This window comes from Variovorax sp. AC103 (assembly GCF_979254005.1).
In genome coordinates, this window is record NZ_CEEDFC010000003.1 from 336,128 (window position 1) to 393,798 (window position 57,671).

General features: G+C 68.3%; 45 protein-coding genes and 1 riboswitch (2 of these 46 running past the window's edge). Of the genes, 6 read left to right on the top strand and 39 right to left on the bottom strand.

The window, feature by feature from the left end; genetic code table 11:
• The 6 genes from AC0IYU_RS06280 to tssJ form a co-directional block, all read right to left on the bottom strand.
• Nucleotides 1-1,175 carry the 5' portion of a serine/threonine-protein kinase gene (locus tag AC0IYU_RS06280; RefSeq protein ID WP_472114199.1) on the bottom strand. 841 nt of this gene lie to the left of the window's left edge, so the window shows 1,175 of its 2,016 coding nt (coding positions 1-1,175); the start codon lies at nt 1,173-1,175; the stop codon falls past the left edge of the window.
• A 49-nt stretch (nt 1,176-1,224) separates the two neighbouring features.
• The gene (tagF, locus tag AC0IYU_RS06285; protein WP_435488176.1) at nt 1,225-1,938 is read right to left on the bottom strand and encodes a type VI secretion system-associated protein TagF; all 714 of its coding nucleotides are present in this window, start codon (nt 1,936-1,938) and stop codon (nt 1,225-1,227) included.
• 2 nt (nt 1,939-1,940) lie between these two features.
• Complete coding sequence (tssM, locus tag AC0IYU_RS06290) at nt 1,941-5,597, bottom strand: type VI secretion system membrane subunit TssM (protein WP_472114202.1); 3,657 nt, start codon at nt 5,595-5,597, stop codon at nt 1,941-1,943.
• Entirely contained in the window at nt 5,597-6,997 is a 1,401-nt protein-coding gene (locus tag AC0IYU_RS06295; protein ID WP_472114205.1) for a DotU family type VI secretion system protein, read from the bottom strand. The genes tssM and AC0IYU_RS06295 overlap by 1 nt, the downstream gene beginning before the upstream one ends.
• A gap of 8 nt (nt 6,998-7,005) precedes the next feature.
• The gene (gene tssK, locus AC0IYU_RS06300; RefSeq protein WP_472114208.1) at nt 7,006-8,385 is read right to left on the bottom strand and encodes a type VI secretion system baseplate subunit TssK; all 1,380 of its coding nucleotides are present in this window, start codon (nt 8,383-8,385) and stop codon (nt 7,006-7,008) included.
• Between the two features lie 174 nt (nt 8,386-8,559).
• Complete coding sequence (gene tssJ / locus AC0IYU_RS06305; protein ID WP_472114211.1) at nt 8,560-9,078, bottom strand: type VI secretion system lipoprotein TssJ; 519 nt, start codon at nt 9,076-9,078, stop codon at nt 8,560-8,562.
• A 130-nt stretch (nt 9,079-9,208) separates the two neighbouring features.
• Between tssJ and AC0IYU_RS06310 the strand changes: the two genes are divergently transcribed.
• From AC0IYU_RS06310 to AC0IYU_RS06320, 3 genes are all read left to right on the top strand, one after another.
• Nucleotides 9,209-9,619 carry a TssQ family T6SS-associated lipoprotein gene (locus AC0IYU_RS06310; RefSeq protein ID WP_472114214.1) on the top strand — a complete coding sequence of 137 codons (411 nt, stop codon included), beginning with the start codon at nt 9,209-9,211 and terminating at the stop codon, nt 9,617-9,619.
• 64 nt (nt 9,620-9,683) lie between these two features.
• Nucleotides 9,684-11,687, top strand: coding sequence for a type VI secretion system-associated FHA domain protein TagH (gene tagH, locus AC0IYU_RS06315; protein ID WP_472114217.1), 2,004 nt, complete (start codon nt 9,684-9,686; stop codon nt 11,685-11,687).
• 4 nt (nt 11,688-11,691) lie between these two features.
• Nucleotides 11,692-12,495: a PP2C family protein-serine/threonine phosphatase gene (locus AC0IYU_RS06320; RefSeq protein WP_472114220.1), complete on the top strand. Its 804-nt coding sequence runs from the start codon at nt 11,692-11,694 to the stop codon at nt 12,493-12,495.
• Nucleotides 12,496-12,507: 12 nt separating this feature from the next.
• On the opposite strand, the gene AC0IYU_RS06325 is transcribed toward AC0IYU_RS06320, so the two are convergent.
• The 28 genes from AC0IYU_RS06325 to AC0IYU_RS06460 all read right to left on the bottom strand — a co-directional run bounded on the left by AC0IYU_RS06325 (nt 12,508) and on the right by AC0IYU_RS06460 (nt 47,819).
• On the bottom strand, nt 12,508-12,888 hold the full coding sequence (locus tag AC0IYU_RS06325; protein WP_435496911.1) for a DUF4150 domain-containing protein: 381 nt from the start codon (nt 12,886-12,888) through the stop codon (nt 12,508-12,510).
• A 15-nt stretch (nt 12,889-12,903) separates the two neighbouring features.
• Entirely contained in the window at nt 12,904-13,548 is a 645-nt protein-coding gene (locus tag AC0IYU_RS06330) for a DUF3540 domain-containing protein (protein WP_472114223.1), read from the bottom strand.
• Between the two features lie 52 nt (nt 13,549-13,600).
• Nucleotides 13,601-14,650 (bottom strand): pentapeptide repeat-containing protein, encoded by a 1,050-nt coding sequence (locus AC0IYU_RS06335; RefSeq protein WP_472114226.1) that lies wholly within the window; start codon nt 14,648-14,650, stop codon nt 13,601-13,603.
• Complete coding sequence (locus AC0IYU_RS06340) at nt 14,647-17,358, bottom strand: DUF2169 family type VI secretion system accessory protein (protein ID WP_472114229.1); 2,712 nt, start codon at nt 17,356-17,358, stop codon at nt 14,647-14,649. Before AC0IYU_RS06340 ends, AC0IYU_RS06335 begins: the two co-directional genes overlap by 4 nt.
• Before the next feature lie 19 nt (nt 17,359-17,377).
• Nucleotides 17,378-17,791, bottom strand: coding sequence for a hypothetical protein (locus tag AC0IYU_RS06345; protein WP_472114231.1), 414 nt, complete (start codon nt 17,789-17,791; stop codon nt 17,378-17,380).
• Between the two features lie 29 nt (nt 17,792-17,820).
• Nucleotides 17,821-20,190, bottom strand: coding sequence for a type VI secretion system Vgr family protein (locus AC0IYU_RS06350; RefSeq protein WP_472114234.1), 2,370 nt, complete (start codon nt 20,188-20,190; stop codon nt 17,821-17,823).
• Between the two features lie 20 nt (nt 20,191-20,210).
• Nucleotides 20,211-22,937 carry a type VI secretion system ATPase TssH gene (gene tssH / locus AC0IYU_RS06355; RefSeq protein WP_472114237.1) on the bottom strand — a complete coding sequence of 909 codons (2,727 nt, stop codon included), beginning with the start codon at nt 22,935-22,937 and terminating at the stop codon, nt 20,211-20,213.
• The gene (tssG, locus tag AC0IYU_RS06360; RefSeq protein ID WP_472114345.1) at nt 22,934-23,986 is read right to left on the bottom strand and encodes a type VI secretion system baseplate subunit TssG; all 1,053 of its coding nucleotides are present in this window, start codon (nt 23,984-23,986) and stop codon (nt 22,934-22,936) included. Before tssG ends, tssH begins: the two co-directional genes overlap by 4 nt.
• Before the next feature lie 152 nt (nt 23,987-24,138).
• Nucleotides 24,139-26,019, bottom strand: a complete 1,881-nt coding sequence (gene tssF, locus AC0IYU_RS06365; RefSeq protein WP_472114240.1) for a type VI secretion system baseplate subunit TssF — start codon at nt 26,017-26,019, stop codon at nt 24,139-24,141.
• On the bottom strand, nt 26,020-26,559 hold the full coding sequence (gene tssE / locus AC0IYU_RS06370; RefSeq protein WP_435441484.1) for a type VI secretion system baseplate subunit TssE: 540 nt from the start codon (nt 26,557-26,559) through the stop codon (nt 26,020-26,022).
• The gene (locus AC0IYU_RS06375; protein ID WP_472114243.1) at nt 26,556-27,419 is read right to left on the bottom strand and encodes a type VI secretion system accessory protein TagJ; all 864 of its coding nucleotides are present in this window, start codon (nt 27,417-27,419) and stop codon (nt 26,556-26,558) included. Before AC0IYU_RS06375 ends, tssE begins: the two co-directional genes overlap by 4 nt.
• A gap of 147 nt (nt 27,420-27,566) precedes the next feature.
• Complete coding sequence (locus tag AC0IYU_RS06380) at nt 27,567-28,049, bottom strand: Hcp family type VI secretion system effector (protein ID WP_435441482.1); 483 nt, start codon at nt 28,047-28,049, stop codon at nt 27,567-27,569.
• Nucleotides 28,050-28,096: 47 nt separating this feature from the next.
• On the bottom strand, nt 28,097-29,605 hold the full coding sequence (tssC, locus tag AC0IYU_RS06385) for a type VI secretion system contractile sheath large subunit (protein WP_472114246.1): 1,509 nt from the start codon (nt 29,603-29,605) through the stop codon (nt 28,097-28,099).
• Nucleotides 29,606-29,629: 24 nt separating this feature from the next.
• A complete protein-coding gene (gene tssB / locus AC0IYU_RS06390) occupies nt 29,630-30,208 on the bottom strand; it encodes a type VI secretion system contractile sheath small subunit (RefSeq protein WP_435488136.1) in 579 nt (192 codons plus the stop codon).
• A gap of 87 nt (nt 30,209-30,295) precedes the next feature.
• Nucleotides 30,296-31,393 (bottom strand): type VI secretion system protein TssA, encoded by a 1,098-nt coding sequence (gene tssA, locus AC0IYU_RS06395; RefSeq protein ID WP_472114249.1) that lies wholly within the window; start codon nt 31,391-31,393, stop codon nt 30,296-30,298.
• A 150-nt stretch (nt 31,394-31,543) separates the two neighbouring features.
• Entirely contained in the window at nt 31,544-32,725 is a 1,182-nt protein-coding gene (locus tag AC0IYU_RS06400) for a fumarylacetoacetate hydrolase family protein (RefSeq protein WP_472114252.1), read from the bottom strand.
• A gap of 99 nt (nt 32,726-32,824) precedes the next feature.
• Nucleotides 32,825-36,661: a molybdopterin cofactor-binding domain-containing protein gene (locus AC0IYU_RS06405; RefSeq protein ID WP_472114255.1), complete on the bottom strand. Its 3,837-nt coding sequence runs from the start codon at nt 36,659-36,661 to the stop codon at nt 32,825-32,827.
• Complete coding sequence (locus AC0IYU_RS06410) at nt 36,658-37,239, bottom strand: (2Fe-2S)-binding protein (RefSeq protein ID WP_472114258.1); 582 nt, start codon at nt 37,237-37,239, stop codon at nt 36,658-36,660. The genes AC0IYU_RS06405 and AC0IYU_RS06410 overlap by 4 nt, the downstream gene beginning before the upstream one ends.
• A complete protein-coding gene (locus AC0IYU_RS06415; RefSeq protein WP_472114261.1) occupies nt 37,217-38,377 on the bottom strand; it encodes an ABC transporter substrate-binding protein in 1,161 nt (386 codons plus the stop codon). Before AC0IYU_RS06415 ends, AC0IYU_RS06410 begins: the two co-directional genes overlap by 23 nt.
• 56 nt (nt 38,378-38,433) lie before the next feature.
• The gene (pncA, locus tag AC0IYU_RS06420; protein WP_472114263.1) at nt 38,434-39,159 is read right to left on the bottom strand and encodes a bifunctional nicotinamidase/pyrazinamidase; all 726 of its coding nucleotides are present in this window, start codon (nt 39,157-39,159) and stop codon (nt 38,434-38,436) included.
• 27 nt (nt 39,160-39,186) lie between these two features.
• Nucleotides 39,187-39,921, bottom strand: a complete 735-nt coding sequence (locus AC0IYU_RS06425) for an ABC transporter ATP-binding protein (RefSeq protein WP_472114265.1) — start codon at nt 39,919-39,921, stop codon at nt 39,187-39,189.
• The gene (locus AC0IYU_RS06430) at nt 39,918-40,757 is read right to left on the bottom strand and encodes an ABC transporter ATP-binding protein (protein ID WP_472114268.1); all 840 of its coding nucleotides are present in this window, start codon (nt 40,755-40,757) and stop codon (nt 39,918-39,920) included. The genes AC0IYU_RS06425 and AC0IYU_RS06430 overlap by 4 nt, the downstream gene beginning before the upstream one ends.
• Nucleotides 40,754-42,685: an ABC transporter permease gene (locus AC0IYU_RS06435; RefSeq protein ID WP_435488128.1), complete on the bottom strand. Its 1,932-nt coding sequence runs from the start codon at nt 42,683-42,685 to the stop codon at nt 40,754-40,756. Before AC0IYU_RS06435 ends, AC0IYU_RS06430 begins: the two co-directional genes overlap by 4 nt.
• 24 nt (nt 42,686-42,709) lie before the next feature.
• The gene (locus AC0IYU_RS06440) at nt 42,710-43,915 is read right to left on the bottom strand and encodes an ABC transporter substrate-binding protein (protein WP_472114272.1); all 1,206 of its coding nucleotides are present in this window, start codon (nt 43,913-43,915) and stop codon (nt 42,710-42,712) included.
• Between the two features lie 79 nt (nt 43,916-43,994).
• On the bottom strand, nt 43,995-44,579 hold the full coding sequence (locus AC0IYU_RS06445) for an amino acid synthesis family protein (protein WP_472114276.1): 585 nt from the start codon (nt 44,577-44,579) through the stop codon (nt 43,995-43,997).
• Nucleotides 44,580-44,613: 34 nt separating this feature from the next.
• Nucleotides 44,614-45,255 (bottom strand): amino acid synthesis family protein, encoded by a 642-nt coding sequence (locus tag AC0IYU_RS06450; protein WP_472114278.1) that lies wholly within the window; start codon nt 45,253-45,255, stop codon nt 44,614-44,616.
• A gap of 21 nt (nt 45,256-45,276) precedes the next feature.
• Nucleotides 45,277-46,194 (bottom strand): UPF0280 family protein, encoded by a 918-nt coding sequence (locus AC0IYU_RS06455; RefSeq protein ID WP_472114280.1) that lies wholly within the window; start codon nt 46,192-46,194, stop codon nt 45,277-45,279.
• 2 nt (nt 46,195-46,196) lie between these two features.
• A complete protein-coding gene (locus AC0IYU_RS06460; RefSeq protein WP_472114283.1) occupies nt 46,197-47,819 on the bottom strand; it encodes a 6-hydroxynicotinate reductase in 1,623 nt (540 codons plus the stop codon).
• Nucleotides 47,820-48,144: 325 nt separating this feature from the next.
• On the opposite strand from AC0IYU_RS06460, the gene AC0IYU_RS06465 reads away from it, so the two are divergent.
• Genes AC0IYU_RS06465 through AC0IYU_RS06475 form a run of 3 tightly spaced genes read left to right on the top strand, consistent with a single transcriptional unit; the run spans nt 48,145 to nt 50,868 of the window.
• Entirely contained in the window at nt 48,145-48,918 is a 774-nt protein-coding gene (locus tag AC0IYU_RS06465; protein WP_435488123.1) for a ferredoxin--NADP reductase, read from the top strand.
• Nucleotides 48,919-48,937: 19 nt separating this feature from the next.
• Nucleotides 48,938-49,723: a TetR/AcrR family transcriptional regulator gene (locus AC0IYU_RS06470; protein ID WP_472114287.1), complete on the top strand. Its 786-nt coding sequence runs from the start codon at nt 48,938-48,940 to the stop codon at nt 49,721-49,723.
• The gene (locus tag AC0IYU_RS06475; protein ID WP_472114290.1) at nt 49,669-50,868 is read left to right on the top strand and encodes an amidohydrolase family protein; all 1,200 of its coding nucleotides are present in this window, start codon (nt 49,669-49,671) and stop codon (nt 50,866-50,868) included. The genes AC0IYU_RS06470 and AC0IYU_RS06475 overlap by 55 nt, the downstream gene beginning before the upstream one ends.
• 30 nt (nt 50,869-50,898) lie before the next feature.
• Here the strand turns inward: AC0IYU_RS06475 and AC0IYU_RS06480 are convergent, their stop codons facing one another.
• The 5 genes from AC0IYU_RS06480 to AC0IYU_RS06500 all read right to left on the bottom strand — a co-directional run.
• Nucleotides 50,899-51,303 carry a GtrA family protein gene (locus AC0IYU_RS06480; protein WP_472114293.1) on the bottom strand — a complete coding sequence of 135 codons (405 nt, stop codon included), beginning with the start codon at nt 51,301-51,303 and terminating at the stop codon, nt 50,899-50,901.
• A complete protein-coding gene (locus AC0IYU_RS06485) occupies nt 51,300-52,286 on the bottom strand; it encodes a glycosyltransferase (protein ID WP_472114295.1) in 987 nt (328 codons plus the stop codon). The genes AC0IYU_RS06480 and AC0IYU_RS06485 overlap by 4 nt, the downstream gene beginning before the upstream one ends.
• On the bottom strand, nt 52,283-54,133 hold the full coding sequence (locus tag AC0IYU_RS06490; protein ID WP_472114297.1) for an ArnT family glycosyltransferase: 1,851 nt from the start codon (nt 54,131-54,133) through the stop codon (nt 52,283-52,285). Before AC0IYU_RS06490 ends, AC0IYU_RS06485 begins: the two co-directional genes overlap by 4 nt.
• A gap of 63 nt (nt 54,134-54,196) precedes the next feature.
• On the bottom strand, nt 54,197-56,911 hold the full coding sequence (metH, locus tag AC0IYU_RS06495; RefSeq protein ID WP_472114300.1) for a methionine synthase: 2,715 nt from the start codon (nt 56,909-56,911) through the stop codon (nt 54,197-54,199).
• 79 nt (nt 56,912-56,990) lie between these two features.
• A riboswitch (S-adenosyl-L-homocysteine riboswitch) is annotated at nt 56,991-57,066 on the bottom strand.
• 169 nt (nt 57,067-57,235) lie between these two features.
• A protein-coding gene (locus tag AC0IYU_RS06500; RefSeq protein WP_435441457.1) for a PACE efflux transporter crosses the window boundary here: on the bottom strand, nt 57,236-57,671 show its 3' portion. It continues 2 nt past the right edge of the window; the window shows 436 of its 438 coding nt (coding positions 3-438); only part of the start codon is in view: it crosses the right edge, with 1 base visible at nt 57,671; it ends in the stop codon at nt 57,236-57,238.

Sequence of the window (57,671 nt, forward strand, 5' to 3'; positions counted from 1 at the left end):
GGTCGCGAAGCGGCTGCTGCAGCCTTCACGGGCTTCGCGGCCTTGACCATCACGGGCTCGGCCGTCGCGACCGGCGGCGTCGCGAAGCTGGGCGCGCCGGTCGGCTCCAGCGGCACCGGCGCCGACGCGGGCGCGAACTGGTGCGGCGCCAGCTCCGGCGGCGGCGGCGCGGCCGGCACGGGTGCGGCGGCAATGATCACCGTCGGCGCGGCCATGCCGTTCACATAAATGTCGCCGAGCTTCAGCAGCCCCAGCTCCGCGGCGAACGCCGCCACGGTCTGCGTGCGGTCCTTGCTGTGCACGGCCAGCGTGTGGTCGACCGCGGCGCAGAAGGCCGGGCTCAGGTCGGCGCGGCCCAACGACGACAGCGGCACGTAGGCGTCCTGCACGCTGCGCACCACGGCCGAAGGCGGCGGGTTGCCGGTGACCGCGCGGTACAGCACGGCACCCAGCGCATACAGGTCGGTCCACGGGCCCTGCAGCAGCGTGTTGTCGTCGGCGTACTGCTCGATGGGCGAGTAGCCCGACTTCACCATCACGGCCACCTCGTCGACCAGGTCGGCAATCGACTTGCGCGCGGCGCCGAAGTCGAGCAGCACCGGCAGGTCGTCGTGCTGGATGAAGATGTTGTCGGGCGCGATGTCGCGGTGGAAGCACTGGCTGCGGTGCAGCGTCTCGAGCGCGCCCAGCAGCGGCCCGAGCATGCCCAGCAGCCAGGTCTCGGTGACCTTGCCCGGCTCTTCCTCGGCCAGGCGGCGCAGCGTGCGGCCCTTGTAGAGCTGGATCGCCATGTAGGCGGTGGAGTTCGACTCCCAGAAGCGATGCACGCGCACCAGCGCCGGGTGGCTGAACTGCGCGAGCGTGCGCGCCTCGTTGATGAAGCTGCGCAGGCCGGCCTCGAAGGTGGCGGTGAGCCGCTCGGAACGCACGTGCACGCTGTTGTCGCCCACGCGGCGCGCGAGCATCGAGGGCATGTATTCCTTGATGGCCACCTCGCGCAGCAGCGAGTGGTCGTAGGCCCGGTAGACGATGCCGAAGCCGCCTTCGCCGATCACCTCGAGCAGTTCGAACTCGTCGAGCCGATGGCCCACGCCCAGCGGGTGCGGGCGTTCCTGCGGGTCGGCCGGCGGACTGCCCAGGCCTGTGCCTGCGCCTGTACCGTTCGTGGTCGTCATGCGTTTCCTCCTCCTGCGGGGCCGTGGCTCTTGTGGCTCGTTCGACGCGTCATGCCCATGGCACATGCCCCTGCGAAAACAATTTCGAGAACAGCGGTGTGTTGAGTCCCCCGCCATGGGCGGCGGTGCGCAACGGCGACCCGTCGGCCTGGTTGGTCCACCAGTAGCTGGTGCTGCCGAAGGGGTCGAAACACAGTGGAAGCTCGGGCCAGCCCAGGCGCTGCTGGGCACTCTCGCCACCGGCTGTAGGCCCGAGGATCGACAGGATGTCGTCCGAGCCGCCGCTGGCGGTGTGAAAGCCCGCGCGGCCCGCGGCGAGCACCTGCGCGTCGAACTGGTCGGGTGCCACGCCGTGGCGAATGGCCTGCAGCAGCGCGGTGCCGCACTGCCAGTACCAGGCGGCCGAGCCCTCGAGCACGGACGGCCGGTAGTTGTGCGCGGCCACCTGCAGCGTGACGCACACGGGGTAGTAGCGGCCCACCCGGTCGCAGCTGGGGGCGAGGCAGCCGAACTGCACGGCGTCCACCCCTTGCGTGGCGGGGATCGCGAAGTTCCACACGGGTGCCACGGCGTAGTGGCGCGTCATGGCGTCGGGCCAGCGCTTGAAGCTGCCCAGGCCGTTCTGCATCCAGCGGTCCCACCACGCCTGCAACTCGCGCGGCATGCGGCGGTAGAGAAAGTCACCGGCGCCCGGGAGCTTGCCGTACCAGCCGATCTGCTCGTCGACGGGGACCCAGGCCTGCGGGGGCATGGCGCTGTTCATGCTCACGACTTCCCCGGGCACGAGAAGCTGTTCATCTGCGGCAGACGCAGCGGGTTGTAGACGCTGTTCGCCGTCACCGCCAGCACCACCTTCTTGCCCTGCAGGTCGAAGGTCGCGTTGAAAGACTCGGGCGACTTGCCCGCCGAGATCGCGGCCTTGTCGAACAGGCGGTGCAGGGCCCACGGACCTTCCGTCACGATGCCGCCCGCCGGCGTGCCGTTGGCCGTGGTCACCTGCAGGCGCACCTGGTTGCTGTTGCGCGGACCCGGCCACTTCACGGTGGACGGTGCCTGCGGGCCGTGCGCGTAGCGCACCGTCTGGCCGTCGATGTCGAGCGTGAACTGCGTGAGCGCGGCGTCCATGTCCTCGGGCCGGATGTCCAGCGTGAACGACGGGGTGCGCCCGCCCGCCATGCCCGAGAAAAACACGTCGCGAATGGCCTGCGCCTTCTGGAACGAATCGAGGTAGCCCGAGCGCCCCGACGCGCTGCCGTCCACGCCGCGCTTGAAGGCCCACGGGTTGACCGAGGTGTCGACCTGCGTGACGAGGTTCTTCTGGAAGAAGTCGTCCATCATGCCGCCCGGTGCGAACAGCTGCGCGAAGTCGCCCGAGGCCACGTCGCGGTTCGAGCCGCGCGTGAACGGGTAGCGCCCCGCGATCGCCTGGTTGCAGAACGAGCCGATGCTCGCCGCCGCGCTCTGCCCGATGTTCTGCCGCGTCACCGCCGCCGCCTTCGACGACGCCGTGGCCGACAGGTCGTTCAGCATGCCCTGGAACGGCACCGGCAGCCGCCCTGCTTCGGCCTGCACCTTGGTCACCGCGTCGCTCGACGGCGGAATGTTGCCGCTGCGCAATGCGCTGTCGGTGGCGGTGAGGAAGGTGTAGAGCTCGTTGATGAGCGCGGCCGTCGCGTCGATGGGCGCCTGGCCGCCCTGCTTGGGCGCCGTGACCATGCGGCGCAGCGGCTCGAAGTGGTTGTCCACCAGCGACTCGGGGCGGTCGAGCTGCGTGTTGCGGCGCTGGCTGCCGTCGGGCTGGCCGATGAGCTGCTCGATGCGCTCGCGCGTGGTCTGCACCCGGTTCTGCGCCTGGTCGAGCAGGCTGCGCGCGGCCTCGTCGTGGTTGCGCAGCAGGTCGGTCTCGCGCGCGGCGCCGCGGATGATGCGCGACATCGGCGACTCCGACGTCGACAGCACGCGCGTCATCTGGATGCTCTGCAGCAGCGAGCGGCTGTCGGCCAGGCGAATGTCCACCAGGTAGTCGTCCCACACCTTGATGTAGTCGGTCAGGTAGAGGCGGCGCACCTCGCGCAGCAGCAGCTCGCGCGAGGTGATGTCGGCGATGCCCGGCGCGCGGATCTGCAGCACCCAGCGGTCTTCCTGCTCCAGCGACAGCGTGGTCTCGGCCATGCGCTTGTCGAAGATGTCCCAGTAGCCGCGGTAGGTGAACAGCGTGGAGATGCCGTCGGTCAGCGGCTTGCCGCTGGCCCGGCGGATGACCAGCGCCGACTCGGCCCCGCCGGCCTCCGCGATGGTGAAGGCATTGGGCGGACTGGTCTGCAGCAGGATGCGGCGCAGCCGCGCGTACGAGCGCTGCGCCAGCGGCATGCCGGCCAGGCGCTCGCGCGTCTGCGTGACGAGCCGCTCGTCCTTGGCGAAGGGCGAGGTCAGCACGCGTCCCGTGAACAGCGCCTTCAGATGCGCCTCGAGGTGGGTGCGCTGCTCCCGCGTGAGCGAGGCGCCGATCTTGCGGTCCACGTCGCTCAGCAGCCAGGCCTGCAGGAAGTCCGCGTCGTAGCGCTCGGCGTCGAACAGCATCAGGTAGGCCTTGAGCGCCTCGTAGCTGTACTCCGTGTCGTTCTTCGCCGCGTCGCGCAGCGACTGCTCGACCCGTTGGGCGGCCTGCGGCAGCAGCACGGTTTCGAGCGCGCGCTGGTACACGCCGTCGGTCGCGGCCTGCAGCTTCTCGCCCTGGTAGAGGCCGAAGCGGTAGGACACGGGCGGCTCGTCGATGTCGAAGCGGGTCGACTTCGGCAGGTCGCGCAGCTTGTCCAGGATGAGCAGCGAGCTCGCGATGTCGCCGCTGGAGTCGACCACCGTGGGCAGGTCGCCGCGCGCCGCCGCCTTGTTGAAGGCCTTGGCGTTGCCGTCGACCTCGGCCACGTAGTCCTTGTTGTTGCGCCAGCTGTTCACGCAGGCGCCCAGCAGCAGCACCAGCAGCACGCCGATCACGCTGTAGCCCGCGATGTCGATGGCCCGCTTGCGCCGGTACCAGCGCAGGTTGGTGCCCGCCACGCCCGCATCGCGGAAGATCACCTGCTGCAGCAGCTCCTTCAGGAAGTAGCTCTTGCCCGGGCCCGGCGGCGGTGCCGGCGGCGCGTTGACCTGCAGGTAGCGCTTGATGGCGCCCATCACGCGGTCGAAGGCCGTGCCCTCCTGCGTGCCGCTGGTGAAGTACACGCCGCGCAGCATCGAGGCGGCCTCGAACTTCGACGGGTTGAACACATCGGCCAGGAAGGTGCCCAGGATGTCCTCGAAGCTCGCGAACTGCTGCGGCAGCAGGTAGGCCTGCGCGCGGCGCATCGGGTCGGACTCGGCCGCGAGCAGCTCGGGCAGACGCTCGTCCAGGCGCTGGTGCAGCAGCTTGTACTCCTGGTGGAAGCGCTCGCGCAGGTCGCCGGCCACCGGGGCGGCACCCTTGGCCGTCTTCCTTGCCGCAGTGCCCGCGATCGGAAAGGTGAAGCCCCACACCTGCTGGCGCTCGGCACGGCCCAGCGCGCCGAAGTACTCGTTGAAGCCGGCCAGCAGGTCGGTCTTGGTGACCAGCACGTACACCGGAAAGTCGATGCCCAGGTCCTGGCGCAGCTCCAGCAGCCGCTTGCGCAGCGCCATCGCGTGGCGCGCGCGCTGCGCGTCGTCGGCCAGGGGCAGGTCGGCGATGCTGATGGTGAGGATGGCGCCGTTGATCGGCTGGCGCGGACGGAACTTCTTCAGCAGCTCGATGAAGCCCTTCCACTCGCCCTCGTCGGTCTCGCGGTTGCTCTCGTGCGTGGTGTAGCGGCCCGCCGTGTCGATCAGCACTGCCTCGTTGGTGAACCACCAATCGCAGTTGCGCGTGCCGCCAATGCCGCGCACCGCGGCCTTGCCGAGCTGGTCGGCCAGCGGAAAGTCGAGGTCGGAGTTGACCAGCGCCGTGGTCTTGCCCGAGCCCGGCGCCCCGATGAAGATGTACCAGGGCAGCTGGTACAGGTACTGCCGGTCGAACAGCGAGAAGCGGCCGGCGCCCTTGCCGTCGGCGCCCTCGCCGAAGCGCATGTTCTTCAGGATGGCCGTGGCGTCGGTGAAGCCGCTCTGCAGTTCCTTGATTTCGGGCGCGTCTTCGGGCTTGGCCTCTTTTTCCTTCTTGGAGGGCGTGCGCAGCTGGTTGAGCAGCTGTGCGTTGAGCCGGCGCTCGCGCCACTTGCGGTAGATGACCCGTGCGATCCAGACCGCGAACATCAGCACGATGACCGCGATGCGCACGATCTCGTCTTCGAACGGGCGGTAGCGGCCCACGGCAATGACCGGGCCGATGACCCAGATCAGGAACGCGACCGCGACAAGGCCCAGGAAGACCCACAGGTCGCGGCTGATGAGAAAACGGAAGAAGGCGCGCAGCATCAGCGGGCACCTCCTGATTGCGGTGCCTGCGATGCAGGCAGCGAAGGCTGTCCCTGCGCATTCGAGGTTGCCGCCACCGGCGCCACCAGCAGCGTGACTTCGACGCGCCGGTTGCGCGCGCGGTTCGCGGCCGAGTCGTTGGGCACCAGCGGCTCGGCATCGCCGCGGCCTTCGGCGCGCAGGCGTTCGGGCCGTGCGATGCGCTGCGAAATCATTTTCTTCACCGCGTCGGCGCGGGCCTGCGAAAGTTGCCAGTTGGAGGGGAAGCGCACGCTGCGTATCGGCTGGTCGTCGCTGAAGCCGCTGACCAGCACATTGCCTTCCACCGAATTCAGCGCATCGGCCACGCGCGCGAGCACCGGCGCGTAGCGGTCGAGCACGCGGTCGGAGCCCGAGGCGAACAGGCCGTCGCCGCGCAGCACCACCACGCTGCGGTCGGCCTCGTCGCGCACGGTCAGCAGGCCGTCGCGGATCTCGGCCTCCAGGAAGCGCTGCAGGCGCGGCTGCGGCGCGGGCATGACCACGGCGCGCGCGGTCTGCGGCAGCCGCACCGCGTTGACGGCCGCGAAGGCGCCGTCCGACGTACCGGCCAGGTTGAAGGTGAGCAGCGCAAAGGCCAGCACGAGCAGCACCGCCGCCACCGCGCCCACCGCCCACACCGGCAGCCAGTTGCGCGCGCGGCGCACCGGTGCGCTGGCGTCCTGCCAGTGCGGCGACAGCGGCACCGCAATCTCGCCGCGTGTCTGGCGAATGATCTGCAGCAGCCGCTGCTTGAGGGTTTCAAGCTGCGAGCGGCCGTTGTCGATGACGCGAAAGCGCCCCTCGAAGCCCATGGCCAGGCAGAAGTAGATGAGCTCGATCAGGTGCAGGTGCTGCTGCGGGTTCTGCACCAGGCGCGACAGCAGCTGGAAGAACTTCTCGCCGCCCCAGGTCTCGTTGTGGAACATCACCAGCAGGCTCTGGGACGACCAGATGCTGCCGCCCCACGGCGTGAGTGCGGCGGCCTCGTCGACGGCCGTGCACAGGCAGTAGCGCGCGCCGATGATCACCTCGGGCGCGATGCCGGCCTGCTGCGCGCGCGTCTCGAAGCGGCGCACTTCGTCGACCAGGTGCTCGCGCAGCTGCGCGGGCGCGGGGTGGTGGCCGGTGGCGCGGATCTGCGGGATCAGGTCGAGCAGCGGATTGGCCGCGGCCACCAGCGGGTTGTTGCCGGCGATGGCCGTGTCGCCCGCATGCGGGCGGCGCGTGTCGTGCCATGCGGTGAAGGACTCGGGCTGCGCGCCGAGGCCGCGCGGGGAGGACCCATCGCCCATGCCGCTGCCCATGCCGTTGCCGGTGGCACCGCCGCCCGGATTCGGCGGCACGAAGCCGCCCTGGCCGACGGCCATGTCGTTGTTCATAGGGTCCCTCACGGACGGATCGCCCAGAACTCCATGGCCAGACCCGGAAAGTCACCGGCCAGGTGCATCGCGACGCCGCCCGACTTCTCGAGCTGGCGCCACATGTCGCCGCTCTTGTCGAGCTCGAAGTAGTGGTAGCCCGCGTTGTATGGAATCTGCCGCGGCGCCACCGGCAGCGGCCGCACCACCACGCCGGGCAGCTGCAGCTGCACGAGGTCGCGGATGCGCTCCACCGAACCGATCTTGACCTGCGTGGGAAAGCGCTGCTGGATGGCCTCGGCCGGCAGGTCGGCATGCACCGCGAGCACGAAACCCGCGTTGCGCACCAGCACCGGGTCGGGCATGCGGCCCACGCGCACGCCATGGCTGCGCTCCTCGAGCTCGATGGCGATGGCGCTCTGCTCGAGCACGGCCGACAGCGAACGGCGCAGCTCTTCCATCAGCGGACGAATGCTTTCGTTGAGGTTGTCGTGGTCGTACACCGGCCACACCACCGGCCGGCGCGTGGGCGAGGTGTGCGTGGCCAGGTGGCAGGCCAGCTTGAGCCAGTCGATGAACAGGTGCTCGGGATGAACCTGCACCGCCTGCTGTGCGTGCCAGGTGGTCGCAAGATAGCGATTGACCAGCTCCAGCAGCAGGAAGTCGGACACCTCGCTCACGCCGCCGCGGCCCGGCTGCGACAGGCGCGAGGCCAGCGCCTCGGAGCGCTGCGTGAGCAGGCCGTGCAGCTCCGCGATCATGCTGCGCAGCATGGCGTGCGCCGACGCGTCGAGCACGGGCGGAATGTAGTTGGCGTCGACCACCAGCTTGTGGTCGGTGCGCCGCTCGATCACGCGCACCGCGCCGATGGCCTGCCACTCGGCGGTGAGCGACGAGGCACGCGCCAGGCGCAGGCGCGGCGACGCGAGCTGCAGCGTGGCGGGGCCCAGGGCCACGGCGTTGCCGTCGTTCACCTCGCGCTCGATCACGCCGTAGCGCGCGGCCGAGCCTTCTTCTTCCGCGAAGATGACCTCCTCGCTGCCAGGCCTGCGCAGCGGCAGCGCGAGCACGATGAGCTCGTCGGTGAGGTCGGTGGGTACTTCGTAGGGAAGCGGTGCGTCTTCGGCGCCGAACGCGAACGGCGTGCCGTCGGGCAGCACGCCTGCGCCGCTCTGCAGCGATACGCGGCCGAGCGCGTAGGCATCGCGGTCGATCTCCAGGTGCAGCCAGCCCCAGGAGGCGCCTTGCAGGCCGGCGGTGCGGCGGGTCACGTACTGCTCGACATAGCGTTCCAGTTGCTGGAAGTGCTGCGGCCGGAGGTACATGCCCTCGGACCACACCACGCGATTCGCCAATGCCTGCGGTTGGGCGCCATTTCTTCCGGCGCCCGGATTGCGGACTGTCACCAAAGAACCTCCTGGAATTGCTCAACGGAAACGGGAGGTGCGTTGATGAACGACCTCCCGATCGATCTGCTTTTTTATGCGTCTGATGCTACACGGCGTGTCTTGGATACGGCATGGCTTTTCATTCGTCGACGACATGCACTTTCGTACTAGCAAGACGGCAAGACGCCGGAAAAACTAACGACTTGGTATCAGCTCGATGCCGGTCTTGCGAATGGCCACCTGCACCGCCTGGTCGCTCGGCGAGAACTGCCACACCTTGTAGAGATTGGTTTGCTTCGGCTCTTTCAGCGGCAGCACGATGCGCCAGCGAGAGGCTTCCAGCCTGCGATAGCCCGCGATGATGCCGATGGCGCGCGAGTCGAGCCCGGCTTCGCGCTTGAAAACGCGCTCTTCGCCGCTGCGCATGATGGCCTGGTCGGCGTTGACGAGCTCCGTCATGAGCGTCTCGCGGTCGCGGTCCTGCAGTGCGAAGTAGTCTGCCGTCTCGAAGTTACCGGAAGATTTCAGTTCGAAGACCTTCACGAGGATGGGCGCCGCCTGCCCGCGTCCGTCGGGGTTCACGCCCTCGTCGATCCTGATGGTCACCGCGTAGGGCGTGGGCATCGACTTGGCCGTCGATGCGCATCCACTGACCAGGCCTGCAAACAAAGGTGTCGTTGCAAGTGCGCCTTGTAGCAAGGTTCTTCGATGCATTGAGTTCTCCCCGATATGGTTGCGACCTATATTATCGAAAGCATGCGCATTTACGATGGCGCATCGCGTGCCTGTCGCAACTCAGCGGCACACTATCTCGAACATTGCATTCAGCAGGTAGGAGAAAAGATTGAAGTCATGTCTGCCAGCTCTGGCGTTCACTCTTTTGATGGTCGGGGGTTGCACCACCCCGCCGCCCGCACCCGATCCCGCACCGCAACCCGAACGACTCAGCCAGCAGGTAGCGCGCACCACGCTGGAGCGCGCGCAACAGGCCTATGACGAAGGCGACTACGCCAAGGCCGTCAGCACGCTCAAGAGCGGCGGTGTGTCGGTGTTCGACGGTGCCGACGCCAACACGCGGCTCGAGGCGATGAAGCTCGAGGCCTTCAGCTACTGCGTGGCCAACCAGATCCCCGAGTGCCGCGCGCAGTTCCGCAAGCTCCTCGACACGTTCCCCACCTTCGACCTCAGCGTGGCGGAGCGCAAGCATCCGGTGTGGGGCCCGGCCTTCGAGGCCGCGAAGCGAATGAAGCGTTGATGATGGACATCGCCAATGGCGCGCCTCGATGCGGCCGGCGAGAAACGACGACCAGGGAGATGCGATGCGTTGGACAGTGATCGAACATGCCGGCAGGCCGGTGACAGCGGGGCCCTCGGCATGGCTCGCGGCGCCCGGCGGCACCATCGGGCGCAGCCCCGACAACCACCTCGTGCTGCCCGACGAACAGCGCCAGATCTCGCGCCTGCAGGCCACGGTGCGCTTCGACGAGGACGGTGCGGTGGTGCTGCGCAACATGAGCGCGGTGCTGCCCATCGGCGTGAACGGCAGCACGCTGGCGCACGAGCAGGAGTCGCGCGTGGCCGATGGCGACCGCGTGACGATCGGCAGTTACGTGCTCGAAGCCGCGAGCGCGCAGCGCGCGGTGCCTGCGGTGCCGCTGGAGCCCACGGTGGCGGTCGTTCCTCCATCGCCACCTCCACCTCCACCTCCACCGCCACCGCCACCGCCACCGCCACCGCCCTTTTCTCCCCCGCCTGTGCACCCGCTGTCCCCGGCACTTGGCGCCGCACCGGTGCAGGCGAGCCCCATTGGTGACCTGCTGCCGTCATCGCCTGGCGCCGATGTGTTCGCAGACCTGTTCGGCGAAGGCGCGCTGCCCATCGGCGATGCGCAGCCTGCTGCGGCCGTGCCGATGCCCCAGCGTACGCCGGAGCCCGAGCACGCACCGGCACCTTCACCGGCGTTCGTGCCCGCGCCGGTGCCACCGCCCGCGCCTTTCGTCGCCCCTGTGCAGCCGCCAGCAGCACCACCGAAGGCGAGCGACAACAACAGCAGCAGCAACATCGGCAGCGCCACTGCGGCGGCGCAGATACCCTCGGCGGCCGACTGGGACGCCATCCTCGCCAATGCGCCGCGGCGCGTCGACAGCACCCCCGCGCCCATGCCCGACCCGATGGCGCACGAGCCCTTCGAGCTGCCCTCGCAGGCGCACAGGAACCCGGCAGACCCGCTGGCCGAGCTGAACCCGCACGCAGCCGGCGGCATGTCGGACATCGCACTGAAGCGCGGGGTCGATCCGCTCTCGTTCTTCGCGGCGGACGACAGCGCGCACTCGCCGCTGGCAGACCCCCGCCCCACATCGCTCGCGCACCACGACACGCTGTTGCCGGGCGAGCCGCACCCTGCGCTCGACCTGCTGCGGAACAAGCCGGCGGTGCAGGGCTACAGCCAGCCGAACCATGCGCGCGAAGTGTCGGCGCAGTTCCGCCCGCCGATGCCGGTGGCCGCGCCTGCGCCGGTGGCGGAACCGGTGAAGCTGGAGGCACCGCCACCTCCCGTGGTGGCCGCGCCGGTCGTGCCGCCGCCGGTCGCCGTGGCACCGCCTCCCGCCGTCGCAGTGCCGGCGGCACCCGTGGCCGCACCTGTCGCCGCCACGCCCGCAACACCGACAACGCCGACAACGCCTGCGTCGCCCGTCTCCGCTGCGCCGCCCTCGCCCGCCTCCGAAGCCCTGTTCAAGGCCTTCCTCGAAGGCGCGGGCGTGCCCGAGCTGGCCGGCCAGCAGCCGATGGACCTCGAGGCCATGCAGCGCCTGGGCCGCATCATGCGGGCCTTCACCGACGGCACGATCGAACTGCTGTCGTCGCGCGCCATGCTCAAGCGCGAGGTGCGCGCCGAGATCACCATGATCGTGGACGAGGAGAACAACCCGTTCAAGATCCTGCCCAACGGCCGCGCCGTGCTGATGCAGATGTTCGGCGCGCGCATGCCCGGCTTCCTTCCGCCCGAGGCCGCCGTGCACGACGCGCTGGGCGACCTGCAGTCGCACCAGCTCGGCATGGTGGCCGGCATGCGCGCCGCGCTGCTCACGCTGCTCAAGAGCTTCGACCCCGCCGCGCTCGCCCGCGACACGCCGCACGACGGCGGCCTGGGCGAGAAGCTGCTGCCCGGCGGGCGCGAGGCGCGCCTGTGGCGCCGGCTGCAGGCGCTGCACACGGAAACCACCGCGGCCGTGGAAGACGACTTCCAGGCCGTCTTCGGCCGCGCATTCCAGCAGGCCTACGACAAGGAAATGGAACGGTTGAAGGAGGCCCGCCGTGCCTGACACCATGACCGACAAAGCGGCCCACGCCGCCCACGCCTTCGCCGTGCCCGTGTCGACCTCGCAGTTCTCCTGCGTGGGCGAGCGCAGCGGCAACCAGGACGCCATCGGCTACCACCTGGACGAGCGCAATGCCTGCTTCGTGGTGAGCGACGGGGTGGGCGGCAACGCTGGCGGCGAGCTGGCCTCGCGCATCGCGGTGGACACCGCCCTCAACGCCTTCGTGGACGCCCCCTCGCTGGCGCCCGACAGCATCCAGCGCTGCGTGAAGTCGGCCAACGACGCCATCCTGGCCAGGCAGCGCGAGCTCACCGAGCAAAGCCGCATGAGCGCCACCTTCGTCTCGCTGTTCGTCGACCGCGCCACCAACCAGGCCTGCTGGGCCCACGTGGGCGACAGCCGCCTGTATTGGTTTCGACGCGGCGCGCTCATGGAGCGCACCGAAGACCACAGCCTGTCGGAGCGCTCCGGCGACGCCGCCGCGAGCCACCAGAACGGCGGCGAGCGGCTGGTGAAGACCAACCTGCTGTACCGCGCACTCGGCGCACGCGCCACGGCCGAGGCCACGCTCACCGCGCCGCGGCGCCTGGCCGACGGCGATGCCTTCCTGCTGTGCACCGACGGGCTCTGGCAGCTGATCTCGCAACAGGTGATGGAGCGCTCGCTGCAGCTGGCCGACAGCGCCGAGGAGTGGCTGGCGCTGCTGCGCCGCGCGGCCGAGGCCAAGGCCGACGAGTCGCGCGACAACTATTCGGCGCTGGCCGTGTGGGTGGGGTTTCCGCAGCAGGTGACGCTCGCGGGAACGGTCTGAATAAACGCGCCCTCAGGGCGCGAGCATCAGCACCTTGAACTGGCTCGGCACGATGCGCATGCCGACGATGTTGCAACGGTTCTGCATCGTGATGCTGGTGACCCGCGTGGCCGGCGTACCCTTGAGCAGCACGGTAAACGCGCCTGTCACATGACGCGATTGCTGCATGAACGTCTGCGACACAACGCCGCCCAGTGCCCCGGGCTGATCCCCCAGGGTGATTGGCGTGGTGGTGGCCATGTTGTGTGCCGGCATCGCCATGAAGAGGATGTTCCACGCATTCGGAATGGCCATCGGTCCCATGGCCATGTTCGGGTACGGAATGGGCACCGGCGACCTGCAGACGTCGGGAAACGCCATGTCCATTCCCATGAGCTGACAGTTGGCAAACATCTGGTATCTCCTCGCCTAGCCCATGTGGATCTGAGCCGCGTCCACCTTCACCAGCTCCTGGCCGGTGACCATCGTGTGGTGGCCATGAATGCGCACCGTCTCGCTGGCCTTGTAGTCCATGTGGCCCGCACGCACCTGGTCGACTTCATCCGTCAGGCGCAGCGTCTGGCGCGCCATCTGCACGATGCGATCGGCCACGGTCTCGAACACCTTGCCGACCAGCCGGACGCTTCCGGCCGCGGCCTGCACGGAGCGCGTCACCAGCCGCAGTTCACCGATGTCGCACTCGCCCTCTTCTGCCTTGAGCACGAAGCGCTTGTCCGCGCGAAGCCTGAGCTCCGAGGCACTGGCGATGGTCACCCGGCCGTTGCCTGCCGGCGCGATGGTGACGTCGCCCGCCGCCTCGATGCAGCTCGACGACGCATCGGCCTGCTCGATCACGGCGATCAGGTAGGCGCGCGCGCTGTCGGGACCGGACACCAGCACGGTATCGCCGGTGGCCGGTTTGAGCAGGCAGCTCGCCGCGCGCCGGCAAACCCAGACAGCACCCTGCTCGTCTTCGACGGTGACACGTCCGTCCGGCAGCAATGCGGCGACCACCCCTTGGAAGTGAACCGGAGCCGTCAGCTTCGAGGCTTTGTGCAGTGAAACGACTGACATGGTGTCTCCTTGTTTCGATGGGTCAACAGTGGAAAGGACAGGCGTGGCGGCATCAGCGCGGCGGATGAATCTCTTGAGCCTTGAACAGCTCCGGATCGTTTTCGATGATGCCACCGCTTCCCGAGAAACGCGCACCTGCGCGCTCGGCCCGATGAAAGCGAGTGCGCAAGAAACGTGCATTGCGCAAATCCGCGTCCTGAAGCGCGGCATAGGAAAAATCGGCATCGTGCAGGTCCGCGTCGCGAAAGCCGGCACCCTTCGCCTGCGCGCGATGGAACACGCTCAGCGGCAGGCGCGAGCGGCTGAAATCGGCACCTTCGAGTTTGGCGTCGGCCCAGATCGACTGATCGAAGATGGCATCGCTGCAATTCGCTTCACGCAGATCGGCCTCCGGGAACATCGTCTGGGCGGCATCCACGCCGCTGAAGTTCGCCCTGGCCAGCGTGGCGCCCTTGAAATTGCTCTGGGTGAGCACGGCACCGCTGAAATCGACACCTGCCATCGCGCTGTCGGTGAACTGGCAGCGCAGGAAGGCGGTGTGCGGCAAGCGCAGACCTTCGAGATTGCACTCCATCAGGATCGATCCATCGCATTGGGCCTGGGCGAACTCCACCGTGCGCAGATCCATGCGGTAGAACATCAGGTGCAACAGCCGTGCCCCACGGCAATCGAGCTGGTCGACCCGTGATTCGGTGACGACGATCTGATCGCAGATGCCGGGCTTCAACACGGCATGCCCGAGCTCGCATCTGACAAAAGCCACGCGCTCCATTTGCGCTTTCTCGAAATTCGCGTGAGCCAGCGAAGATTCGAAGAAGTTGGTGTCCTGCATGAACGCGCGGCCGAGTTGCGCGGACTCCAGCCGACACCGGAACACGCGCACGCCTCTCAGGCTGGCCGCGGACAGGTCGGCCTGATCGAAGTTGCATTGCGTCAGTGAACTGTCGTCGAGGCTGGCGCCACGCAGATTCGTCCGGCTCAGGTCGACGTGCTCCATCTGCGCGCCCGACAGGTCGACGCCGCTGAGGTCCTGACCCGCGAGACTCGCCTTGACCACCGGTTCGCCATGCCGAATCTTGTCCAGAAGTTCTTCGACTGTCATCGAACCGGCTCAGTCCTTCGTGCGGGCAAGGTCTTGGCTCCCTGGGTGTAGGCGCCGGTGAAGGTGGTCGAGCCGTCCATGGCGGCCTGTGACACGTCGGCGCGAAACAAGTTGGCATCCTGCAAGCTGGCAAAGCGCAGGTCGGCCTTGGAAAGGTTGGCGTCGATGAGGTTGGCGCCGCGCAACGAGGCTTCGCGCAAGTCCGCGCGAATGAACAGGCTCTCGCCGGCCTGCAATCCCTCCAGCCGCGCACGCCGCAGGTCGCACTCGGAGAAGTCGCAACCTTCAAGGCGTGCTTTCGCGAGGTCGGCGCCGACCAAGATGGCGCCGCGCAGGCCGCACTGCCTGAGCGAAGCGGCGCAGAACACGGCTTGCACCAGGCTGCAGCCATGGACGAAGGAACAGGTCACGAGGCTGGCCTCGGTGAAGTCGACCCCCTGCTGTGCATCGACGGTGACGAAAGCACAGGCGTTCAGCGAGGCGCGTGCGAAGGATGTTCCCTTGAAGCTGCACTCGGTCCAGCTCACCTGCTTGAACGCGGCGTCGTCGAACGCGATGTCTTCCAGTGCCAGCTTGACCATCGCCATCTGCTCCCAGTGCGAGCCGCGCGCATCGCAACGCACCCATTCGCTTTCGAACAGATCGGCTTGTGTGAACGCGGCCTTCGCCAGCACGCAGGAACGAAAAATGGCCTTGCTGCAACGCGTCTGCACGAAGCTCGCACCCGTGAAGTTCGCGCCTTCGCAGTGCGCGCCACCCAGGTTGGCCTCGTCCAGCCGCGCATCGGTGAGCGAAGCCCGGACAAACCGCGTCCGCGCAAGCACCGCGCGCGTGAAGTTGCAGCCATCGAGCCGCGCGTCGCTGAAGTCGACGTCTTCGAGGTTCGCTCCCGTGAAGTCGGCACCGCGCAGATCCAGGCCCGAGAGGTTGGCGCCGGCGAAGCTCATGCCTGCGAAACGGCGCTCGTCGCTGGCCGCGGCCTCGAGACGCCGACGCAGCCGCCTGGAGCGCAGGCTGCTGGCCGGCGGCGCCGGCTCGAGCAGGTGCGCGCCGTAGAGGTGCCCCATGCGCGCGCTGTGCCCGGCCTGCTCGCGCAGCCGCGCGCTTTCGGCGGCCTCGTCGGATGTGGGGGGCGTTCGGCGCTCGCGCGCCGCGTCTTCCTCGAGGCGCGCGAGGTCACGCAGCAGGCGGTCCGGGTCGAATCGGCGCTGCACGGGCTTGCCGGTCCGCGACGCCACCTCGGTCATGGCCTTGTCGATGCTCGCCTGGATCTCGCCGGACAGCTTGCGCGGATCCATCTGCGACAGCGGCGGGATGTCGATGTCGGGTTGAACGGCAGCGGGCATCCCGTGTGCGACGGCCTGAGCACGGTCTTTGGCGCTGCGGACAAGGGCCGCCTCGCGCATTTGCTCGAGGGCTCGATCGGCCTTCTCGGCGAAGTCGGGCAGGTCGTCGATGGAGGCAGGCGGCTGCAGGTCCGGTTCGGACAGCGGCGGCAGATACTGCTCGGGATCCAGGCCCTGCTCCAGCAGACGGGCGTGCAGGCGTTCGCGCTCGCGCTGCCGGCCTGCGCGCAGGTTGCGCACCAGCGGAAGCGAGGCGATATCGGGCATCTGTTCGCCTGCCCATGGCCCCATGGCCGCCTTGGGAACCAGGTCGCTGTCGCGCAGGACCAGCACCGCCTGGGCTGGATCGATGCGCTGCTGCAGCACCCGTTGGTAGTGGGCGAGCGGCCGCGGCTGCCCGCGCAACTCGAGCGCGGGCATGATGTGCTTGACGTCGGCCGCGTCATCCTCTGCGACGGGCGATGCACCGTGCCAGACCAGGATCACGCGCTCGGCGTGCGGAAAAAACCAGGCCGTGCTCAGGCGCAGCGAAATCTCCGCCAGCGCGCCACCGTCTTTCTGGAAGCTGGCGAAGCAGCGCGCCTGCCAATCGGGCAGCTGGCCGCGCATCACCGGCTGCCGCGGGTGCATGTTCCACAGTTCGTAGGCGGCGCCCGGCGGCAATTCGCGCTGGCCAGGCAGGCGCTGGTCGGCAGGTGCGGCATTGAAGTAGCGCCAGTCCATGTCATCGGCGAAACCCGGGTACTCGTGCTGCAGCCACTGCTGGTCGTAGGCGCGCCCCATCAGCGAAAGCCGCTGCGGCCGATCGGGAGGCACGGCGCCGAAACCCGCAGGCACGATGCGCCGCCCGGGTGCGTCCTGGCGCGCTCCGGGCAACTCGACATTCGGAAGCCGGCGCGTCTGTACGCCGTTGATCGTTTCATCGAAGCTGCCGATGCCTTCCGGGTTTTCGGGCTCGCTCGGGCCGCCATAGGCGTGCGCCCAATCCAGCCTCAAGCGCTCGAAAGGCTGCGCAGGCGTCGCGCGGCCGTCGAGCCAGTAGCGATCACCGCTCACCAGCAATGGCTTGGCTTGGCCATGGAAGACGGCCTTGGCCGCGCACAGTGTCTTGTCGTCCTGATGCGCCGTGTACGCATAGCCGCTGACCAGCCACTCCGGCTCGATCTTGGGCACGCCCAGGTCCAGCACGTTGCCCGGCCCGATTTCGTCGGCCGCCAGCTTCCAGAGATCCTGGTCGGGCATCAGCAGGGGCTCGGGCGCCAGGCTGGCCATCGCGAAGACCGAGACGCCCAGGATGTCCTGCCGCTGCCGCCGGAAGGGCCGCGTGAGGATGCTCAGGCGAAAAGGCTTGATGGTCTTCATGGGGGGCAGCGCACCTGCTTCAGCGCATCGGCTGGTCGATGGCGATCTCGCGCGAGACCGGGTCGAAGCGCAGCTTCACGGAGCGCCCCGGTGCGAAGTCGGCGAGCTTCACCGGGCTGATCGGGGCGTCCAGTTCAGTCTCGTAGGCAGGCAATCCGCCCTCGGGCTGTACTCGGAGCTTGAGCCGCACGAGGATATAGATGCGCTCGACCCGCATGGCCGTGTCATAGCTCTCGAGCACCGTCGCCACGGCCGGCTGGCCGGTACGAAGCACTCGCTCGGCGCGATCCACACCCATCACGCGGCGGTTGACCACACTCTGCACATGCATCACGCGCGAGACATAGCGCTTGGCCAGCGTGGTCATCACGAACGCCAGCAGCGCGACGACAGCGATGGGGACAATCAGATGCCAGTATTTGGTGAACCACATAGCGAGAAGATCCAACACACGCCCCTGGCTCAGAGATAGACGGTGATGCCTCTGGGGTTCACCTTGATCTGGGACAAGTCGATTTTCAACGCCCTGTTGTCCGTCGTGAAAACCGTCTGGGTGGTGCTGTAGAGGCCGACAGCACCGCTGGCGGAATACACGTCGAACTTGTTGATGGCGCCCGTGAGCGAGTAGGCGTTGAAGCCCAGGTTCAGCCCGGCAAGGCTGGTCACCATGCCGTTCACGAACAGCGAAGTGCCGTTGAGGCTCACGTTGGCCCCGTTGATCCCCATGTTGAAGCCCTTGAAGGCAATAGCCCAGTCCGTGAAGGTCACCTTTTTTGCCGACTTGTCCTCGACATGGGGCGCATCCAGCACGATCTTGGTCGGCGACTTGACCGTGATGTCCGCCGCGGTGCTTTCCAGGTTCATGGGGCCATCGGTCGTCGCTTTCAGCGAGGTGTTCGCATGCACCTTCTGCGCGCCTTTGACGAGATAGTCCTCGTCGCCGTTGACCGTCACCTTCTTCCCATTGGTTTCTTCGGTGTACAGGCCGACCACCGTGGTGGTCTGCGGACCCGCGATGTCTTCCTTGAGCGACGTACCGATGATCCGCTCTTCACCGCTGTCGACCGTGTCCTTGCGCTTGCCGGTGACATGGATGGTCTGGTTGCCGATGACGTCGACCTGCTGGTCGCCGCCATCCACCTTGATGAACTGGTTGCCGCCGTTGACGGTGATCTTCTGCGGCCCGCCCTTGTTGACCGTCAGCGTGTGCGGCCCGTTGACCGTCTCGTCGAGCGAGGTGTTGGTCGTGTAGGTGTCCGCGCCTTCGATCAGCGTGTCGCGCGTGCCGTCCACGGTGTGCGTTTCATTGTTCTCGACGTTGAGGCTGAAATCCTTCTGCGCGTGGATCTTGATCGACTCGTTGCTGGGGTCGTCGTCGATCACGAAGTGGTTGGCCAGCTCGCCGTCGCCCTTGATGGTGCGGCTGATGAAGCCGCTGACCGTTGCCTTGGCCGGCAGTTCGAGCGGCGGCATCTGGTCGGCGTTGTACACGCGGCCGATGATGATCGGCCGGTCCGGGCAACCGGCGATGAAATCGACGATGACCTCCTGCCCCACGCGCGGATGGTTCACCGCGCCGAAGTTGGAGCCTGCCCACGCGCTCGACACGCGCACCCAGCACGAGCTGTCCTCGTTGCGCTGGCCGTAGCGGTCCCAGCGGAACTGCACCTTCACGCGGCCGTACTTGTCGATCCAGATGTCTTCCCCGGGCGGGCCCACGACCGTGGCGGTCTGCGGGCCGTGCGTGGTCGGCATCCGCGTGACGCGCGGCGCGCGGAACGGAAACGACGTGGGCTGCACGCCGAAGTTGAAGCTGTAGAGCCCGTCGGGGCTGCCCGTCGCATAGCCGCCCTCGCGCAGGTTGTAGGTCACCGAGACGACCAGGTATTCCTTGTTGTCCTCCTCGCGCGGCGCGTTCTGCATGTTGAAGCGGTAGCCGGGCGCCATGCCGCGCACGTTGGAGTGGCCGGTGTCGACTTCGGCCTGCGCCTGCGCTTCCTCGAGCCGGATGCGCGCGTAGTGCTCGCCCTGCCCGGCGTCGCTGTAGCCGCCGAGCCATTCGTACATTTCGTAGCGGCCGTGATCGTTGTCGCGCGGCTGGCTGCGCGTGTTGAGCAGGTCGGCCTTGGGCTTCTTGAAGTCGAAGTCGTCGACCACGAAGGTGCCGGGGCGGATCTCCTCGGTCACCTCCCACTGGTCGATGACTTCGCGGCCCGTCTCGCCCACGCGATCGGTGGCGAGGTAGCCGATGCGCGGATAGCCCGGCAGCGTGTCGTGCGCCCCCATGTCGTCGGCCAGCACCAGCGTGTGCTGGTTCTTCTCGTGCTTGAAGTAATAGTAGATGCCTTCGTGTTCCATCATGCGGCTCACGAATGCGAAGTCGGTCTCCTGGTACTGCACGGAGTAGTCGCGCTGGCGGTAGGTGGCGCTGAGCTTCTTCTCGAAAGCGAAACCGTACTCGCCCAGCACTTCGTCCAGGATGTCGACGACCGATTTGTTCTGGAAGATCTTGCAGTCGCTGGTGCGCGTGAGGTACCAGAGCCAGGGCCGCACCGAAGCGCGGTACACGACGTAGCGCGAGGAGCTCTCTTCACGGCCGATCATCGTGAAGCGCGTGATCTGTCCGTTGAGATAGCGCGGGGTACCGTCGATGGTCACGATCTCGAGCGTCAGCGGCTTGCCCAGCACCGCCTTCATGTCGACCGAGGTGTTGGGGCTCAACAGGTCGACCTCGAACTCGAACAGCTCCGACAGCCCTTCATTGCCGTGCATCGAACGGAACAGCAACTGGTCTGCTGCAAGCGGTGTATGTGCCGTGACTACTCTGGTCATGTGGTACTCCCTTTCTGCGCTCAACGTTCAGAAAATTCGTAGCGAAAATCGTCATCCGCCGCGCTCAGCCGCACGCTCGCGAGCTTGCGCGCACTGACCGTGGCGCCGATGACTTCCTCGCTCAGCCGCGGCAGGATGGTGTGCGTGAGGATCGCGTCGATCATCCGCCCCCCCGACTCGATGGCGGTGCAGCGGCGGGCCACCAATGCGACGGCGCTGTCGTCGTACACCAGCGCGATGCCGTGGTTCGCCAGCAGCCGCGCCGCGATGCGGTCCAGCTGCAGGTGGATGATGCGGTGCAGTGCCTCGGCGTGCAACGGGTAATAAGGCACTACAACCAGGCGGCCCAGCAGCGCGGGCGCGAACACCTTGAGCAGCGGCTCGCGCAGCGCGGCCGCCAGCGGCTCTGGGTCGGGCCGCAGGCTCGGGTCTTCGCACAGCTGCATGACCAGGTCGGTGCCGACGTTGGAGGTCATGATGATCACGGTGTTGCGAAAGTCGATGTGGCGGCCCTCGCCGTCTTCCATCCAGCCCTTGTCGAACACCTGGAAGAAGATCTCGTGCACGTCGGTGTGGGCCTTCTCGATCTCGTCGAGCAGCACCACGCTGTAGGGCCGGCGGCGCACGGCCTCGGTGAGCACGCCGCCTTCGCCGTAGCCCACGTAGCCCGGCGGCGCGCCCTTGAGCGTGGAGACGGTGTGCGACTCCTGGAACTCGCTCATGTTGATGGTCACGAGGTTCTGCTCGCCGCCGTACAGCGCTTCGGACAGCGCCAGCGCGGTCTCGGTCTTGCCCACGCCCGAGGGGCCGCACAGCAGGAACACGCCCACCGGCTTGTTCGGGTTGTCCAGCCGTGCGCGCGCGGTGCGGATGCGCCGTGAAATGGTTTCCAGCGCATCGGGCTGCGCGACCACGCGGGCCGACAGGATCTCGCCCAGGCGCAGCACCGACTGCGCGTCGTCGCGCACCATGCGGCCGATGGGAATGCCGGTCCAGTCGGCCACCACGGTGGCGATGGCCTGCGCGTCGACGGCCGCAAGGATGAGCGGCGACTCGCCCTGCAGTTGCACGAGCTTGTCCTGCGCCTCATTGAGTTCGGCGCGAATTTCCTCGGGTGTGCGTTCGGGCTCGGCGGCCGGTTGCGGCGCCTCACCGACCGGATCGCCGTCCTCTTCGGTGTCGGTTTGGGCTTCGGCCTGCACCGGCACCGCCGCGGGCGACAGCAGCTTGCGCAGCGCCACGATGCGCTCGACCAGCGCGCTCTCTTCCACGCGCCGCTGCTCGAGCAGATCGAGTTCGGCCTGCGCGTCAGCCACCTGGGCCGCGATGTCTTCCACGCGCTGGTGCTCGCCCACGCCGATGGCCGCCTCGCGCCCCGCGATGCCCGACTCGATGCCCAGCACCTCGATGCGCCGCTTGAGGTCTTCCAGCGCAGCCGGCAGCGCATGCTGGCTCAGCGCGACGCGCGCGCAGGCCGTGTCGAGCAGGCTCACGGCCTTGTCGGGCAGCTGGCGCGCGGGAATGTAGCGGTGCGACAGGCTCACGGCCGCTTCGAGCGCGGCGTCCAGGATCAGCACGCCGTGGTGCTTCTCCAGCTCGGCCGAGATGCCGCGCAGCATGATAACCGCCTTGGGCTCGGTGGGCTCGTGCACCTGGATGGTCTGGAAGCGCCGCGTGAGCGCCGGGTCTTTCTCGATGTACTTCTTGTACTCCGACCAGGTGGTCGCGCCGATGGTGCGCAGCCGTCCGCGTGCGAGCGCCGGCTTGAGCAGGTTGGCCGCGTCGCCGGTGCCGGCCGTGCCGCCCGCGCCCACCAGCGTGTGCACCTCGTCGACGAACAGCACGATGGGCTTGGGGCTCTTCTCGACCTCGTCGATCACCTGGCGCAGGCGCTGCTCGAACTCGCCCTTCACGCCCGCGCCCGCCTGCAGCAGCGTGGGGTCGAGCACCCACAGCGACACGTCCTTCAGCGACGGCGGCACGTCGCCCGAGGCCAGCCGCGAGGCCAGCCCCTCGACCACCGCCGTCTTGCCGACGCCGGCCTCGCCGGTGAGCAGCGGGTTGTTCTGGCGGCGGCGCATGAGGATGTCGATGATCTGGCGGATCTCGTCGTCGCGGCCGAACACCGGGTCCAGCTCGCCCGCACGCGCCTTGGCCGTGAGGTCGCTCGCGTACTTGGCCAGCGCGGAGCCGCCTGCAGCGGGCGCGTCGCCCTGGTGCGTGGCCGCGGGGGCACCGCCGGCCGCGTTCTGCACGGCGTCGAAGTCGTCTTCGGGCGAGCCTTCGGTCCAGGCCGCGAGCTGTGCCACCAGCACGTCGGGCACCAGCTTGTCGAACTCGCGCGAGATGCCCGAGAGCACCTGCCGCAGCCCCGGCGTCTTGACGATGCCCGCGAGCAGGTAGGCGCCGCGGATCGAGGTGGCCTCGAAGCGCAGGCTCGCATACACCCACGCACGCTCGACCGCGTTGTCGACGTGCTCGGAGATGTCGCTGATCGAGGTGGCGCCATGCGGCAGGCGGTCGAGCGCGCGCACCACGTCCTGTTCGAGCGCGTCGAGGTTCAGCCCCGCGCGCTTGACGATGCGGCGCAGGTCGCTGTCCTGCAGCTGCAGGATCTGGTGCAGCCAGTGCACCAGCTCCACGTAGGCATTGCCGCGCAGCTTGGCGAAGGCGGTGGCGGTCTCCAATGCCTTGTAGAGCATCGGGTTGAGCTTGGAGAAAAGCGAGACGCGGCGGATGTCGGTCATAGAGCGTTTGCAGGGCGGGCCGCGGGCGCGGCCGATGGGTGACGGGAAAACAATGCTTCGGGCTGGAACACCATGTCGCCGGCGTCGGTGTCCGCCAGGCGCGTGCCGAGCCAGCTGCCCCAGCCCAGGCGCTGGCTGCCGCCCAGCGTGGAGCCGTGCGCGTCGTCCTTCTTGAGCACCAGGCGCAGCTCCCAGGCGAACTCGATGCCGATGTACTGGCGTACCCAGTCGACCACCTGCTGCAGGCGCTTGCTGCCGGGCAGGAACTCGCGGAACTGCTCCTGCGAGAGGGGCCCGAGCTCCAGGCGGAACTTGGATTGGGCGTCGCGCACCGCCAGCCCCAGCGTGGCACCGCCGCCCAGCCGGTGGTTGCGCCCGAACAGGCCCAGGCGGCTGACTTCGCGCTCTTCGAGCATCACCCAGTCGCTCACGAACTCCTCCACGCGCACGGGCACGTCGAAGTACAGCCTGAGGATCTGGATCAGCCCTTCGGGGTTGCGCGTCTGGCGCACCAGGTGGCCCGCCATGAAAGTGCGCGCATGGTCGGCAATGCGGTCGCGCTCCTGCAGGCCGGGCTGGCCCATGCTCATGAGGCTGGCCACGTAGTCGACGAAGCGGTGGCCGTCGGGGCGGTCCAGGCTGTTGACCGATTGCGCGTCGGCCCAGGCCCGGTAGAACAGCAGGATGAGCCGGTGATGGAACAGGTCGGCGAACGCGCTGAGCGTGTCGTCGGCGTGGTGGCGCTTGCGTTCGCGCGCGTACTCCGTCAGGTGCAGCGGCAGCGGGCCGTTGGGGCCGAACAGGCCGAAGCCGTAGATGGAAATGCGCGGCGGGCCGTCGCCGTCCACGTCGACGCCCGACACGTTCGACGGCGCGAACGCCATCGACGGTTCCTGCCCCAGCCGCAGCGGCTCGTCGGCCGGGCGCGGCGCGCGGCCCAGCAGCGGATGGCCGCCCTGCGCGTCGAGCCGGCGCAGCAGCATGAACAGGTCGTGCTCGAAGGGCTGCTCGACCAGCGCGGCCCACAGTTCGGGGTCGAGCTCGGGCATGCCGCGCGGCACCGGCGTGGCCTGCAGGGGCTGCACGACCTCCAGGGTCTGCAGGTCCTGCACAGCCTGCAGGGTCTGTACAGCCTGCGGCGGGTTGTCGTTGCCCTCCCGGCCTTCCAGGCCCTCGGCGCGGTCGGTGATGCCGGTGTCGCTCATACGGCCGGGCGGCGTCCCACGCGGGGGGTCCAGCGCGCGATTTCGCCGCGCTGCAGGCTGGACAGCGCGAACTCGGTGAACGAATTGAGCGACACGTGGCGGCTGAAGAACTGCTCCAGCACGGCGCCGAACAGGTACGGGCTCGCGCCGGAGAACGCGACCTCGTCGATCTTCAGCGCAATCTCCACGCCGCGGCCGAACACGATGGGGCCCGGCTCGGGCAGGCGGCGGAACACCGGTGCCAGCGCCATCGAGCGCACGCCCTGGATCTGACGGCGCACCGCCGGGTCGGCGAGGTTGCCGTACAGGTCGAGCATCTCGCGCAAGGCCGACGCGCCCTGCGCCGCGTCCACGTCGGTGAGGCTCAGGTAGTTCAGGCCCAGGTGGCTGATGAGGCGCCACGTGAGCGCGCCTTCGGCCAGCGCCGGGTAGGGCCGCGACGGCCCGCGCAGGATGCGGATGGCGCGCACCGGCGCGGACACGCGCAGCGTGAAGTCCGACTCCAGCCCGGTGGGCAGCAGCAGCGGCAGGTCGCGGTTGGTGCACAGCGCGTCCAGCGTGATGTGGCGCATGCTGTGTGCGAAGGGCGCGTCGTGCTGGTCGACCAGCGACACGTACACCTCGCTGCCGGTGTAGCTGGTGCGGGTGCCCTGCGCGCGGGCGCGGTCGGACACCAGGCGCGGCTCGCGGCGCAGCGAGAAGTAGGCGCCGAAGTCGCCGTCATCCGCCGCGAACGAGCCGAGAAAGGGCCGGAACTCGCGCTCTTCGGAGCCGTTGGCCATGTGGCCGGTGACGCGCTCCACCGTGAAGATCTCGAAGTCGCGCGGCCGCGTGCGGTCGATCACCGCATGGTGCTCGTGCTGGCCCGGCCCCACCGGAATGCGGTCGCTGCGGCGCGGCACCAGGTTGATGATGGGCGTGCAGAACAGCGAGAAATGCTTGGCGTCGACCACGCGTTCGAGGTCGGCGTCGGCGCGGTCGAGCAGGATCACGATCTCCATCGTGGTGCCGCCCATCGCCGCGGCCGCCGCGCGCAGCTTGTTCACGCTGAAGAACAGGTAGCGCTCGGGAAACGCGAAGTACTCGTGCAGCAGGCGGTAGCCCTGGAACGAGCGCGCGTCGTAGGGCAGCAGGGCCTGCTCGGGGTCGAAGCCCTCGTGCTTGATGGCGTCGTCGCCCAGCGGCACGATGCGCGCCGTGCCGCCCGATGCGCCGGGACCGCTGCGGCACACCACGCCCACGCTGTGGTGCGCGGCAAGTTCCAGCACGCGCAACGCATGCAGCTCGGCGCCCGACAGGAAGAACTCGAGGCGGTCGAGCGGCATGTCGGCAAAGCGTGCGCCGCCCACCGCTTCGAGCTTGAGGGTGATGGCGCTCCTGGCCTGCCGCGCCACCATGGGCATGGCATGCCCGATGTCCGCCGGCACCGGGCCGATGCCGGCCTCCGCGATGCGGAGGGGCCACAGCGTGACGGCATGGCCGGTGCGGAACTCGCAGGCCGTCTGCTCGCCCTTGATCATGCGGCCGCGCAGGATGGTGTGGCGCGGCAGCTCGTAGCCCGCCTTCAGCGAGCCTTCGTTGAGATTGCCGTCGATCTGCACCACCGCCATGGCGGGCAGCGGCGCGAGGAAGTTGGGATACACCACCTCGAGCAGCCGCTGCGAGAAGCGCGGAAACTCCGCGTCCATCTTCAGCTGGATGCGCGCGGTGAGAAAGCTGAAGCCTTCGAGCAGGCGCTCCACGTACGGGTCGCTGACCTCGATGCCGCGCATGCCCAGGCGGCCCGCGATCTTGGGGTAGCGCTGCGCGAACTCGGCCCCGAGCTCGTGCATGTAGGTGAGCTCGCGGTTGTAGTAGTCGAGCAGCTTGGCGTCCATTCAGAGGCCTCCGGTGGGGCGCAGCACCATGTGCCCGCTTTCCAGGTCCAGCTCCGAACGCAGGATGAACTCGATCGGGTACGGCACCGACCACAGCGTGCCGCGGATCTCCAGCGCGAGCAGGTTGTGGTGCTCCAGGTCGTTTGCGTCGGTCACGCAGCGCACGTCGATGCTGTCTTTCATGATGCGCGGCTCGAAGTCGATGATGGCGGCGCGGATGGCGGCCTCGACGTCGGCGAAGTCGACCTCCGACATGCGCCCGCCGGCCCAGCCGCGCACGCCGTAGTTCACCACCGAGCCGCGCGCGCGGGGCATGGTGTTGATGGTGTGGTCGGCGCCGAAGTTGGCGGTGTTCAGCAGCCACTGCAGGTCGCGCAGCACCGAGTCGCGCAGCAGCTTGCCGCTCATGAGAAAGGCGCCCGCGCGCTCCTGGCGGGTCTGCGGCGTCTTGTCGGTCAGGCGGTCGAGCAGCACCGGCTGCAGGCGGTCGCGCGCAACGCTTTCCTGCTGCTCGCCGTCGGTGTCCAGCATCGCGCTCATGCCTTGGCGTCCTCCGGCGTGAACTCGATCAGGCGCACGTCGAGCAGCGAATGGTCGCCGGCCTCGCTGATCAGCGTGCGCTGGCCCACGCCGGCGTACTGCGCTTCGCCGGCCAGCGGCAGCCAGTCGGTGCGGCGGCCCAGCGTGATGGCGTCGTCCTGCCCTTCCAGCGTGCCAGGGTAGCGCACCGGCACCAGGCCGTTGAGCGCGCGGCCGTCGTGCAGCTCGATCTGCGCGGGCGTCCACAGCAGGTCGACCAGGTGCTGCGGGCGCGAGAACTTGATGCGGCGCGCCTCTGTCAGCGGCAGCCAGGCGTAGCCCGAGGGCGTGAGCAGCTCCAGCACCGGGCCGATGCGCACGTCGCCGTCGCACAGCCAGGCAAAGCCGGTGCGTTCCACGGGCTCGTCATCGAGCGAATGGGCGGCACGCGAATCGCTGCGGTCCACGCTGGTCAGCGCGCCTTGCAGCGCGGGTGCGGACTGCCGCGCGCTGTCACGCAGCGCGGCGGCTTCGTCGGCGCGCTCGGCCGGCAGCGCTGCCGCGGCCATCAGCTGCTCGACCCATTCCGCATTGCCCCCGAGCAGGGCCGGCGCGCGTGCGCCGCGCCAGAACTCGGCGCGATGCCGCTCGCCCGCGAGCGCCATCGCGCAGGTGACGCTGGCGGGTGTGAAGGTGGGGTCGAGCTTGGTGGCCAGCTTGAGCTGGTCTTCGGCGCGCTGCCACTCGCCGCGCAGCGCAAGAAAGTGGCACAGCGCGAGGCGCAGGCTGGCGTTCTGTGGGCTGGCGCGGATCTGCCGCTGCACCCATTCGGTGTGCTCGGCCACGGACCGTTCGCCGAGCACTGCAAAGCCATCTCCCATGAAGCGTCCTCACTGACTGACTGGCACGTGGCACGCAAGGCCACGGTGCGAAAGACGAACCTGCAGCGCATGCAGGCCGTCGAAAAAACAGGGCGGCCGGTCGGGCAGACCGGCCGCGCTCACATCACCGGAAAGCGGCCAGGGAAATCAGGCTTCCTTGTTTTCCTTGATGTTCCAGCCCAGCACGGTCTCGGCGCCCTTGCCGCCGGAGCTGGTCTGCTCCCAGTACTGCTGCTTGACCTTCGCGGCCTGGAAGCTGTACTGCACGAACACGGCGTCCGAGCCTTGTTCGGCCGTGTACTGCACCGAGGTGACCAGCACCTCTTCGAGCGTGACGCGCGTGTATTCGATCTGCCCGCCGCCGGCCTTGCACACCGACACTTCGATCTTTGCCAGGTGCTTGCCGCTGGCGCAGTTCTTCAGCACGGCAGGCGCGGCCTTGTCGATGCGTGCGAGCACCTGCAGGTCGTTGAAGCTCGCCTTGCCCACACCGCCGCCACCGCCACTGACCATGTTTCCGGGCTGCGTCGCGCCCCAGGCGAACGACTTGATGTCGGTCCAGTCCTTGTGATTCGAGTCTTTGGATTCACCGCCTGCGCCTTCGACGCGCATGAACATGTCTACTGCCATAGTCAACTCCCAGAGTGATTTGCGCCCGGATTCGGGACACCGTTGAATTAGCTGCTGTCCTTCTTGTTGGACGGCAGCTTCGAAACCAGCCGCAACGACACGGTCAGCCCTTCGAGCTGGTAGTGCGGCCGGAGAAAAAACTTCGCGGCGTAGTAGCCCGGGTTGTCCTCGATGGCTTCGACCTGGACCTCGGCCGCGGCCAGCGGCTTCATGGCCTTGGTGTCCTGCGACGAGGTGCCGGGGCTGCCGTCGACGTAGTTCATGATCCAGTCGTTCAGCCAGCGCTCCATGTCCTCGCGCTCGCGGAACGAGCCGATCTTGTCGCGCACGATGCACTTCAGGTAGTGCGCGAAACGGCAGCAGGCAAACAGGTACGGCAGGCGCGCGGCCAGGTTGGCGTTGGCCGTGGCGTCGGCGTCGTAGTACTCGGCCGGCAGCTGCAGCGACTGCGCGCCGATGAAGGCCGCGAAGTCGGAGTTCTTGCGGTGCACCAGCGGCATGAAGCCGTTCTTGGCGAGCTCGGCCTCGCGCCGGTCGCTGATGGCGATCTCGGTCGGGCACTTCATGTCCACGCCGCCGTCGTCGGTGGGGAAGGTGTGGGTGGGCAGGTTCTCCACCGCGCCGCCCGACTCCACGCCGCGGATGGAGGTGCACCAGCCGTACTGCTTGAACGAGCGGTTGATGTTCACGCCCATGGCGTAGGCCGAGTTGGCCCAGGTGTAGCGGTTGTGCGCGGCCGAGTCGGTCTCTTCCTCGAACTCGAACTCGTCGACCGGGTTGGTGCGCGCACCGTAGGGCAGGCGCGCCAGGAAGCGCGGCATGGCCAGGCCGATGTAGCGCGCGTCTTCCGAATCGCGCAGCGAGCGCCAGGCGGTGTGCTCGGTGTTCTGGAAGATCTTGGTCAGGTCGCGCGGGTTCGACAGCTCCTGCCACGAGTCCATCTGCATCACGGTGGGCGATGCGCCGGCGATGAAGGGGCAGTGCGCGGCCGCGGCGATCTTGGCCATCTCGCCGAGCATCTCGACGTCGGGCGGGCTGTGGTCGAAGTGGAAGTCGCCGATGAGCGCCCCGAAGGGCTCGCCGCCGAACTGGCCGTACTCGGCCTCGTAGATCTTCTTGAACAGCGGGCTCTGGTCCCAGCCGATGCCCTTGTGGCGCTTGAGCGAGCGCGCCACTTCGCGCTTGGACGCGCACATCACGCGGATCTTGAGCTGCTCGTCGGTCTCGGTGTTGTTCACCAGGTAGTGCAGGCCGCGCCATGCGCCCTCGAGCTGCTGGAACTCTTCGTGGTGCAGGATCTGGTTGATCTGCTCGGAGAGCTTACGGTCGATCTCGGTGATGATGGCCTGCACCGAGCGGTAGGCATCGTTGGAGATGGTGACCGTGTTCTCCAGCGCCTGCACGGCCAGCGTCTTGACGGCGTTCTCCACCGCCTCGCGGGCCTGGTCGGTCTTGGGCTTGAACTCGCGCTGCAGCAGGTCGGAGAACTCGTTGGGCGCAAGCGCCTCGACGGTGGCCTGCGCCTGCGCGGCGGTCTTTTGGGATGCGGTGCTCATGGTGGCTGTCCTTGCTGCTCGCGCTTACTCTGAAGAGGTACCGGGGTTGCCGGGCGTGCCCGACTTCTCGTTCGCGGCTTCCACCGCCTTGGCCACGGCCGGGTTGGGCGCGGTAGCCAGCGACTTCAGCAGCGCCGGGTTCTGCAGTGCCTGCGCGATGAGCTGCTCCGCGCCGTTCTTGCCGTCCATGTACGACAGCAGGTTCGACAGTTCGGTGCGCGCTTCCAGCAACTGCTGCAGCGCATCGACCTGGCGCGCGATGCGCGCGGGCGAGAAGTCGTCCATGCTGTCGAAGGTGATGTCCACGTTCATCTGGCCGTCGCCCGTGAGCGTGTTGGGCACCTGGAAGGCCACGCGCGGCTTGATGGCCTTCATGCGCTCGTCGAAGTTGTCGATGTCCACCGCCATGAACTCGCGCTCCGCGAGGTCGGGCATCGGGTCCGTCTGCTTGCCCGCGAGGTCGGCGATGACGCCCATCACGAAGGGCAGCTGGATCTTGCGTTCGCTGCCGTAGATCTCCACGTCGTACTCGATCTGCACGCGCGGCGCACGGTTGCGCGAAATGAACTTCTGACCACTGTTTCTGACACGGTTGTCTGCCATAAAGCTTCCTCTTGAATCTGAAATGCGTGGGGGATGCGCCCCTCTCCCTGCCACGCCTGTCGCCCTCTCACGGGCAGTGCGGCGCGGCTATTCGGCGTTGCCGGCGCCGCTGGACGGCCGCCCCGCAAGGCTCTCTATCTTTTGCAAACCCTCGGGCACGAGTTCTTCGATGATCTGGAAAAAATTGAGGTCCAGAAGTCGCTGTGCTCTTCGTATCAGCATGGGCGCGGGATGGCTGGGCTCCGCACGCTCCAGATAACGGCAAGCTTTTTCCAACAGAACTTGCACATCATCACGACTGAATATTTCAATATCTTTAACAAGCGCGGCGCGTAGGCCGATACCGCCATTTGCTTGACTTGCGGCGGTACTTTGCGCAGCTGTAGTGGAAAGTTCAACACCCGTCGGATCGGCTCCAGCGTGGGCCTCCATGACTTTCGTCATGTCGGCCGGCGCCTGCTCCGGCAGCAGTTGCATCACGGTGCGCAGCGAACGTTCGAGGCGCGAGAAATCGGGTGCCCAGCTCTGGCCCAGGGCACGCTCGCAGGTCTCGCGAATGCGCTGCAGCAGCTCCAGCGCCGCACGCAGGGCCACCACCGGTGGCGCCGATTTCTCATGCGCGCGCCGTGCCGCGTCGCGCAGGCGGCCGATGCCGCCGGGGTAGTCGATCTGGTGGTCGGTCTTGCTCGAATCGAGCAGCGCCTCGACCTGCCGCAGGCTCATCGAGGTGCCGGCATCGTCGAGCAGCTTCGCATCGCGCACGCTGCGCCCGAGGCCTTCGGCTTCGGCCAGCGCGGCCAGCGCATTCATGCGCGGCAGCGGGTCTTCGAAGTCGCCGTCAGTGACGACGGGATGCACCTCGTTCCAGAAGGTGCGCAGCACGGCGTCCACCAGCTGCAGGCCTTCGACGTAGCCGGGCAATCCGCGGCTTTCGGTCCATGCCAGTGTGAGAGGCACCAGCACCCGCAGGTCCCGCGTGCGGGTGCACAGCTGCCTGGCAAGGCGCTCCACGCGCGCCCAGTCGGGCGGTTCCGCGGGGATGATGGTCGAGCCGAACTGCTGCTCGCGCTTGCCCGTGATGGACTGCTGCAATGCCAGGAAATCAGGGTCGTATTCGAGGTCTTCGCCGCACGCGCGCGCGCCATCCACCGCCGACTGCAATAGTTCGATCTCGCTTTGCGACAACCTCTTCTCCCTTAGTTAACTGTTCGTCAACAACGGTTATCTTGAGGGGAACGCGAAGCGCGGTCAACAGCAACGGACAGGATGCCCGCTCAATGAATCACAAAGGAGTACAGCTCCCTGGATTCAATTCGCAGAACGTCTACGGAACGGCTACAGCAGCCCGCGTTGCCCCAAGTTGCGCATCAACGCGCCGACACCGAAAGTCCAACGCGGCGCCTGGTCCGCATGCACCACGCGGTTGATCAATGCACCGAGTTCGGGTGCGGCGATGCGCACGCGGTCCCCCACCACATGGGTGAATCCTTGCCCAGGCCCATGACGGTCTTGTGTCGGTGCGAACATGGTTCCAAGAAACAACATGAAGCCGTCCGGGTAGGCGTGGTGCTTGCCGATGGTCTGTGCGACGAGGTCCAGCGGGTCGCGGCTGATCTTCGACAACGAGCTGGAGCCTTCGAGGGTGAAGCCCTCGGGGCCCGTCACTTCCAGTGCCACGGTGATGCGGCGCACGTCGGCAATGCCGAAGTGCGCATCAAACAGGCGAATGAACGGGCCGATGGCGCACGAGGCGTTGTTGTCCTTGGCCTTGCCCAGCAGCAGGGCGCTGCGGCCTTCGAAGTCGCGCAGGTTGACGTCGTTGCCCAAGGCGGCGCCGAGCGTTTCTCCGCGGCTGTTGACGGCCAGCACCACCTCGGGCTCGGGGTTGTTCCACACCGAGCCCGCGTGAATGCCCACGTCGGCGCCCGTGCCCACGGCCGCCAGCACCGGGGCCTTGGTGAAGATCTCGGCGTCGGGGCCGATGCCGACCTCGAGGTACTGCGACCACACGCCCTGGGCGATCAGCACCTCCTTGACCTTCATGGCCTCGGGCGAGCCAGGCACGATGTCGGCGAGGTTGTCGCCCAGCACGCCGCCGATGGCCGCGCGCGTGGCCTCGGCCCGCGAGGCATCGCCGCGCGCCTGCTCCTCGATGACGCGCTCCAGCAGGCTCGCGACGAAGGTCACGCCGCTGGCCTTGATGGCCTGCAGGTCGCAGGGGGCGAGCAGCCAGGGCTTGTTCGTGTCGCGTGCGGTTTCATCGCTGTTGGCGATGGCTTCGTCCAGCGAGGCGATGCGCGGTGCGCCCTGCAATGCGCGGCGAACCGCTTCTGCTGGCGCTTCGTCGCCTTCGAGCAGGTCGCTCATGGTGGGCGCGAGCTTAGACAGGTCGTGCAGGCCCCCGTCGTGCACGGCCACCAGCACCGGCCCCACGCCGGGCTGCCACAGGCGCCCCACAAGGGTGGCGCGCTCGGCGTCGCGGGGCAGGCTGGAAGAAGTCGAAAGATTCAATGGCATGGCGTTTGTCTCCGTGAATGGGTGCGCTACGTGGCATCGTAGCGGCGCGTTCGCGGGGATGGCCTTCGCCAGCGCTTCTTCTTGCTGCCCGTATCCCGGTCAGTGCCCGGGATCGGCCCGCACGCGCGCCACCTCGGCCGGCAGGTTCTTCCAGGCCGGCTCCTGCGGCGCGAAGCGCGCGCGCATGTAGCCGGCCAGCTCGGCAATCTGCCGGTCGTCGAGCGCCTCGCGGAACGCCGGCATGAAGCCGATGTCGCGCGTCGCGGGCTCGCGCACGCCGTCGAGGATGGTGCGCAGCAGGTTGTCGGGTTTCGCGCTCGTGAGGTTGCTGTTGAGCGCGAGCGGCGTGTTCACGCCCAGCAACGTGGGACCGTTGCCGTCGTGATGGCAGGACGCGCAGGCGCTGTCGAACATGCGCTGCGCGGGGCCGAGCAGCTGGCCTTGCGTGCGTGCGGCGTTGTCCACCACTTGCTGCGCCACGGCCTTCGGGTCGGCGGCCGGTGCGGGGTTGAACGAACCGAGGTACGTGGCCATGGCGCGCACGTCTTCGTCGGGCACCTGTTGCAGCTCGCGCACCACCTCGGCCATCGGCCCGCCGGCCATGCCATGGCCTGGCGCGTGGCCGTGGCGCAGGTAGCGGTACAGCGCGTCGGCGTCCCACGGCACGGCGGACAACGACCGCTGCGTGAGCGCCGGCGCCTCCCAGCCGTCGACCATCGCACCCGACAGGAATGCACTGCCGCCCTGCTCCGCACCCAGGGCATTGCGCGGCGTGTGGCAGGCGCCGCAATGGCCCAGGCCGTTGACGAGGTAGGCCCCGCGGTTCCACTCGGCGCTTTGCGTGGCCACGGGCTGCATCGGCGCGGGGTCGTGGAACAGCGCATTCCAGCCGGCCATCAAGGGCCGCATGCTGAACGGGAACTTGAGCTCGGACCTGGGCGTTTCCGCGCGCACCGCGGGCATCGACATGAAGTACGCGTAGAGCGCCTGCAGGTCGTCGTCGCTGGTCTTGGCGAAGGCCGTGTAGGGGAAGGCGGGGTACAGGTAGTGCCCGTCGCGCGAGACGCCTTCGCGCATCGCGCGCTGGAAGGCGCTGAACGACCAGCGGCCCAGGCCCGTGTCGGCATCGGGCGTGAGGTTGGTGGTGTAGAGCGTGCCGAAGGGCGTGTCCATCGCACGGCCGCCGGCGTTGACGGTGCCGCCGGGCGCGGTGTGGCACACGGCGCAATCGCCCGCCGCGGCGAGCACGCGGCCGCGCTCGATGGTGGACTGGCTGTAGACCGGCGCGGTGAGCGACACGGGCGCGATGGCGGAGCGCCAGCCGAGCAGGCCGGCGATGACGCCGATGCCGCCGACGACGAGTGCAGCGCCCGTGGCCCATACGCCCTTGCGCCGCGGCCAAGGTGCATTGCTCCTTCCCCCGCTGGAGGAAGGCCGGGATGGGGGCACGGTGGCCTCACCGTTCGAACGCCGCAGGCCCCCACCCCCGCCCTCCCCCGGAGGGGGAGGGATCAAACCCCGGTTCAGCTCCGCGAGCACCGTCTCGGGCGTGAACGGCGGCGAGCGGAACCGCACCCCCGTCGCATCGAAAATGGCGTTCGCAATGGCCGCCGTGCCCGGCACCGACGACGACTCGCCCGCCCCCAGAGAAGGCTCGCCGGGCCGGGGCATGTGCATCACCTCGATCACCGGGACTTCGCGGAAATTGATGATCGGGTAGCTGCCCCACTCGCGGCTCGCGACCACGCCCGAGGGCAGCACGCCCGGCAACTGCACGCCGCCTTCCGCTTGCTGCTGCGGCTGCTGCGGCGCGAACTGCACGCGCTCCTTCAACGCCCGGCTCGTGGTCTGGATCACGTTGCCGTGGATCTGGTGCTCGACCCCCGCCGGGTTGATCATCAACCCCGCGTCGTGCCCCACCACCACGCGGCGCACATGCACCTCGCCGGTCTTGCGGTTGACCTCCACGTCGGCCACCCACGCGGCCCACGCCGCGCCGAAACCCGGCCACTTGCTGTGGATGTAGCGCGCATAGGCAAAGCCCTGGCCGAAGAGGATGTCGCCGCCCTCGCCCAGCCCGCCGTCCGCGTGCTCCTGCGGCCCGGTGCGCATGCGCCAGCCGGCCTTCTGCGCCGTGGCCTGCACCAGTTCGACCGCGCGCGGGTCCTGCAGGTGGCGCAGGCGGAACTGCACCGGGTCCACGCCCGCGGCCGTGGCGAGCTCGTCGATGTACGACTCGTGCGCGAACGAGCTCGGCAGCGCCGACACGCCGCGCAGCCACGAGGCGCGCACGATCGGCGCCATGTCGTTCACCTTCACGCGCAGGTTGTCGTAGCTGTAGGGCGGGCGCGCGGTGCGGTCGCCCATCTCGTAGGCCTGCGCCACCGGCTCGATGGTGCGCGTGAGCAGCAGCGCCAGCGTGGGGGCGCCGTTCGACGGGTACGAGGTCTCGAAGTCGTAGGCGGCGACGCGGCCGTCGGCCGTCAGGCCGCCGTCGATCTCCATGAGCTGCGCGGCGCCCTTGGGCTCCCAGGCATGCTCCTGTTCGCGTGTGAGCTGCACGCGCACCGGCGCGCCGACTGCGCGCGCGAGCAGCGCCGCGTCGGCAGCCACGTCGTCGGCGCCGTTGCGGCCGTAGCAGCCCGCGGCCTCCATGCGGACCACGTCGACCTGCACGTCTTGCACGCCCATGAGCTTGGCGAGGTCGGCGCGCAGCACGTGCGGGTTCTGCGAGCCGGCCCAGCAACGAAGGACGATGCCCCCGCTCTCCCCCGCTGCGTGTGGGTCGCTGCCCCCCGGGGGGGCCGCGTTCCGCCTTGGGAGCGGCCCGGCGGCGGAACCCATGCCGCTGCCGTCGTCGGGCAGCCACTCGGCCAGCGCGCACGACGGGCCGATGGACGCATGCATCTGGTACGGCCACACATACGTGCGCTGCATCGGCTGGGCGGCCGAGGCGATCGCGCCATCGACATCGCCCTCGTCGACCAGCAGGCGCTGCGTCGAGGGGTTGTCGCGCAGGGCCTGCGCCACGTCGCTCAGGTCGGGCATGCCGGGCCACGGCTTCCAGGTGACGCGCAGTTCGCGCAGCGCCTGCTCGGCGTGCTCCTCGCGCTCGGCCACGATGCCGACGAAGTCGCGGATGACGACCACGGCGCGGATGCCGGGGATGTGCGCGATGGACGACGCGTCCACCGCTTCGAGCGTGTTGCCGATGAACTCGCCGTGGTCCGCGCCCGCATACGGCGGACGCACCACGCGCCCGTGCAGCATGCCGGGCACGCGCATGTCGTGCACGAAGACGAGCTCGCCGGCCAGCTTGGCCGGAATGTCCACGCGCGCCTGCCGCGTGCCGACCACGCGGTAGTCGGCCGGGTCCTTCGGTGTCGCCGTCGAGTCGAGCCGCAGCACGGTGCGCTGGCCGGCCACGAGCTCGCCATAGCGAACCTGGCGGTCCGGCGCTTCGGTGACGCGCACCACGCCGTTGCGCACCTGCAGTGCCTCGGCGGCCACGCCGAGCCGCTCGGCCGCGCGCGCGAGCAGCCAGGCACGCGCCTGCGCGGCGGCCAGGCGCAACGGCTGCGCATGGATCTGGATCGACGCGCTCGCGATGGTCGCGCCCTGGTTGGGCGCGCGCGCGGTGTCGCCGAGCATCACGCGCACACAGGGCATGCCGAGGTCGAGCTCCTCGGCCACGATCTGCCCGAGCGCGGTCTGGATGCCGGTGCCCAGGTCGACGTGGCCGTTGAGCGCGGAGGCGCTGCCGTCGTCCCACACGGCGAGCAGCACCTCGTCGCCCTCGATGGGGTTGCCTGCGATCAGCGCGGGCTGGCCCTGGGCGGGCGGCGGCGCAGGCGGGGCCTCGCGCACGACGAGCAGCACGCCGTCGGCCGACAGGAATTCGGCGCGGGTTTGCGGCAGATCGGCGCGGCGGGTCATGGGTTGGAAGGGGCGCGCATGCGCACCGCCGCGCGCTGCACCGCATCGAGAATTTCGATGTGCGTGCCGCAACGGCACAGGTTGCCCGACAGCTCGGCGCGGATGCGCGCCTCGCTCGCGTCCGGTTCGCGCGCCAGCAAGGCCGCCGCCTGCATGACCATGCCGTTCAGGCAGTAGCCGCACTGCGCGGCCTGCGCGTCTTCGAACGCGGCCTGCACCGGGTGCCAGGCGCCGCGCCGCGCCGCCGGGCCGCCCCAAGGCGCGGCAGCCCCCTCGGGGGGCAGCGAAGACACGAAAGTGCCGAGCGTGGGGGTCGCATCCCCCAGCCCTTCGAGCGTGGTGATCGCGCGGCCCGCCACGCCGTGCGCGGGAATCACGCAGGCGCGCGCCGCCACGCCGTCGACGTGCACCGTGCACGCGCCGCACTGCCCCAGCCCGCAGCCGTACTTGGGGCCGTTCAGCCCCAGGTCGTTGCGCAGCAGGTGCAGCAGCGAGGCCTCGCGCGGCACGCCCGGCAACGAACAGGCCCGGCCGTTGACCCGCAGCTGCAGCGGCTCAGCGCCGCAACTGGCCGTCACGGGTGTACATCTCCAGGTCCACGAAGGTCGAGCCGTTGTGGTTCTTCGCGCTGTATTCGACGGGGAAGTCGCCCAGGCGCGTGCTGCCGATGCTCTCGAGCCCGGCGATGAAGCTGTCGTGCGTGAGCGCCTTGCCCGCGCGGCGCAGGCCCTCGACCATCACGCGCGCCACGATGTAGCCCTCCAGCGCGGTGTAGCTGTCGATCTTTTCGCCGAACTCCGCGCGGTCGCGCTGGTAGTCGGCCACGATGGGCACGCGCAGCGCCTGGGGCGGCGGCACGATGCTGGCCGTGACCAGGCCTGCGAGCTTGCCGTCGAGCCGCTTGGCGGAGCCGGCCGCGTCGGTGATGCCCACCGACAGCGTGTAAAGCGGCGCACCGCCCGCGCTCGCGCGGTAGTCGCGCATGAACACCTCGACCATGCGCCCCGCCATGATCATCACGACCGCGCCGGGCTTGGCCTCCGCCAGGCCGGCGACCACGGTCTTCGCGTCTTCGGCCGCAATGGCCAGCGGGAAGGTCTTGAGCACCTTCACCTTGTAGTCGGCCGCGAGCTCCTCGCAGGTGACGAGGTTCGACTTGCCGAAGGCGCTGTCCTGGTAGACCACCGCGATCGACTGGATGCCGATGGTCGACAGGTGGCTGATGATCTTGCGCAGCTCCAGGTCGTAGCCCGCGCGCACATGGAACAGGTAGCGGTTGGTCTTGGCGCGGAACGAGCTGGTGCCCACCAGGGGCGCGAACATCGGCACGCCGGCCTTTTCGGCCAGTGGCATCGCGGCCGCGAGGTTGCCGGTGGCCACATAGCCGGTGAGCGCGAAGACCTTGTCCTCGTCGATCAGTTTCGCGGTGTTGACGGCCGTCTTCGCGGGGTCGTAGGCGTCGTCGTAGGTGATGAGTTCGATCTTGCGGCCGTTCACGCCGCCCGCCTTGTTGGCCCGGTCGAAGTACAGCTTGATGCCGGCGCGGTAGTCCACGCCGAAGTCCTTGGCCGGCCCGCTGAACACGGCCGACTGGCCGATGCGGATGGTGGTGTCGCTCACGCCGTTGTCCGCGCGGGCCGTGCGCAGGAGGCCGGGACCGAGGGCCAGGGCTGCGCTGCCCGCCAGCATGGCGCGCCTTGAGATCGAGAGCTTCATGCGTCGGGGGTCTCGCAGTGGGGGTTGGTCGTGCAGGAGGTCGCGAGCGGCTGCGCTCAGGCGGCCTGGATGTCGGCGGACTGGATGCGCTTGACGCCCTTGGCAGCCATCTGCTTCCAAGCCGCGGCCAGCGAGCCGTTGAGGTCGATGCCGCGCGTGGCGTCTTCGATCACGTAGGCGTCGAAGCCGGCTTTGCGCGCGTCCATGGCGGTCCAGGCCACGCAGAAGTCGGTGGCCAGCCCGGTGACGAACACGGTCTTGATGCCGCGCGCCTTCAGGTAGCCGGCCAGGCCCGTGGCCGTCTTGTGGTCGGCTTCCTCGAAGGCCGAGTAGCTGTCCATGTCCTTGTGGAAACCCTTGCGGATGATGAGTTGCGCGGTCGGCACCTTCAGCTCCTTGCCGAGCGCGGCGTCGTCCGTGCCCTGCACGCAGTGGTCGGGCCACAGCACCTGCGTGCCGTAGCTGAGCTTGGTGGTCTCGAAGGGCTTCTTGCCGCTGTAGGTACTGGCGAAGGACGCATGGCCCGCCGTGTGCCAGTCTTGCGTGACCACGATGTTCTCGAATGCCGGCGCGAGCGCGTTGATGACCGGAATGACCTCGTTGCCGCCCTTCACCGCCAGCGTGCCGCCGTCGAGGAAGCAGTTCTGCACGTCGACCACGATCAGCGCGGCCTTGGCGCCGGGCTTGACCTTGCCGGCCGCGAAGGCGTTGAAACCGAAACTGCCGAGGCCGCTGGCCAGCCCGAGGGCGGCGGCGGATTTCACGAGGGTTCTGCGATGCATGGCGTGGACTCCGGGGTTGAAGAAAACTCAGACGCTGAGGTAGGCGCGGCGTACTTCGTCGTTGGCCGCGAGCTCGGCCATCGTGGCCTGGTAGCGGATCTGCCCTTTCTCGAGCACATAGGCCCGGTCGGACACGAGTTCGGCGAAGTGCATGTTCTGCTCGGACAGCAGGATGCTCACGCCCTGCGACTTGAGCTCGAGGATCATGTTGGCCATCTGCTCGACGATCACCGGGGCCACGCCCTCGGAAGGTTCGTCGAGCAGCACCAGGTACGGGTTGCCCATCAGCGTGCGCGCCACGGTCAGCATCTGCTGCTCGCCGCCGCTCATGCGCCCGCCCGGACGGTTGGGCATTTCGCCGAGGTTGGGGAACAGCTTGTACAGGCGCTCGGGCGTCCACAGCGGCGCGTCGGTGCCGTCGGCCCAGCGGCGCGCGGGCTGCTTGCCCACCTCGAGGTTCTCGGTCACGGTGAGGTCGGTGAACACGCGCCGGTCTTCGGGCACGAAGCCCAGGCCCAGCCGCGCGGCCACATGCGGCTCGCTTCTGGAGATGTCGTTGCCCAGGAAGCGCACCGCGCCGCGGCGCTTGGCCAGCATGCCGATCAGCGTCTTCAGCGTGGTCGACTTGCCCGCGCCGTTGCGCCCCATCAGCGCGACCACTTCGCCGCGCCGCACTTCGAGATCGACGTCGTACAGGATCTGCGCGGCGCCATACCAGGCGCACACCGACTTCGCTTCAAGCAACAGTTCTGCGCCGCTCATGCGGTTTCTCCCAGGGCAGCCGACACGGCCGCAGCCTTCTCGGCGATTTTTTCGAATGTCTTGCCGCTGCCGAAGTACACCTCCTGCACCTTCGGGTGGTCGCGGATTTCCAGCGGCTTGCCCTGCGCGATGAGGCGCCCGCGCGCCAGCACGATCATGCGGTCGGCGTACGCGAACACCACGTCCATGCTGTGCTCGGTGAACAGCACGGCCAGGCCGCGCTGGATGACGAGGTCCTTGGTCAGCGCCATGAGCGAGTTGCGCTCCTTGGGCGCCATGCCGGCGGTGGGCTCGTCCATCAGCAGCAGCTTCGGGCTGTTGGCCATGGCGATGGCCAGCTCCACGCGCTTGACGTCGCCGTAGGCCAGCTCGCTGCAGGGGCGGTCGGCCTGGGCCTTCATGCCGACCTGGTCGAGCAGCACCAGCGCCTCGTCGCGCTTGTGGTCCGCCGCGCGGCGCCACATGGAGAACAGCTTGCCGTCGTGCGAGAGCATGGCCATCTGCACGTTCTCGACCACGGTGAGCGAGGCGAAGGTCTCGGCAATCTGGAAGGTGCGGCCCACGCCCATGCGCCAGATGGCACGCGGCTTCTGGCCCACGAGCTCGTGGCCGTCGAACACGATGGAGCCCTGGTCGGCCTTGAGCTGGCCGTTGACCATGTTGAAGGTGGTGGACTTGCCGGCGCCGTTGGGGCCGATGAGCGCGAGCAGTTCGCCGGCGCGCAGCTCGAAGCTGATGCCGTCGACGGCTTTCACGCCGCCGAAGGACTTGCCCAGGTTCTCGACCTTGAGCAGCGGCGCGGTCGGGGTGGTGGTGGAAGTGTGCGGGGTGCTCATGCCTTGGCCTCCTTCACCTCGGCGGCGGCAGGCGCGTCGGCCTTGCCGCGGCGCATCAGCTTGTCGGTCAGTTGCTTGGCGAAACCTGCAATGCCCTGCGGGAACAGCAGCACCAGGATCAGGATGATGGCGCCGAGCGTCGCGCGCCAGTAGTCGGTGTTGCGCGCCACGGTGTCGTGCAGCCAGCTGAAGGTGACGGCGCCCACCACCGGTCCGGCCAGCGTCTGGATGCCGCCCAGCAGCACCATCACCAGGCCGTCGACCGACTTGTCCACGCTCAGGCTCTCGGGCGAGATGCTGCCCTTGGAGAAGGCGTAGAGCGCACCGGCCAGGCCGGCCGCGGTGCCCGCGATGACGAAGGCCGTCCACTGCATGCGCTTGACGTCGATGCCGATGGCGTCGGCGCGCAGCACCGAGTCGCGGCCCGCGCGCAGCGCGTAGCCGAAGGGCGAGAACAGCACGCGGCGCAGCATCAGGATGCCCGCGGCCACTAGCACCAGCGTGAGCCAGTAGTACATGCGCTTGTCCGACAGCCACTCCGAAGGCCACACGCCCGTGAGGCCGTTGCTGCCGCCGGTGAACGAGTCCCACTGGTAGACGACGGCCCAGGTGATCTGCGCGAAGGCCAGCGTGAGCATGGCCAGGTACACGCCCGACAGCCGCACCGCGAACCAGCCGTAGACCAGCGCGCCGGCGGCCGCCACCAGCGGGGCCACGATGAGCGCGGCCTCCATCGGCAGGCCGCTCGCACGCACCAGCAGCGCGGCGCCATAGGCCCCCAGCCCGAAGTACGCGGCATGCCCGAACGAGTGCATGCCGGCCGGGCCCATGATGAAGTGCAGGCTGGCGGCGAACAGCGCGGCGATGAGCAGGTCGATCATCAGCACCGTGGTGTAGGGCGAATCGGCGGTGAGCAGCGGCATGGCCATGAGCACCACGCCGAGCGCGGCGACCAGCCACAGGTAGCCCTTGCTCGCGCGGCGCAGCGGCTCCTCGGCCATGCCCACGTAGCGGCTGGGTGCCTGCGGACGGCCGAACAGGCCCCACGGGCGCCACACCAGCACCACGGCCATCACGATGAAGTCGACCACCAGCGTGAGCTTGGAGAACGACACGCTGTAGCCGAAGATGTCGACCACGCCGAGCCAGATGCACACGGCCTTGATCTCGGACAGCAGCAGGGCCGCCGCATAGGCGCCCGGAATCGAGCCCATGCCGCCCACCACCACGACCACGAAGGCCGCGCCGATGGTGTTGAGGTCCATGGCCAGCGTGGCCGGTTCGCGCGGCAGCTGCAGCGCGCCGCCCAGCCCCGCGAGCATGGCGCCCAGCGCGAACACGGCCGTGAAGAGCCAAGCCTGGTTGACGCCCAGCGCGCTGACCATCTCGCGGTCTTGCGTGGCGGCGCGCACCAGCGTGCCCCAGCGGGTGCGCGTGAGCAGCAGCCACATGAGGCCGAGCACGACCGGGCCGACGACGATCAGGAACAGGTCGTAGGTCGGGAACTGCCGCCCCAGGATTTCGACCGAGCCCGACAGGCCCGGCGCGCGCGGGCCGAGCAGTTCGTCGGGCCCCCACAGGTAGAGCACCGCGTCCTTGATGACGAGCACGAGTGCGAAGGTGGCCAGCAGCTGGAACAGCTCCGGCGATTTGTAGATGCGGCGCAGCAGCACCATCTCGATCAGCGCGCCCAGCACGCCGACCGCGACGGCCGCGATCACCAGCGCCGACCAGAAGCCCACGCCCCCGCCGAGCTTCTCGGCCAGCGTGTACGCGACATAGATGCCGACCATGAAGAAGGAGCCGTGCGCAAAGTTGACGATGCGCGTGACGCCGAAGATCAACGAAAGGCCGGCCCCCACGAGGAACAGCGACGAAGCCGACGACAGCCCGGTGAGGAACTGCAGCAGCAGGGACGAGAGGCTCATGGGTGCAAGCGTTCCGGAAGAGGGTCAGTCTGCGGCGCGCGACTTCTTGACGTCGGCGGCGGTGGGCTGGAACTTGGCGCCGTCGAAGTAGGTGTAGTCGACCATCACGCCCTTGCCGTTGTCGTTCTTCGTCTTGCCGACGAAGGCGCCCATGGTGGACTGGTGGTCTTCGGCGCGGTAGCTGATCTTGCCGAACGGCGTGTCGACCTGCAGGCCCTTGAAGGCGGCCACGAGCTTGGGCGTTTCGGTGCCCTTGGCCTTGGCGATGCCGGCCGCGACCGACTTGATCATGCTGTAGCCGACCACCGAGCCCAGGCGCGGATAGTCCTTGTACTTCTCGTGGTACGCGAGGAAGAAGGCCTTGTGCTCGGGCGTCTGGATGCCGTACCAGGGGTAGCCGGTCACGATCCAGCCGTTGGGCGTTTCGTCCTTCAGCGGGTCGAGGTACTCGGGCTCGCCGGTCAGCACGCTGACGACCGCGCGGTCCTTGAACAGGCCGCGGGTGTTGCCTTCGCGCACGAACTTGGACAGGTCGGCACCGAACAGCACGTTGAAGATGGCGTCGGGCTTGGCGTCGGCCAGGGCCTGCGCCACGGCGCCCGCGTCGACCTTGCCCAGCGGCGGCGCCTGCTCGGCGACGAACTCGACGTCGGGCTGCGCGGCCTTCAGCAGCGACTTGAACGCGGCCACGGCCGACTGGCCGTATTCGTAGTTGGGGTACACGACGGCCCAGCGCTTCTTCTTGAGCTTGACGGCCTCGGGCACGAGCATGGCGGCCTGCATGTAGGTGCCGGGGCGCAGGCGGAAGGTGTATTCGTTGCCGCCCTGCCAGGTCATCTTGTCGGTGAGCGGCTCGCCGGCCAGGAAGAAGATTTTCTTTTGCTTGGCGAAGTCGGCCACGGCCAGGCCGGTGTTCGACAGGAAGGTGCCGGTCAGCACGTCGATCTTCTCGCGCGCCACCAGTTCTTCGGCCACGCGCACGGCGTCACCGGGGTTGGCGTTGTCGTCGCGCGTGATGAGCTCGACCTTGCGGCCGTTCACGCCGCCCTTGGCGTTGATCTCCTCGACGGCCAGCTCCATGCCCTTCTTGTAGGGCTCCAGGAAGGCAGGCTGCGACTTGTAGCTGTTGACCTCGCCGATCTTGATCACGCCCTGCGCATGCGCGGGAACGAGAGCGGTGGTCAGCGTGGCGAGGGCCGCGGCGCTGAAGACGTGACGCAATGGGTTCATGGGGAAACTCCTTGGGATCGAAAGAGAAAGGGAAACGGCGTGAAGGGTGGCGAGAAGATGGAAGCGAGATAACGGCGGCTCAGCGCAGACCGTCTTCGCCCTTGATGTCGCTGGCCTGCAGGCCGCCGATGCGCGGCAGCGGACGGCCGCTGTCGGTGACGGCGACGGCGACCACGATTTCGTTGGCGCGCGGCGCGTCGGACACGCGGGCCTCGATGGCGTCGAAGTGGCTGCGCACGAAGGCGGCGTCTTTATGGCCCAGGGGCACGTCGATGGCGGTGCCCAGCGTGCCCTGCTTCTTGGCCGAAGGCACGAGCGCGGCGCCCTTCTCGACCGCCACGCGCAGCGGCGCGCCGAGCTTGGGATGCAGGATGGCGGCGGCGTGCTCGAGCTCGCCGCGTTCGCCGACGATGGCGGCCTTGCCGTAGCTCTGCGCCTGGCCGGGCTCGATGCCCAGCGCTTTCACGGCCTTCTGGCCGAGCAGCGCGCCGAGCTCTTCGCCGATGGCGATGAGCTCGTCGAGGTTCTCGCTGTAGCGCCCGGCGTAGGGGTTCTCGATGACGGCGATGGCAACGGCGCGGCGCGTGGGCGGCGACACGTCGCGGCCCATTTCCTTGCGGGTTTCGTCGACCTGGATGACGAGCTTGCGGATGTTGGCGGTCATGTTCTGTGAGTTCCTTGTCTTGTCTCTGTACGGGTCAGCGCAGGCCGTCCCACTTGCTGATGTCCTTGGCCAGCAGCCCACCGACGCGTGCGTGGACGCGGTAGCCGGTGCTCATCGCGAGGATGAAGACGATCTCGTCCGCGGCCGGCGCACCGGGCACGCGCACCTCGATGGCGTCGAACTGGCCGCGCACGTAGCTGGCGTTGATGTTGGTCAGCGGCACGTCGAGCGTGGCACCGGGCGCACCGACCTTCTTGGTCGACGGCACGATGGAAAGCGCATTGCCGGGCTGCCCCGTCTTGGCTTCGGCCTTGCCCGCGGTGTACGCGGCGCGATCGCCCTTCCAGCCGAGCAGCTCGCGCATGGCGTAGCCGCCGGGCACGTGCCACAGCGCGCCGTGCTCGAGTTCGCCGTCGGCGCCGACGATGGCGCCCTTGCCGTAGGTGGCGATCTGCTCGAGCTGCACGTCCATGGCGGCGTGCAGCCGGTGCGCCATGTCGACGCCCACGGGGTCGAGCAAGGCCATCATGGGCAGGATGTCGGCCTCGTAGCGGCCGGCGAAGGGATTGGTCAGCACCGCGCCGATGGCACCGCGCACCAGCGGCGTGTCGGCACGCGGACCGAACTCGTGGTGGATGTGCTCGACATGGGTGAAGACGCGACGTATTTCGATCATGAAAAAGAACCTTGCTTTTCGTTAAGCAAATACTGAACCAACTGTCTTTGGCAGCTCTGCCTTGAGCGCCTTGGAGCATAAGGGCTCGACAAGTCGCCACTGCCCCTGACAAACGAGCAGAGCGGCCCACACGAGCCCGCCTTTTTGCAGGACCTTGGCGCAGACCACGCCCGTATCGAGTGCGTCGCGCACCTGCGCGGGGGCCAGCGCGGGCACATCGACGGTCACCAGGGTGTCGCCGAGGTCGCTGTTGTCCTTGCATGCGCTCGCGGGGCGGCGCGCGATGGCCGGGTCGTCCACGTCGACGGCGTTGGCGATCACGGTGGCGGCCGCGTCGGCCTGCGCCGCGGTGGGGGCCAGCACCGTCACGCTGTCGGCGATGCCCAGCGAGAAGCTGCGCCCGCGCCAGCCGCTGGTGGCCACGCCGCGCACCGGTTGGTCCGCCTGCAGTTCGAACTGGCCGTCGGTGGTGAGGATGCCGCCGGCGTCCCCGACGTGGTCGCGCCAGTCGAAGCGAGCGAGGTCGGAAAACACGCCCACGCGCGCCGACTGGCCGGGCGCGAGGTGCAGCGCGATGTCGCCGCCGTTGTTGATCCAGGCGCGCTCGATGCCGGGACGCTGGTAGAAGGCAATGAGCTCCTGCGCCACCGACCCGGCCACGGCCGCCATCGGCGTGATGAAGGTCGGCGAGAACGCGGCGCAGGCGTCCCACATGCGGCGTGCGACCACGCTGCGCGGGCGCAACCTGTCTGTGACGGGCAGGCGCAGCAGCGGCAGCTCGCGCACCAGTTCGTCGAGCACGTGGCCAAAGCGCGCCCACGCCGCGTCGTGCGCGGCCGCGACGGCGTACGGGTCGCCATGCGCCTCGGCCACGATGTCGATCGGGCCGTGGTTGAAGTGCCAGCGGTTCTTGTCGAGCGCCGTGCGTTGGGCAGACATGATCAGCCCAGCATGGGGGCGTGGCCGAGCGGCCACGGGTTGGCATCGTCCATCGCGAGCCATTGGCGTGCGAGCGGCGCGCCGTCTTCCTGCCACGCACCGCGTGCGAGCGCCTGCTCGAGCGGGAAGATGTGTTCCATGTGGCCGCCGAGCGCCTCGTAGTCGTCGCGCCGCATGCTGAACTCGATGGGCGCCACGATGGCCGGCGTGGGCACGGTGCCGAAGCTGTTGTCGGGCATGCGCATGACGTCGGCCATCACGGTGATGCCGCCGCCGGGCCACACATAGGCCGGTGCGCCGCCGCACGTCACGTTGACCAGCGCGCGCTTGATGGCGCGCGTCAGCAGCACCGGGTTCTCGGTGACGCCCGCGCGCAGGCTGCCGCCCGCACCGCCGAGGAACAGCACGGTGCACAGCGATGGTTCGCAGTTCTCGCCGATGCGCTCGACGATACGCCTCACTTCGCTCGGCATGGGTTGTTCGACCGGCTTGAGCGCCTCGTCGAGCACGTACCACTGCGCGTGCTCGCCGGTGGTCGATGTCATGAGCAGCCGCAAGCCCGGGCGCGCAACGCCCTCTTCCCAGCCTTCGATGATCGACAGCGGATCGGCGATGTCGGTGCCGCCCCAGCCGTTGCCCGGGTTGGCCACCTGGAAGTAGCGCCCCGGCGTCGACTTGCGGCCCAGCATCTGGATGCCCGAGGGCGCCATGTCGAGGCAGCGGCCGGCCTGGTGCTCGGTGAGCACGCCGGTGATGTGGTCGTCGACCACCACCACCTCGTCGGCCACGCCCGCGAACTGGCGCGCGAAGATGCCGACCGCGGCCGAGCCGCAGCCCACGCGCATGCGCTGCTCTTCCACGCCGTTGACGACGGGCGCCTTGCCGGCCTGGATGACGAGGGTGGAGCCGCCGTCGATGGTGCACTCCACCGCCTTCTTGTTGCCCAGCAGCTGCATCAGCTCGGCCGTCATGCGGCCCTCTTTCTTGCTGCCGCCGGTGAGGTGGTGCACGCCGCCGAGCGACAGCATCTGCGAGCCGTACTCGGCCGTGGTGACATGGCCCACCACTTCGCCGCGGTAGCGCACGTTGGCCTGCTCGGAGCCGAGGAAGCGGTCGGTGTCGATCTTCACCTTGAAGCTGCAGTAGCTGAAGATGCCTTCGGTGACGACGGTGACCATGTCCACACCCTGCGCCTTGGAGGCCACGATGAAGGGCGCGGGCTTGTAGTCGGGATACGTGGTGGACGAGCCCACGCCGGTGACGAAGACCTCGTCGGCGTGCAGCAGGTCGCCGTTCCAGTCGGGGTCGGCGGTGGCAGCATCCGCATCCGCGGCTTCGACGCCGGAACGATTGAAAGGCACCAGCGCCGGCGCTTCGCTCTGCACGGTGCGCCGCAGCAGCACCACGGGATCGACGCGCACCAGCACGCCCTCCTTGTTGGCGTAGCGGTCGCACGCGCCGGTGCGGCCGTCGGAGATCTGGCACAGCACCGGGCAGGCGTTGCACTCGACCTTGGCCGTGCTCATGCGCTCGTTGCGCAGCGGCGCCTTGCCGAAGGCGCCGGCTTCGGCCGGCACGGGCATGTCCATGCCGGGGAGGCCATCTGTCTTGGTGTGTTCTGTCATCGGGGCGATCTCGTGGGGCGTGTCGGGCATGGGTGAACGACGAATCGGGTGCACGGATCGTTGCAACAAACGTGCCGTCTGCCCGCTTGTGCAGCGACTTCCGTTTGTGTAGCATTCCCTACACTTTCATGTTGCGTTCACTACATTCGCGATCAATGTAGCAAACGGGCCCGATGCTTGCAATGGTGTTTTCTCGCGGTATCCATCGGGGTTTTTCCGACCAACGACAATGGAGGGTTCGGAGCCGGCCGACTGTTTTCGCCCCAAGGGCGTGCACGTCGGCTCAGCCAACCTCCCTTGTTTCCAACCAACTCTTGAGTTCCGTATGAGTGCATTCAGCGAAGAACGCGTCCTCAGCGTCCACCACTGGACCGACCGCCTGTTCACCTTCACCACCACGCGCGACCCGGCCTTGCGCTTCTCGAACGGTCATTTCACGATGATCGGCCTGAAGGTCAACAACAAGCCCCTGCTGCGCGCGTACAGCATCGTGAGCCCGAACTACGAGGAGCACCTCGAGTTCCTGAGCATCAAGGTCGAGGACGGCCCGCTCACCTCGAAGCTGCAGCACATCCAGGTGGGCGACACCATCATCGTGGGCCGCAAGCCCACCGGCACGCTGCTGATCGACTACACGCTGCCAGCCAAGCGCCTGTACCTGTTCGGCACCGGCACCGGCCTTGCACCGTTCATGAGCATCATCCGCGACCCGGACACCTACGAGAAGTTCGAACAGGTCATCCTGGTGCACGGCGTGCGCCAGGTCGACGAGCTGGCCTACCACGACCTCGTGACCGACCACCTGCCCAAGCACGAGATCCTGGGCGAGATGATTGCCAACCAACTGCTCTACTACCCCACGGTCACGCGCGAGGAGTTCCGCAACCAGGGCCGCATCACCGACCTGATCGAGAGCAACAAGCTCACCGACGACCTGGGCCTGCCCCCGCTCAATGTCGAGGAAGACCGCGTCATGCTGTGCGGCAGCCCCGGCCTGCTGGTCGACCTGAAGCACATTCTGGAGAAGCGCGGCTTCAAGGAAGGCAACACGAGCACGCCGGGCGACTTCGTGGTCGAGCGCGCCTTCGCCGAGAAATAAGCAGGACCTCGCGCGCCCGATGGCCGACAGCCGCTCCGCACCCAAGACCAAGCCCCAGCGCCGCACCGGCGTGCGCGAGGCGGCGGCCCAGGCCACGCGCGACAGCATCCTGAAATCGGCGACCAAGGTGTTCGCCAAGTACGGCTTCGACGGCGGCAGTGTGGAGAAGATCTCCAAGGCCGCCAAGTCGTACGACCGCATGATCTATTACTACTTCGGCAGCAAGGAAGGCCTGTTCATTGCGGTGCTCGAAGGCATCTACAAGCGCATGGACGACGCCGAGGCCGCCATCGCGCTGGACGTGTCGCGCCCGGTGGAGGCGCTCACCGAAGTCATCCGCTTCGTGCTGGGCTACTACCGCAAGAACCCCGAGTTCGTCACGCTGCTGAACACCGAGAACCTGCACAAGGGCCGGCACATTTCGAAGTCGCTGCGCGCACGCGAGTACTCGTCGCGCGCGGTGGCGATCCTTGCGGAAATCCTGGCCAGCGGCGCGGCCCAGGGCCTGTTCCGCAAGGACCTGGTGGCGCGCGACATCTACCTGCTGATCGCGTCCACGGGTTATTTCTACACCTCGAACCGTCACACGCTCACCGCCTTCCTCGGCGAGCCGATGGAGTCGCCGGAAGCCGTGACGCACTGGGAAGACTTCGTGATCGAGACGCTGCTGCGCACCGTGCGCGCAGACGAGCAGCTGCAAGAGCCGCAAGACAACAACACCACTCCCCCACCCCACGAGGACACATCGAAATGGCAGAAATCGCAGCCGGCGGCAAGTCGGGCAAGGTCGTCATCAAGAACATAGGGCTGCTGCTCTCGGGCGACATCGACAAGCCCATCCTCGACGCAGACACCATCGTGGTGAACGACGGCCTGATCGTGGCGGTCGGCAAGGAAAAGGACTGCGACCTCGAAGGCGCGCAGACCGTCATCGATGCGCGCAAGACCTGCGTGGCGCCAGGCCTGATCGACAGCCACGTGCATCCGGTGTTCGGCGACTGGACGCCGCGCCAGGGCCAGATCGGCTGGATCGACTCGACCATGCACGGCGGCGTGACGACCATGATTTCGGCCGGCGAGGTGCACCTGCCCGGCCGCCCGAAAGACATCGTCGGCCTGAAGGCGCTGGCCATCACCGCGCAGCGCGCCTTCGACAACTTCCGCCCCGGCGGCGTGAAGGTGCTGGCGGGCGCCCCGGTCATCGAGAAGGGCATGGTCGAGAGCGACTTCAAGGAACTCGCCGAAGCCGGCGTGGGCCTGCTGGGCGAAGTGGGCCTGGGTTCGGTCAAGGCCGGCTACGAGGCCAAGGAGATGGTGGCGTGGGCGCGCAAGTACGGCATCCAGAGCACCATCCACACGGGCGGCCCGTCGATTCCGGGCTCGGGCCTGATCGACAAGGACGTGGTGCTCGAGGCCGACGCCGACATCATCGGCCACATCAACGGCGGCCACACCTCGCTGCCCGAGGCGCATGTGTGCGAGCTGTGCGAGAAGAGCACGCGCGCCATCGAGATCGTGCACAACGGCAACGAGAAGGTGGCCATTGCCGCGGCCAAGGCGGCGCTGGAACTGAAGTGCCCGCACCGCGTGATCCTGGGCACCGACGGGCCCGCGGGCTCGGGCGTGCAGCCGCTGGGCATCCTGCGCATGGTGGCGATGCTGTCGTCCATCGCGAACATCCCGGCCGAGCTGGTGTTCTGCTTTGCCACCGGCAACACGGCGCGCATCCGCAGGCTGAACTGCGGGCTGATCGAAGTGGGCCGCGATGCCGACTTCGTCTTCATGGACCGTGCGCAGCACTCGCCGGCGGCGGGCCTGCTCGAAAGCGTGCAGCTGGGCGACATCCCGGGCGTGGGCATGGTGATGATCGACGGCATCGTGCGCTCGGGCCGCAGCCGCAACACGCCGCCCGCGACAGAGATTCCGGTGGTGGTTTCAGGCGCGCACTGAGCGCCCTGAAGGCTTTGGCGCCCGGCGGCCTCAGCCGCCGCGGTGCGAGCGAAAGACCAGGTAGCGCGCCGACAGGAAGTTGACACTCATGCCGGCCAGGCTGCCCACCGCCACGCCGACGGCGGCCGCCCAGCGGCCCTCCACCCAATGCAGCACGAGCACATAGGCGCCGTAGTTCAGCACCGCGCCGGCGGCCATGGTGGACAGGTAGGCCAGGTACTCGCGCCAGACCGATGCGCCGCCCGCCGATGCGCTGGCCGCGAAGGTGTAGCGCCGGTTGAACACCCAGGTGGTGGTGGCCGCCGCAAGGAACGACACCACGCGCGCCCCATACCAGCCCAGCAGCGGCGCCAGCAGGTAGAGCAACACCACGTCGACGACGAAGCCGATCACGCCACCCACGGCGAAGGAGAGGAACTCGCGCCCGATCTTCATTGCGCAATGCGCGAAGCGCTTTCCCGCACCCCGGGAATCGCCAGGTAGCGCAGCCGCTTGGCCTCCTGGCGCCCGAGCGTGACGGTATGCATCACGATGCCGCACACGAAGGACAGCATCGCGCCCAGCATCGCACCGGTGGCCAGCACCGCCGTGGGGAGCCGAGGCACCAGGCCGGTGTGCAGATAGGTCATGAGCAGCGGCACGACCAGCGCAATCGACAGCAGCACCAGCAGCGCCGCGATGATCGAGAAGAACTGCAGCGGCCGCTCGCTCACGAACAGCTTGCAGATGGTCTTGAGGATGCGCCAGCCGTCGCGGTAGGTCGACAGCTTGCTCACCGAGCCTTCGGGGCGCGTGCTGTAGGCCGTGCTTTCCTCGGCGTAGGGCATGCGCAGTTCGAGCGCGTGCACGGTGAGTTCGGTCTCGGTCTCGAAGCCGCGCGACAGCGCCGGGAACGACTTGGCATAGCGCCGCGAGAACACGCGGTAGCCCGAGAGCATGTCGGTGAGTGCACCGCCGAACAGCTGCGCCACCGCGCCGGTGAGCATGCGGTTGCCCAGGCGGTGGCCGGCGCGGTAGGTGTGCGCGTCGTGGCCGTCGTCCACGCGGTTGCCGACCACCATGTCGAGGTTGTCCGCCACCAGGCGCTCGATGAGCCGGCCGGCCGCGCCGGCGTCGTAGGTGGCGTCGCCATCGACCATCACGTACACGTCGGCCTCGACGTCGGCGAACATGCGCCGCACCACGTTGCCCTTGCCGCGCAAGGCCACGTGCGTGACGACGGCGCCGGCCGCGCGCGCGACGGATGCCGTGTCGTCGCTCGAGTTGTTGTCGAAGACGTGGATCCGGGCCTCGGGCAGCGCGGCGCGAAAGCCCGTCACCACCTGGGCGATGGCCAGCGCCTCGTTGTAGCAGGGGATGACCACGGCGATGCGCAGCGCGTTGCTGCGGTGGGAGGCGAAGGCTTCGATGTCGGTCATGGTGCGACAGGAAGGATACGGTAGACCCGGCTGCCGTCTTTCTCGTACTGCACTGCGAAGTACCTGTCGAAGTCGACGCGCGCGCTGAACACCGGCACCACATAGTTCGGCAGCACGACCGCGGTAAAGCCCAGGCCGCCGAGCTTGCGTGCCAGGTCACCGCCCGACAGGGCCCCGAAATCGGTGTAGCGCCACGGCCCGAGGGTGTCGCCCCAGATGGGGTTGGGGCCGTAGTAGATGGCCTCGTTCAGCGCGATCTGGTAGACCCGGCCGGTGGCGTTGCGGCGCAGGTAGTCCATGACGGCGTAGCCGGGCACGTGCTGGCGCAGCAAGGCCTCGCGCGCCTCGGGCGTGACGGAGATCATCGCGACCTTCACCGCGGTCTGGCGCACCGACACGGCGGCCAGCACGGCCAGCAGCAGCACGGGCACCCAGTCGGCCATGCGGGCGCCGGAACGCGCGGTGTCGCGGCTCATGGCACCTGTGGCCCCCTTGTCCATTGCGCCGGACTTCTCCCGCGCACCGAACAGGCGCCGCACCCACCCCGCGGCCCAGCCGAACAGCACCTGCCAGCCGATGGCCGCGATGGCGGCCAGCAGCGGGAACGAGGCCGTCAGGTAGCGCGGGTAGCGCGAGGTCACGACCCACACCACCACCGAGTACAGGCAGAACCAGCCGGCGGCGCGCACCGCGGCCGAGCGCTTCCACCACACGCTGAACGGCGCGAAGAACACCGCCCAGAGCAGCGCGTTGGGCAGCGCCGCGTGATCGCGCACGTCCGCCACCTGCTGCACGTAGTCGGCCGGCGTCCATTCGGTGAAGCCGAACACCCGCGCGCCGATGGGATTGAACGGGTCGCCGGTCATGACGGCATTGCGCGCGTACCAGTACACGCACGGCAGCAGGAAGCAGCCGAACACCAGCGCCCAGGCCTTGGGACGGCGCTCGCGGCGAACGACGAACAGCGCCACCAGCGGCAGGAAGATCAGCGCCTGGTACTTCGAGCCGGCCGCCACGCCGAGAAAGAACGCGGCCACGCCGAGCCAGCGCAGGCCGCCGTGGGCCCCGCGCCCGATGCCCGCGGGCAGGCCCGGCTCCGACTCGCGCCACCACCACAGCGCCACGCAGGCCGACAGCACGAACAGCGCCACGCCCATGTCGATCAGCGCGTTGGAATAGTCGCCCAGCCCCAGCCAGATGGCCGCGCCGATGCAGGCCGTGAGCCGGTTGACGTGCAGCATGCCCAGCCGGTAGATCATCGTCACCGACAGCGCACCGGCCAGGGCATTGAGAAAGTGCGGCAGCACGTCGTCGCTCACCTGCAGCGCGGCGGCATAGAGCAGGTTGTAGTTGTACGGGAACCAGGGGTAGCGCAACCAGTCGTGGATGCCCAGCGCGCCCTGCTGCGCCACCTGGCGGGCATAGGGCAGGTGGTACATCAGCTCGTCGAAGGCGATCGGCGGGGCCAGCGGCGCGACCAGCGCGGGCATCGCGACCAGGGCCAGCGCGATCATCGCGACGCGCTCGACGTAGGTCCACGGCGCCGCGGCAGGCTCGCTGGCGCGCAGGGCGCGCCGCTGGAGAAGCCAGGGTGGCAGCTGGACCGCCGCTGCCACGAAGCCCGCGGCGACCAGGGCCACGGTGGCACCGGTCTTGAAGGCGCCGAAGATGGCCAGCGCCTGGAAGGCGCAGATGAACAGGCCCACGCCCAGCGCCACGGCCATGGCCGCTTCGAGCCCCAGGTCGCGGCGCGGCGGTGGCGCCAGGCGGGCCAGCAGTGCGCGGCCATAACCCCAGCAGCTGAAGACGAAGACCGCCAATGCCGCGTAGTGCGCGGCTGCAAACATCAGCTTCTGAATAACAACTCCCGGTGCCGGGCGGCCACGCCGGCCGGCAGGTTCAAAGGACCTTCAAAGATTGGGCGCCAGCAGGCGCTCGAGCTCGGCTTCGCTTTGCTTGCGCCGCGCGGCCTGGTCCTGCAACTGGTCGTGCCCGATCTTGCCGACGTTGAAGTACGTCGCATCGGGGTGACTCAGGTAGAAACCACTCACGCTGGCGGCGGGCATCATAGCGAGGCTTTCCGTCAGGGTCATGCCAATGTCCGCGCAGGCCAGAAGGTCGAACATCGGGCCCTTCACGCTGTGGTCGGGGCAGGCCGGATAGCCCGGCGCGGGGCGGATGCCGCGGTACTTCTCCGCAATCATCTCGTCGTTGCTCAGGCCCTCGTCGGCCGCATAGCCCCACAGGTCGGTGCGCGCGCGGTGGTGCAGCGACTCGGCGAAAGCCTCGGCCAGGCGGTCGGCCAGGGCCTTGAGCATGATGGCCGAGTAGTCGTCCAGGTCGTCGATGAAGTACTTCTCCTTCTTCTCGACGCCCAGGCCGGCGGTGACGGCGAACATGCCCACGTAGTCCTTCAGGCCGCTGGCCTTGGGCGCGACGAAGTCGGCCAGGCAGCGGTTCGGGCGCATCACGCCGTCGATGACCTGCTTCTCGGTCTGCTGGCGCATGCCGTACCAGGTGAGCGCCACCTCGCTGCGCGTCTCGTCCGTGTAGAGCTCGATGTCGTCGTCGTTCACCGTGTTGGCGGGCCAGAAGCCGACGATGCCGGCCGCGCTGAGCCAGCGGCCTTCGATCAGGCGCTTGAGCATGCGCTGGCCGTCGGCATACACGCGCACGGCCTCGGTGCCGACGACTTCGTCCTTCAGGATGGCGGGGAACGGGCCGGCCAGGTCCCAGGTCTGGAAGAACGGGCCCCAGTCGATGTACTTGGCGAGCTCGGTCAGGTCGTAGTTCTTGAACACGCGCCGGCCGATGAACTTGGGCACGGGGGGCGTGTAGTTCGACCAGTCGATGGGCGTCTTGTTGGCGCGCACCTTGGCCAGCGGCCACAGCGGCACCTGCTTCTTGTTGGCGTGCTGGGTGCGCACCTTGTCGTAGTCGGCGTTGATCTCGTCGATGTAGGCCGCGGCCTGGTCGGACAGCAGGCTCTGCGCCACGCTCACGCTGCGCGAGGCGTCGGGCACGTAGACCACGGGGCCCTCGTAGTGCGGCGCGATCTTCACGGCCGTGTGCACGCGGCTGGTGGTGGCGCCGCCGATCATGAGCGGAATCTTCCTGATGCGGAAATGGTCGTCGCGCTGCATCTCGCCGGCCACGAACTGCATCTCTTCCAGGCTCGGCGTGATCAGGCCCGACAGGCCCACGATGTCCGCGCCCTCGACCTTGGCGCGCGCCAGGATCTCGTGGCACGGGACCATCACGCCCATGTTCACCACTTCGAAGTTGTTGCACTGGAGCACGACGGTGACGATGTTCTTGCCGATGTCGTGAACGTCGCCCTTGACGGTGGCGATGATGATCTTGCCCTTGGTGCGCACGTCGCGGCCCGCCGCCTCGTCACGCAGCTTTTCTTCCTCGATGTAGGGGAGCAGGTGGGCCACGGCCGACTTCATGACGCGCGCCGACTTCACCACCTGCGGCAGGAACATCTTGCCGGCGCCGAACAGGTCGCCCACGATGTTCATGCCGTCCATGAGCGGCCCTTCGATCACGTGCAGCGGACGGCCGCCCTTGGCCAGGATCTGCTGGTAGGCCTCTTCGGTGTCTTCGACGATGAAGTCGGTGATGCCGTGCACCATCGCGTGCGACAGCCGCTGGTTGACGTGCACCGGGTTGTCGGGCGTGCCGCGCCATTCGAGGCGCTTGCTTTCGTCCTTGGCGCCGCTCTTGGCGGTTTCGGCCACTTCGACGAGGCGTTCGCCGGCGTCAGGGCGGCGGTTGAGCACCACGTCTTCCACGCGCTCGCGCAGCGTGGGCTCCAGGTCGTCGTACACGCCCACCATGCCCGCGTTGACGATGCCCATGTCCATGCCCGCCTGGATGGCGTGGTACAAAAACACGGTGTGGATGGCCTCGCGCATCGGGTCGTTGCCGCGAAAGCTGAAGCTCACGTTGCTCACGCCGCCCGACACCTTGGCGCCCGGCAGGTTCTGCTTGATCCAGCGCACCGCGTTGATGAAGTCGACCGCGTAGTTGTCGTGCTCCTCGATGCCGGTGGCAATGGCGAAGATGTTGGGGTCGAAGATGATGTCTTCCGGCGGGAAGCCCACCTCGTCGACCAGGATGCGGTAGGCCCGCTCGCAGATCTCGACCTTGCGCGCGTAGGTGTCGGCCTGGCCCTTCTCGTCGAACGCCATGACAACCGCGGCGGCGCCGTAGCGGCGCACCAGCTTGGCCTCGTGCTTGAACTTGTCGACCCCCTCCTTCATGGAGATGGAGTTGACGATGCCCTTGCCCTGGATGCAGCGCAGGCCGGCCTCGATGACGTCCCACTTCGAGCTGTCGACCATCACCGGCACACGCGCGATGTCGGGCTCGCTGGCAATCAGGTTCAGGAAGCGGACCATGGCGGCCTTGCTGTCGAGCATGGCCTCGTCCATGTTGATGTCGATCACCTGGGCGCCGTTCTCGACCTGCTGGCGCGCGACGGCCAGGGCCTCTTCGAACTGGCCGTTCAGGATCATCCGCGCGAAGGCCTTGGAGCCGGTGACGTTGGTGCGCTCGCCGATGTTGACGAACAGCGTGCCCTCGCCGATGGCGACCGGTTCGAGGCCGGACAGCTTCATGGGCGGGGGCGCCAGGGGCGCGGAATCGGGGGTAGCTGGAGCGGAAATCTGGGACATGGCCTCACCTGCGGAAGAGTCGAACAGGCGAGCGTCGTTGTCGCCCCAAGCCTGACGGCCGGCCTGTGAGGCCCACCGCTGCAACGCTCCTTGGGAAGGGCCGCATTTTAGGGCGATTCGAATGGGGCCGGGGAAAACCCCAGTTCCCGGCTTCGCCCGCGTCCAACTCGTTCAACGACACCGGGCGCCCGCGGCCGAGCAGTGCCTTGGCCATGCGCGCTGCCGGCCGCGAAGGCCGGCCCGCATGGCGACTAAGTAAGCGCCGGCTTATGCCGGTTGTGGCTCGCCCATTGCGGACGCCGGCAGGCCGAACACCCGGTCGAAGGCCCAGTTGAAGACGAAGGTGTAGACCAGGAAGAACACCACCAGGCCCAGGTCCATCACCAGCGCCTGCCAGAGCGACACGCCCAGGCCCCAGGCGAACATCGGCACCAGGAAGGCGATCAGCCCGCCCTCGAAGCCGATGGCATGGGCGATGCGGCGGCGCACGCTGCGCCCGCGCACGGCCTGGCGCGATTCCCAGCGCTCGAACAGCGCGTTGAAGACCAGGTTCCAGATCACCGCGATGACCGAGGCGCCTACCGCCAGCATGCCCGAATGGCCGAGCCCGGCGTCCGTCATCAAGGCCAGCCCCGCGCTGGCCGCGACGATGGCGATGCCCTCATAAAGGCTGATGTAGACGATGCGACGTTGAATGCCCTGC

What these genes read in the sequence shown, in the direction of transcription:
- tagF (WP_435488176.1), bottom strand. Translation starts at nt 1,938, where the DNA reads ATGAACAGCGCCATGCCCCCGCAGGCCTGGGTCCCCGTCGACGAGCAG.
- tssM (WP_472114202.1), bottom strand. Translation starts at nt 5,597, where the DNA reads ATGCTGCGCGCCTTCTTCCGTTTTCTCATCAGCCGCGACCTGTGGGTC.
- AC0IYU_RS06295 (WP_472114205.1), bottom strand. Translation starts at nt 6,997, where the DNA reads ATGAACAACGACATGGCCGTCGGCCAGGGCGGCTTCGTGCCGCCGAAT.
- tssJ (WP_472114211.1), bottom strand. Translation starts at nt 9,078, where the DNA reads ATGCATCGAAGAACCTTGCTACAAGGCGCACTTGCAACGACACCTTTG.
- tagH (WP_472114217.1), top strand. Translation starts at nt 9,684, where the DNA reads ATGCGTTGGACAGTGATCGAACATGCCGGCAGGCCGGTGACAGCGGGG.
- AC0IYU_RS06320 (WP_472114220.1), top strand. Translation starts at nt 11,692, where the DNA reads ATGACCGACAAAGCGGCCCACGCCGCCCACGCCTTCGCCGTGCCCGTG.
- AC0IYU_RS06325 (WP_435496911.1), bottom strand. Translation starts at nt 12,888, where the DNA reads ATGTTTGCCAACTGTCAGCTCATGGGAATGGACATGGCGTTTCCCGAC.
- AC0IYU_RS06330 (WP_472114223.1), bottom strand. Translation starts at nt 13,548, where the DNA reads ATGTCAGTCGTTTCACTGCACAAAGCCTCGAAGCTGACGGCTCCGGTT.
- AC0IYU_RS06335 (WP_472114226.1), bottom strand. Translation starts at nt 14,650, where the DNA reads ATGACAGTCGAAGAACTTCTGGACAAGATTCGGCATGGCGAACCGGTG.
- AC0IYU_RS06340 (WP_472114229.1), bottom strand. Translation starts at nt 17,358, where the DNA reads ATGAAGACCATCAAGCCTTTTCGCCTGAGCATCCTCACGCGGCCCTTC.
- AC0IYU_RS06345 (WP_472114231.1), bottom strand. Translation starts at nt 17,791, where the DNA reads ATGTGGTTCACCAAATACTGGCATCTGATTGTCCCCATCGCTGTCGTC.
- AC0IYU_RS06350 (WP_472114234.1), bottom strand. Translation starts at nt 20,190, where the DNA reads ATGACCAGAGTAGTCACGGCACATACACCGCTTGCAGCAGACCAGTTG.
- tssH (WP_472114237.1), bottom strand. Translation starts at nt 22,937, where the DNA reads ATGACCGACATCCGCCGCGTCTCGCTTTTCTCCAAGCTCAACCCGATG.
- tssG (WP_472114345.1), bottom strand. Translation starts at nt 23,986, where the DNA reads ATGCCCGAGCTCGACCCCGAACTGTGGGCCGCGCTGGTCGAGCAGCCC.
- tssF (WP_472114240.1), bottom strand. Translation starts at nt 26,019, where the DNA reads ATGGACGCCAAGCTGCTCGACTACTACAACCGCGAGCTCACCTACATG.
- tssE (WP_435441484.1), bottom strand. Translation starts at nt 26,559, where the DNA reads ATGAGCGCGATGCTGGACACCGACGGCGAGCAGCAGGAAAGCGTTGCG.
- AC0IYU_RS06375 (WP_472114243.1), bottom strand. Translation starts at nt 27,419, where the DNA reads ATGGGAGATGGCTTTGCAGTGCTCGGCGAACGGTCCGTGGCCGAGCAC.
- AC0IYU_RS06380 (WP_435441482.1), bottom strand. Translation starts at nt 28,049, where the DNA reads ATGGCAGTAGACATGTTCATGCGCGTCGAAGGCGCAGGCGGTGAATCC.
- tssC (WP_472114246.1), bottom strand. Translation starts at nt 29,605, where the DNA reads ATGAGCACCGCATCCCAAAAGACCGCCGCGCAGGCGCAGGCCACCGTC.
- tssB (WP_435488136.1), bottom strand. Translation starts at nt 30,208, where the DNA reads ATGGCAGACAACCGTGTCAGAAACAGTGGTCAGAAGTTCATTTCGCGC.
- AC0IYU_RS06400 (WP_472114252.1), bottom strand. Translation starts at nt 32,725, where the DNA reads ATGCCATTGAATCTTTCGACTTCTTCCAGCCTGCCCCGCGACGCCGAG.
- AC0IYU_RS06405 (WP_472114255.1), bottom strand. Translation starts at nt 36,661, where the DNA reads ATGACCCGCCGCGCCGATCTGCCGCAAACCCGCGCCGAATTCCTGTCG.
- AC0IYU_RS06415 (WP_472114261.1), bottom strand. Translation starts at nt 38,377, where the DNA reads ATGAAGCTCTCGATCTCAAGGCGCGCCATGCTGGCGGGCAGCGCAGCC.
- pncA (WP_472114263.1), bottom strand. Translation starts at nt 39,159, where the DNA reads ATGCATCGCAGAACCCTCGTGAAATCCGCCGCCGCCCTCGGGCTGGCC.
- AC0IYU_RS06425 (WP_472114265.1), bottom strand. Translation starts at nt 39,921, where the DNA reads ATGAGCGGCGCAGAACTGTTGCTTGAAGCGAAGTCGGTGTGCGCCTGG.
- AC0IYU_RS06430 (WP_472114268.1), bottom strand. Translation starts at nt 40,757, where the DNA reads ATGAGCACCCCGCACACTTCCACCACCACCCCGACCGCGCCGCTGCTC.
- AC0IYU_RS06435 (WP_435488128.1), bottom strand. Translation starts at nt 42,685, where the DNA reads ATGAGCCTCTCGTCCCTGCTGCTGCAGTTCCTCACCGGGCTGTCGTCG.
- AC0IYU_RS06440 (WP_472114272.1), bottom strand. Translation starts at nt 43,915, where the DNA reads ATGAACCCATTGCGTCACGTCTTCAGCGCCGCGGCCCTCGCCACGCTG.
- AC0IYU_RS06445 (WP_472114276.1), bottom strand. Translation starts at nt 44,579, where the DNA reads ATGACCGCCAACATCCGCAAGCTCGTCATCCAGGTCGACGAAACCCGC.
- AC0IYU_RS06450 (WP_472114278.1), bottom strand. Translation starts at nt 45,255, where the DNA reads ATGATCGAAATACGTCGCGTCTTCACCCATGTCGAGCACATCCACCAC.
- AC0IYU_RS06455 (WP_472114280.1), bottom strand. Translation starts at nt 46,194, where the DNA reads ATGTCTGCCCAACGCACGGCGCTCGACAAGAACCGCTGGCACTTCAAC.
- AC0IYU_RS06460 (WP_472114283.1), bottom strand. Translation starts at nt 47,819, where the DNA reads ATGACAGAACACACCAAGACAGATGGCCTCCCCGGCATGGACATGCCC.
- AC0IYU_RS06465 (WP_435488123.1), top strand. Translation starts at nt 48,145, where the DNA reads ATGAGTGCATTCAGCGAAGAACGCGTCCTCAGCGTCCACCACTGGACC.
- AC0IYU_RS06470 (WP_472114287.1), top strand. Translation starts at nt 48,938, where the DNA reads ATGGCCGACAGCCGCTCCGCACCCAAGACCAAGCCCCAGCGCCGCACC.
- AC0IYU_RS06475 (WP_472114290.1), top strand. Translation starts at nt 49,669, where the DNA reads ATGGCAGAAATCGCAGCCGGCGGCAAGTCGGGCAAGGTCGTCATCAAG.
- AC0IYU_RS06480 (WP_472114293.1), bottom strand. Translation starts at nt 51,303, where the DNA reads ATGAAGATCGGGCGCGAGTTCCTCTCCTTCGCCGTGGGTGGCGTGATC.
- AC0IYU_RS06485 (WP_472114295.1), bottom strand. Translation starts at nt 52,286, where the DNA reads ATGACCGACATCGAAGCCTTCGCCTCCCACCGCAGCAACGCGCTGCGC.
- AC0IYU_RS06490 (WP_472114297.1), bottom strand. Translation starts at nt 54,133, where the DNA reads ATGTTTGCAGCCGCGCACTACGCGGCATTGGCGGTCTTCGTCTTCAGC.
- metH (WP_472114300.1), bottom strand. Translation starts at nt 56,911, where the DNA reads ATGAAGCTGTCCGGCCTCGAACCGGTCGCCATCGGCGAGGGCACGCTG.